The sequence below is a fragment of the Streptomyces sp. NPDC033845 genome (assembly GCF_055576225.1).
Map to the genome: position 1 here is coordinate 342,712 of NZ_JBVIRI010000006.1, position 55,619 is coordinate 398,330.

The 55,619-nt window shown below is 69.5% G+C and carries 49 protein-coding genes and 7 pseudogenes (2 of these 56 only partly in view); 29 read left to right on the forward strand and 27 right to left on the reverse strand.

Features of this window, described 5'->3' with window-relative positions; all coding sequences use genetic code 11:
• The 6 genes from ACZ50K_RS16205 to ACZ50K_RS16230 form a co-directional block, all read left to right on the forward strand.
• On the forward strand, nt 1–602 hold the 3' portion of the coding sequence (locus ACZ50K_RS16205; protein WP_468903072.1) for an amino acid ABC transporter permease. The gene continues 361 nt to the left of window position 1, outside the view; the window shows 602 of its 963 coding nt (coding positions 362–963); its start codon lies beyond the left edge, outside the window; its stop codon occupies nt 600–602.
• Nucleotides 603–610: 8 nt separating this feature from the next.
• Nucleotides 611–1,363: an amino acid ABC transporter ATP-binding protein gene (locus ACZ50K_RS16210; protein ID WP_468903239.1), complete on the forward strand. Its 753-nt coding sequence runs from the start codon at nt 611–613 to the stop codon at nt 1,361–1,363.
• A complete protein-coding gene (locus ACZ50K_RS16215; RefSeq protein ID WP_468903074.1) occupies nt 1,360–2,574 on the forward strand; it encodes a M20 family metallopeptidase in 1,215 nt (404 codons plus the stop codon). The genes ACZ50K_RS16210 and ACZ50K_RS16215 overlap by 4 nt, the downstream gene beginning before the upstream one ends.
• Nucleotides 2,575–2,753: 179 nt before the next feature.
• Nucleotides 2,754–4,043, forward strand: coding sequence for a cyanophycinase (locus ACZ50K_RS16220; RefSeq protein ID WP_468903076.1), 1,290 nt, complete (start codon nt 2,754–2,756; stop codon nt 4,041–4,043).
• 135 nt (nt 4,044–4,178) lie between these two features.
• Nucleotides 4,179–5,048, forward strand: a complete 870-nt coding sequence (locus tag ACZ50K_RS16225) for a MurR/RpiR family transcriptional regulator (RefSeq protein ID WP_468903079.1) — start codon at nt 4,179–4,181, stop codon at nt 5,046–5,048.
• Nucleotides 5,049–5,746: 698 nt separating this feature from the next.
• Entirely contained in the window at nt 5,747–6,616 is an 870-nt protein-coding gene (locus ACZ50K_RS16230; protein WP_468903081.1) for a DUF4394 domain-containing protein, read from the forward strand.
• 198 nt (nt 6,617–6,814) lie between these two features.
• Here the strand turns inward: ACZ50K_RS16230 and ACZ50K_RS16235 are convergent, their stop codons facing one another.
• Complete coding sequence (locus ACZ50K_RS16235) at nt 6,815–8,350, reverse strand: ISL3 family transposase (protein ID WP_468903241.1); 1,536 nt, start codon at nt 8,348–8,350, stop codon at nt 6,815–6,817.
• 247 nt (nt 8,351–8,597) lie between these two features.
• On the opposite strand from ACZ50K_RS16235, the gene ACZ50K_RS16240 reads away from it, so the two are divergent.
• From ACZ50K_RS16240 to ACZ50K_RS16255, 4 genes and pseudogenes are all read left to right on the forward strand, one after another.
• A complete protein-coding gene (locus ACZ50K_RS16240) occupies nt 8,598–9,047 on the forward strand; it encodes a transposase (protein ID WP_468903083.1) in 450 nt (149 codons plus the stop codon).
• Nucleotides 9,048–9,063: 16 nt separating this feature from the next.
• Nucleotides 9,064–9,270: pseudogene (locus tag ACZ50K_RS16245) on the forward strand (integrase core domain-containing protein); the annotation flags it as partial.
• Between the two features lie 211 nt (nt 9,271–9,481).
• A complete protein-coding gene (locus ACZ50K_RS16250) occupies nt 9,482–10,108 on the forward strand; it encodes a hypothetical protein (protein WP_468903085.1) in 627 nt (208 codons plus the stop codon).
• A 989-nt stretch (nt 10,109–11,097) separates the two neighbouring features.
• A pseudogene (locus ACZ50K_RS16255) lies at nt 11,098–11,352 on the forward strand (transposase); the annotation flags it as partial.
• 13 nt (nt 11,353–11,365) lie between these two features.
• Here ACZ50K_RS16255 and ACZ50K_RS16260 read toward each other — a convergent pair.
• The 3 genes and pseudogenes from ACZ50K_RS16260 to ACZ50K_RS16270 all read right to left on the reverse strand — a co-directional run.
• Nucleotides 11,366–11,876 (reverse strand): annotated as a pseudogene (locus tag ACZ50K_RS16260) (ISAzo13 family transposase); the annotation flags it as partial.
• Between the two features lie 771 nt (nt 11,877–12,647).
• Nucleotides 12,648–13,589, reverse strand: a complete 942-nt coding sequence (locus ACZ50K_RS16265; protein ID WP_468903087.1) for a Vgb family protein — start codon at nt 13,587–13,589, stop codon at nt 12,648–12,650.
• Nucleotides 13,590–13,634: 45 nt separating this feature from the next.
• Nucleotides 13,635–15,314: an ABC-F family ATP-binding cassette domain-containing protein gene (locus ACZ50K_RS16270; protein WP_468903089.1), complete on the reverse strand. Its 1,680-nt coding sequence runs from the start codon at nt 15,312–15,314 to the stop codon at nt 13,635–13,637.
• Nucleotides 15,315–15,429: 115 nt separating this feature from the next.
• On the opposite strand from ACZ50K_RS16270, the gene ACZ50K_RS16275 reads away from it, so the two are divergent.
• Nucleotides 15,430–16,098, forward strand: coding sequence for a TetR/AcrR family transcriptional regulator (locus tag ACZ50K_RS16275; protein ID WP_468903090.1), 669 nt, complete (start codon nt 15,430–15,432; stop codon nt 16,096–16,098).
• A gap of 492 nt (nt 16,099–16,590) precedes the next feature.
• Here the strand turns inward: ACZ50K_RS16275 and ACZ50K_RS16280 are convergent, their stop codons facing one another.
• Entirely contained in the window at nt 16,591–16,734 is a 144-nt protein-coding gene (locus tag ACZ50K_RS16280; RefSeq protein ID WP_468903092.1) for a CsbD family protein, read from the reverse strand.
• A gap of 180 nt (nt 16,735–16,914) precedes the next feature.
• Here ACZ50K_RS16280 and ACZ50K_RS16285 point away from each other — a divergent pair, with 180 nt between their 5' ends.
• The gene (locus ACZ50K_RS16285) at nt 16,915–17,364 is read left to right on the forward strand and encodes an SRPBCC family protein (protein ID WP_468903243.1); all 450 of its coding nucleotides are present in this window, start codon (nt 16,915–16,917) and stop codon (nt 17,362–17,364) included.
• 130 nt (nt 17,365–17,494) lie between these two features.
• On the opposite strand, the gene ACZ50K_RS16290 is transcribed toward ACZ50K_RS16285, so the two are convergent.
• From ACZ50K_RS16290 to ACZ50K_RS16315, 6 genes are all read right to left on the reverse strand, one after another.
• Nucleotides 17,495–17,662 (reverse strand): hypothetical protein, encoded by a 168-nt coding sequence (locus tag ACZ50K_RS16290; RefSeq protein WP_468903094.1) that lies wholly within the window; start codon nt 17,660–17,662, stop codon nt 17,495–17,497.
• A gap of 238 nt (nt 17,663–17,900) precedes the next feature.
• Nucleotides 17,901–18,362 carry an STAS domain-containing protein gene (locus tag ACZ50K_RS16295; RefSeq protein WP_468903096.1) on the reverse strand — a complete coding sequence of 154 codons (462 nt, stop codon included), beginning with the start codon at nt 18,360–18,362 and terminating at the stop codon, nt 17,901–17,903.
• Nucleotides 18,363–18,403: 41 nt separating this feature from the next.
• Nucleotides 18,404–18,787 (reverse strand): helix-turn-helix domain-containing protein, encoded by a 384-nt coding sequence (locus ACZ50K_RS16300; RefSeq protein ID WP_468903098.1) that lies wholly within the window; start codon nt 18,785–18,787, stop codon nt 18,404–18,406.
• A gap of 263 nt (nt 18,788–19,050) precedes the next feature.
• Nucleotides 19,051–23,562 (reverse strand): AAA family ATPase, encoded by a 4,512-nt coding sequence (locus ACZ50K_RS16305; RefSeq protein WP_468903100.1) that lies wholly within the window; start codon nt 23,560–23,562, stop codon nt 19,051–19,053.
• Nucleotides 23,559–24,446: a hypothetical protein gene (locus ACZ50K_RS16310; RefSeq protein ID WP_468903103.1), complete on the reverse strand. Its 888-nt coding sequence runs from the start codon at nt 24,444–24,446 to the stop codon at nt 23,559–23,561. The genes ACZ50K_RS16305 and ACZ50K_RS16310 overlap by 4 nt, the downstream gene beginning before the upstream one ends.
• Before the next feature lie 834 nt (nt 24,447–25,280).
• Complete coding sequence (locus ACZ50K_RS16315; protein ID WP_468903105.1) at nt 25,281–25,454, reverse strand: CsbD family protein; 174 nt, start codon at nt 25,452–25,454, stop codon at nt 25,281–25,283.
• Between the two features lie 375 nt (nt 25,455–25,829).
• Here ACZ50K_RS16315 and ACZ50K_RS16320 point away from each other — a divergent pair, with 375 nt between their 5' ends.
• On the forward strand, nt 25,830–25,979 hold the full coding sequence (locus ACZ50K_RS16320) for a hypothetical protein (protein WP_468903107.1): 150 nt from the start codon (nt 25,830–25,832) through the stop codon (nt 25,977–25,979).
• Between the two features lie 129 nt (nt 25,980–26,108).
• Here the strand turns inward: ACZ50K_RS16320 and ACZ50K_RS16325 are convergent, their stop codons facing one another.
• A complete protein-coding gene (locus tag ACZ50K_RS16325) occupies nt 26,109–26,774 on the reverse strand; it encodes a hypothetical protein (protein ID WP_468903109.1) in 666 nt (221 codons plus the stop codon).
• Between the two features lie 100 nt (nt 26,775–26,874).
• Here ACZ50K_RS16325 and ACZ50K_RS16330 point away from each other — a divergent pair, with 100 nt between their 5' ends.
• The 3 genes from ACZ50K_RS16330 to ACZ50K_RS16340 all read left to right on the forward strand — a co-directional run bounded on the left by ACZ50K_RS16330 (nt 26,875) and on the right by ACZ50K_RS16340 (nt 28,330).
• Complete coding sequence (locus ACZ50K_RS16330; RefSeq protein ID WP_468903111.1) at nt 26,875–27,309, forward strand: Hsp20/alpha crystallin family protein; 435 nt, start codon at nt 26,875–26,877, stop codon at nt 27,307–27,309.
• Nucleotides 27,310–27,420: 111 nt separating this feature from the next.
• Entirely contained in the window at nt 27,421–27,816 is a 396-nt protein-coding gene (locus ACZ50K_RS16335) for a DUF2267 domain-containing protein (RefSeq protein WP_468903112.1), read from the forward strand.
• 106 nt (nt 27,817–27,922) lie between these two features.
• On the forward strand, nt 27,923–28,330 hold the full coding sequence (locus tag ACZ50K_RS16340) for a DUF2267 domain-containing protein (RefSeq protein WP_468903114.1): 408 nt from the start codon (nt 27,923–27,925) through the stop codon (nt 28,328–28,330).
• A 187-nt stretch (nt 28,331–28,517) separates the two neighbouring features.
• On the opposite strand, the gene ACZ50K_RS16345 is transcribed toward ACZ50K_RS16340, so the two are convergent.
• Complete coding sequence (locus ACZ50K_RS16345) at nt 28,518–30,038, reverse strand: catalase (protein WP_468903116.1); 1,521 nt, start codon at nt 30,036–30,038, stop codon at nt 28,518–28,520.
• Between the two features lie 326 nt (nt 30,039–30,364).
• On the opposite strand from ACZ50K_RS16345, the gene ACZ50K_RS16350 reads away from it, so the two are divergent.
• The 3 genes from ACZ50K_RS16350 (at nt 30,365) to ACZ50K_RS16360 (ending at nt 33,242) form a co-directional block, all read left to right on the forward strand.
• Nucleotides 30,365–31,231 carry a hypothetical protein gene (locus tag ACZ50K_RS16350; RefSeq protein ID WP_468903118.1) on the forward strand — a complete coding sequence of 289 codons (867 nt, stop codon included), beginning with the start codon at nt 30,365–30,367 and terminating at the stop codon, nt 31,229–31,231.
• A 633-nt stretch (nt 31,232–31,864) separates the two neighbouring features.
• Complete coding sequence (locus ACZ50K_RS16355) at nt 31,865–32,275, forward strand: hypothetical protein (RefSeq protein WP_468903119.1); 411 nt, start codon at nt 31,865–31,867, stop codon at nt 32,273–32,275.
• Between the two features lie 520 nt (nt 32,276–32,795).
• On the forward strand, nt 32,796–33,242 hold the full coding sequence (locus ACZ50K_RS16360) for a DUF6228 family protein (RefSeq protein ID WP_468903121.1): 447 nt from the start codon (nt 32,796–32,798) through the stop codon (nt 33,240–33,242).
• 56 nt (nt 33,243–33,298) lie between these two features.
• Here the strand turns inward: ACZ50K_RS16360 and ACZ50K_RS16365 are convergent.
• Nucleotides 33,299–33,951, reverse strand: a pseudogene (locus tag ACZ50K_RS16365) (hypothetical protein).
• 40 nt (nt 33,952–33,991) lie between these two features.
• Entirely contained in the window at nt 33,992–34,351 is a 360-nt protein-coding gene (locus tag ACZ50K_RS16370; protein WP_468903123.1) for a hypothetical protein, read from the reverse strand.
• Between the two features lie 1,108 nt (nt 34,352–35,459).
• On the opposite strand from ACZ50K_RS16370, the gene ACZ50K_RS16375 reads away from it, so the two are divergent.
• A complete protein-coding gene (locus ACZ50K_RS16375; RefSeq protein WP_468903125.1) occupies nt 35,460–35,900 on the forward strand; it encodes a hypothetical protein in 441 nt (146 codons plus the stop codon).
• Between the two features lie 14 nt (nt 35,901–35,914).
• On the opposite strand, the pseudogene ACZ50K_RS16380 reads toward ACZ50K_RS16375, so the two are convergent.
• Nucleotides 35,915–36,052: pseudogene (locus tag ACZ50K_RS16380) on the reverse strand (IS3-like element ISRhosp1 family transposase); the annotation flags it as partial.
• A 497-nt stretch (nt 36,053–36,549) separates the two neighbouring features.
• Entirely contained in the window at nt 36,550–36,915 is a 366-nt protein-coding gene (locus ACZ50K_RS16385; RefSeq protein WP_468903128.1) for a transposase, read from the reverse strand.
• A gap of 380 nt (nt 36,916–37,295) precedes the next feature.
• Between ACZ50K_RS16385 and ACZ50K_RS16390 the strand changes: the two genes are divergently transcribed.
• Nucleotides 37,296–37,505, forward strand: coding sequence for a hypothetical protein (locus tag ACZ50K_RS16390; protein WP_468903130.1), 210 nt, complete (start codon nt 37,296–37,298; stop codon nt 37,503–37,505).
• A 403-nt stretch (nt 37,506–37,908) separates the two neighbouring features.
• On the forward strand, nt 37,909–38,076 hold the full coding sequence (locus ACZ50K_RS16395; RefSeq protein ID WP_468903131.1) for a hypothetical protein: 168 nt from the start codon (nt 37,909–37,911) through the stop codon (nt 38,074–38,076).
• A gap of 162 nt (nt 38,077–38,238) precedes the next feature.
• Here ACZ50K_RS16395 and ACZ50K_RS16400 read toward each other — a convergent pair whose 3' ends face one another.
• The 3 genes and pseudogenes from ACZ50K_RS16400 to ACZ50K_RS16410 all read right to left on the reverse strand — a co-directional run bounded on the left by ACZ50K_RS16400 (nt 38,239) and on the right by ACZ50K_RS16410 (nt 41,324).
• Nucleotides 38,239–39,537, reverse strand: coding sequence for a S1 family peptidase (locus tag ACZ50K_RS16400; protein ID WP_468903133.1), 1,299 nt, complete (start codon nt 39,535–39,537; stop codon nt 38,239–38,241).
• Nucleotides 39,538–39,731: 194 nt separating this feature from the next.
• Nucleotides 39,732–39,930: pseudogene (locus ACZ50K_RS16405) on the reverse strand (hypothetical protein); the annotation flags it as partial.
• A gap of 23 nt (nt 39,931–39,953) precedes the next feature.
• A complete protein-coding gene (locus ACZ50K_RS16410; protein ID WP_468903135.1) occupies nt 39,954–41,324 on the reverse strand; it encodes an NAD(P)-binding domain-containing protein in 1,371 nt (456 codons plus the stop codon).
• A 427-nt stretch (nt 41,325–41,751) separates the two neighbouring features.
• Here ACZ50K_RS16410 and ACZ50K_RS16415 point away from each other — a divergent pair, with 427 nt between their 5' ends.
• Both ACZ50K_RS16415 and ACZ50K_RS16420 read left to right on the forward strand, forming a co-directional pair.
• A complete protein-coding gene (locus ACZ50K_RS16415) occupies nt 41,752–42,120 on the forward strand; it encodes an ArsR/SmtB family transcription factor (protein ID WP_468903137.1) in 369 nt (122 codons plus the stop codon).
• A complete protein-coding gene (locus tag ACZ50K_RS16420; protein WP_468903139.1) occupies nt 42,117–42,614 on the forward strand; it encodes a GNAT family N-acetyltransferase in 498 nt (165 codons plus the stop codon). The genes ACZ50K_RS16415 and ACZ50K_RS16420 overlap by 4 nt, the downstream gene beginning before the upstream one ends.
• A 6-nt stretch (nt 42,615–42,620) precedes the next feature.
• On the opposite strand, the pseudogene ACZ50K_RS16425 reads toward ACZ50K_RS16420, so the two are convergent.
• The 3 genes and pseudogenes from ACZ50K_RS16425 to ACZ50K_RS16435 all read right to left on the reverse strand — a co-directional run bounded on the left by ACZ50K_RS16425 (nt 42,621) and on the right by ACZ50K_RS16435 (nt 44,502).
• A pseudogene (locus tag ACZ50K_RS16425) lies at nt 42,621–43,357 on the reverse strand (FAD-dependent oxidoreductase).
• Nucleotides 43,354–44,136 carry an aquaporin gene (locus ACZ50K_RS16430; RefSeq protein ID WP_468903245.1) on the reverse strand — a complete coding sequence of 261 codons (783 nt, stop codon included), beginning with the start codon at nt 44,134–44,136 and terminating at the stop codon, nt 43,354–43,356. The pseudogene ACZ50K_RS16425 and the gene ACZ50K_RS16430 overlap by 4 nt, the downstream one beginning before the upstream one ends.
• A gap of 51 nt (nt 44,137–44,187) precedes the next feature.
• A complete protein-coding gene (locus tag ACZ50K_RS16435) occupies nt 44,188–44,502 on the reverse strand; it encodes an ArsR/SmtB family transcription factor (RefSeq protein WP_468903141.1) in 315 nt (104 codons plus the stop codon).
• A 101-nt stretch (nt 44,503–44,603) separates the two neighbouring features.
• Between ACZ50K_RS16435 and ACZ50K_RS16440 the strand changes: the two genes are divergently transcribed.
• From ACZ50K_RS16440 to ACZ50K_RS16455, 4 genes are all read left to right on the forward strand, one after another.
• Nucleotides 44,604–45,023, forward strand: a complete 420-nt coding sequence (locus tag ACZ50K_RS16440) for an arsenate reductase ArsC (protein WP_468903144.1) — start codon at nt 44,604–44,606, stop codon at nt 45,021–45,023.
• A gap of 174 nt (nt 45,024–45,197) precedes the next feature.
• Nucleotides 45,198–45,602 carry a hypothetical protein gene (locus ACZ50K_RS16445; protein WP_468903146.1) on the forward strand — a complete coding sequence of 135 codons (405 nt, stop codon included), beginning with the start codon at nt 45,198–45,200 and terminating at the stop codon, nt 45,600–45,602.
• A gap of 917 nt (nt 45,603–46,519) precedes the next feature.
• A complete protein-coding gene (locus tag ACZ50K_RS16450; protein ID WP_468903248.1) occupies nt 46,520–47,035 on the forward strand; it encodes a transposase in 516 nt (171 codons plus the stop codon).
• Between the two features lie 432 nt (nt 47,036–47,467).
• Complete coding sequence (locus tag ACZ50K_RS16455) at nt 47,468–47,956, forward strand: DUF6882 domain-containing protein (protein ID WP_468903148.1); 489 nt, start codon at nt 47,468–47,470, stop codon at nt 47,954–47,956.
• Nucleotides 47,957–48,286: 330 nt separating this feature from the next.
• On the opposite strand, the gene ACZ50K_RS16460 is transcribed toward ACZ50K_RS16455, so the two are convergent.
• The 3 genes from ACZ50K_RS16460 to ACZ50K_RS16470 form a co-directional block, all read right to left on the reverse strand.
• Nucleotides 48,287–48,739 carry a hypothetical protein gene (locus ACZ50K_RS16460; RefSeq protein ID WP_468903149.1) on the reverse strand — a complete coding sequence of 151 codons (453 nt, stop codon included), beginning with the start codon at nt 48,737–48,739 and terminating at the stop codon, nt 48,287–48,289.
• A gap of 659 nt (nt 48,740–49,398) precedes the next feature.
• On the reverse strand, nt 49,399–50,601 hold the full coding sequence (locus ACZ50K_RS16465) for an IS110 family RNA-guided transposase (RefSeq protein WP_468903151.1): 1,203 nt from the start codon (nt 50,599–50,601) through the stop codon (nt 49,399–49,401).
• 252 nt (nt 50,602–50,853) lie between these two features.
• Nucleotides 50,854–51,930, reverse strand: coding sequence for an IS630 family transposase (locus ACZ50K_RS16470; RefSeq protein ID WP_468903152.1), 1,077 nt, complete (start codon nt 51,928–51,930; stop codon nt 50,854–50,856).
• Nucleotides 51,931–52,342: 412 nt separating this feature from the next.
• Between ACZ50K_RS16470 and ACZ50K_RS16475 the strand changes: the two genes are divergently transcribed.
• Entirely contained in the window at nt 52,343–52,942 is a 600-nt protein-coding gene (locus ACZ50K_RS16475) for a hypothetical protein (RefSeq protein ID WP_468903154.1), read from the forward strand.
• On the opposite strand, the gene ACZ50K_RS16480 is transcribed toward ACZ50K_RS16475, so the two are convergent.
• Nucleotides 52,912–55,619, reverse strand: the 3' portion of a protein-coding gene (locus tag ACZ50K_RS16480) for an ATP-binding protein (protein WP_468903156.1). 250 nt of this gene lie beyond the right edge of the window; only the last 2,708 of its 2,958 coding nucleotides appear in the window; its start codon lies off the right edge, out of view — the gene reads right to left on this strand; it ends in the stop codon at nt 52,912–52,914. The genes ACZ50K_RS16475 and ACZ50K_RS16480 overlap by 31 nt on opposite strands.

A 55,619-nucleotide genomic window follows, 5' to 3' on the forward strand; every position in this document is an offset into this window, starting at 1 on the left:
AGATCATCTTCTGGGGTTACGCCGCGGCTCTCTACCAGTACGTGAAGATCGGGATCCCGTTCACCAGCGTCACCTTCTTCCAGGTCGAGACGAACTCCCTCCTCACGCCGGCCGTCGCTGCCCTGCTGGCCCTCGGTCTCAACGAGGCCGCGTACGCCTCGGAGATCGTCAGGGCCGGGATCCAGTCGGTGGACCCCGGTCAAACCGAAGCCGCGCACTCGCTCGGAATGCGGCCCGCCCAGACGATGCGCAGGATCGTGCTGCCCCAGGCCATGCGGGTGATCATCCCGCCGATGGGCAATGAGACGATCAACATGCTGAAGATGACCGCCCTGGTCTCGATCATCTCGGCGCACGACCTGATGTCCAACATCCAGGACGTGTACGCCCAGAACTACCAGGTCATCCCGATGCTCGCCGTCGCCAGCCTCTGGTACCTGGGCCTGGTCACCCTGCTCGGCATCCCGCAGGCATGGCTGGAGCGTCGATACGGCCGCGGCTCCGACCGCGGCGGCCACGTCTCGCCCCTGCGCCGCATGATCGCCGGCGCACTGGCCGGGCCCGCCCGCACGAAGAAGAACCCGAAAGAGGCGGCCGCGTGAGTGTCCCCATGGTTCACGCCCAAGGCGTGCGCAAGCACTTCGGGGGTCTCGAAGTCCTCAAGGGCATCGACCTGACCGTCGAACGCGGTCAGGTGTGCTGCCTGCTGGGACCCTCCGGCTCGGGCAAGTCGACGTTCCTGCGCTGCATCAACCACCTGGAACGAGTCGACGGCGGGAAGCTCGCGGTCGACGGCGACCCGGTTGGCTACCGTCAGAGCGGATCACGACTCCACGAACTGCGCGAGAGGGAAGTCGCCGCCAGACGGAGCGACATCGGCATGGTCTTCCAGCGCTTCAACCTCTTCCCTCACATGACGGCCCTGGGCAACGTGATGGAAGCCCCCGTCAACGTCCGCAAGGCCGACAAGTCGCGGGTGCGGGACGAGGCCCGCCATCTGCTGGAACAGGTGGGCCTCGGAGACCGGGCCGGCCACTACCCGGCTCAGCTCTCCGGCGGGCAACAGCAGCGCGTCGCCATCGCGCGAGCCCTGGCGATGAAACCCAAACTCATGCTCTTCGACGAACCCACCTCCGCCCTCGACCCCGAACTGGTCGGAGACGTCCTCGACGTGATGCGCCGACTCGCGGCGGACGGCATGACCATGGTCGTGGTCACCCACGAGATCGGCTTCGCCCGCGAGGTGGGTGACACCGCCGTCTTCATGGACGACGGCGTCGTCGTCGAAGCCGGCGACCCCCGCCAGGTCCTGGTCGAACCCCGGCAGGAACGCACCCGCGCGTTCCTCTCGAAGGTCCTGTGACCGCCCCCCCACGGGAGCAGCTGCACACCAACACGCTGCTTCCGTACGCCGAATCACGCCTGGAAGGCTACCTCGCCGACCTCGCCGGCCTGGTGGCCATCGACTCGGGCTCCTACAGCCCCGCCGGTGTGAACCGGATGGCCGACTGGACCCAGAACCGGCTGCTACGGCTCGGATTCGACATCGAGCGCGTCGCCCCCGCCCCCGCCCACGGGAACCCCGTCGGCGATGTGATCCTCGCCCGCAAGCCGGGCGACCTCCCGGTCGAGCAGGGCGGACGACGCCTCCTCCTCGTCGCGCACCTCGACACGGTCTTCGACGACGGAACCGCCGCAGCGCGGCCCTTCCGCGTCGACGGCCACACGGCGCGAGGCCCGGGCGTCAGCGATGACAAGGCCGGCCTGCTGGCCGGCATCACGGCTCTCGAAATCCTGGAGGAGAGGCGGGCGGCCCGGTACGCCGAACTCGTCTTCCTCGCCACCCCGGACGAGGAGATCGGCTCACCTGCGAGCCGCCCGGTCATCGAAGCAGCAGCCCGTGGAGTTCACTTCGCCCTCGCTCTGGAGTGCGCTCGGGAGAACGGCGACCTGGTCATCGCCCGCAAAGGTGTCGCCGAATTCCGTGTGGGCGTCACCGGCCGGGCAGCGCACGCAGGCATCGAGCCTGAGCGGGGGGCGAACGCCGCCCTGACCGCCGCACACCTGGTCGTGGCCCTGCAGTCGCTCAACGGCCACTGGGACGACGTCACCGTGAACGTCGGCGTCGTGCGGGCCGGCAGCCGGCCCAACATCGTCTGCCCGGAAGCCGAACTGCGCGTCGAGGTCCGCTCGGCCACCGCAGCCGGACTCGCGGCGGCCCACCGTGCGATCGAGGCAGCCGCGGCACGGCCCGCCGTGGCCGGCACGACGGCGACCGTCGAGCAGCTGGACCTGTGCCCGCCGATGGAGGACACACCCGCCTCACGCAGCATGTTGGACCAGGCCAAGCACATAGCAGCAGGCTTGGGGATCAGCTTCGCAGGAGCGGCGACCGGCGGCGTCGGGGATGCCAACTTCATCGCCGGTCTCGGCGTACCCACCCTGGACGGCCTCGGCCCGGTCGGCGGCGCCGACCATACGCCGGAGGAATGGCTGGACACCTCCACCGTTCCGGCCCGCGTCGCTCTGCTGGCCTCGCTGATCGCCGACCTCGGCGACAGCCGGACCGGCTGACACCCCCATGAAGACGTCCCGTACCGGTTTGATCGCGCCGTTGCCCGGTACGGGACCCCATCCCCGGCAGCCCATCCCCCTGGCTATCCCCCCGGGCCGTCGGCCCGCGCCGGGACCGCAGCGGCCACCCGTCGCCGCGGTCCCGGCCACCACCCGATCCCACCCACAGGAGGCATCCCATGCCCTTCCCGACCGGAGCCCGCCGTACTGCCCTGGCGGGCAGCACCGCTCTCCTACTCGGCCTGGCCCTCGCCCCGGCCGCCCAGGCGAACACCCCCGCACCAGGCGGCGGACGTGGCTCGCTCGTCCTGATCGGCGGCGGCCTGAAAGCCGACAACACCCAGGTCTACGGCGAGATCATCAAGCGTGCCGGCGGATCGAAGGCCCGCATCGGCGTCCTCACCGCCGCATCCATCCCCGCCAGCCAGGACCCCGACGCGGACGACCCGGACAGATGCAGCAACTCCGCCTGCAACGGGGTCTACTACGCCGGGCTCTTCAAACACCACGGTGCGGCCGACGCCCAATGGATCCCCATCGACCTCGACCACATCACCAATGCCGATTCCGACGAGGTCGTACGGCAGGTCCGGTCCATGACGGGCTTCTTCTTCGGCGGCGGCGACCAGTACCGCTACGTCACCACCCTGCTCCACGGCTCCGCCCACACCGACTCCAAGGTCCTCGCCGCCATCCGGTCCAAGCTCGCCGCCGGGGCGGTCGTCTCCGGATCCAGCGCCGGAGCGCAGATCGCGGCCGGAGCCGACATGGTCACCGGAGGTGACTCCTACGAAGGGCTTCGCGACGGCAGCAGCCCCGGCTACTTCGACGATCCGTCCCGGCTCGGATACCTCCCCGAAGGCGGCTTCGGCTTTCTCCGCTCAGGACTCATCGACACCCACACCGGTACGAACGGACGCGAAGGAAGGGCCCTGCGACTTGCCGCCGACACGGGTCACGACCGCGTCTACGCACTCGAAGAGAACACCGCACTCATCGTCGACGATCCCAGCACCCCCCGCGAGCGACTGCGCGTCCTGGGACCGCAAGGCGTCGCCGTCCTCGACCTCCGGCGAGCCCGCACCAGCAAGAACCCGCAGGCCGGATGGTCCTTGACCGGTGCCCGCTACAGCTACCTCTCCAACGGCGACCGCTACGACCCCGGCCGCTGGCAGATCCAGCCGGCCGACGGCAAGCGGCCACTGATTCCGCTCTACTCCTCACCGATACCTCCCAACTCGGACGTCTTCTACTCTCCGGCCAACCCCGCGGGTGTTCCCTACTCCTTCCTGAACACCGCCCGCGCGCTGGCCGCCAGCACCCAGCGCACCACCTCGGCCGGCACCTTCGAGAGCGGCCCCCGGTTCACCGTCACCTTCGCCAAGCAACCCGGCTTCACCGCCTGGACCAACGACGACGCCACCGCGCACACGGTCACCGGCCTCCGGATAGCCGTCGCCCCGGAGTGACTCCGCCCCGACGCACTCCGGGCGACAGGGCCGGCCGGAATCCAGCGGTACCGGCCGGCCCCACCCGCCCACGCCCGACATTAAGCTCGACCTTGACGGTTTCAGCACCCACGCTCACGAAGGAAGACCCAGCGCATGGTCCCTGGCACGCTCGCCGACGAGATCCGCCGCAAGCTGGGCGACGCCAGCCCAGCCGAACGCAAGGTCGCGCGTGTGCTGCTCGCCGGCTATCCCGCAGCCGGTTTCGAAACCATGGCCGTCCTCGCGGAACGTGCCGCCGTCAGTACCCCGACCGTCCTGCGCTTCATCAACCGGCTGGGCTACCGCGGCTTCCCCGACTTCCAGGCCGCGCTGCGCGCAGAACTGGAGGAACGCAACGCCTCCCCCCTCTCGCTCTACGAGGCAACCGACTACGGCCGCAGTCAAGACGGAGTTGAGGACGTCTCCCTTCTCCAGCGCGGCAGCAACCTCTTCAGCGCCGCTGTCGCCCAGACGCTCGCCGAACTACCCCCGCACGATCTCGAACACGCGATCGCACTGCTATCCGACGGCAAACGCCGCATCACCCTGGCCGGCGGCCGGTTCACGAACCTCTTCGCCCAATACCTCGGCCTGCACCTCATGCAGGTACGCGACGACGTACGGTTCCTGCAGGACCGGGACGTCGAGCGGACCGCGCAGCTCGCAGCGGTCAACCGACGGGACGTCCTCGTCCTGTTTGACTACCGGCGCTACGAGCCTGACAAGGTCTCCATGGCCGAACTCGTCCAGGAACAGGGCGGCAAAGTCATCCTCTTCACCGACGTATGGCTGTCACCCGCGGCTGCGCACGCGCAGGTCGTCCTGCCGAGCCAGGTCGCCGCACCCTCTCCCTACGACAGCCTCGTCCCTACGCTCGCCATCGTCGAGACCGTCGTCGCCGGGGTGCTCACCGCCCTCGGTGAGGCCGCCCGCCACCGGATGCAGCACGGAGAGGACACCGCCCGCCGGATGGGCCTGTACTGAACAGCACCTCCGCGGCGAAGGGTCCGTCGAGTTTACGGCCCTGTCTCACATTCGGGGGTGGTGACGGAGGGTGGCCGAGGTCGTTGTGGTTCGTGTGACGGATGTCAACGAGATTGTGCAGATGGTGTTTTCGGGGATATCCCCGCGGGCCATCGAGTGATGTGATCGATGAGGGCGGGCGGGTCCTGGCGAGGGCGCGGACGCCGAAGGGGGCGGCGCCCTGCCCGGTCTGCGGCGAACCCGCGTGATCGGTTGGATCAGGCCTGCTCACCGGTTGACCGAGGTGCCTCGCTGCAGTGCGTTCCCGCCCCGGGTCTGGCGGCGTCGGGCAGGAAGGCCTGCGGTCGGTGGCCCTGCCGCCAGGACCGCGGCCGGAGAGCGGGGCAGTACTCCGTGCCAGCCCAGCAGCCGCAGCCCCTGTACCGCCTTGCCCGCACGGCAGAGTTCGAGCCCGGCCCAGTCCGTCGACCGCCGGTCTGAAGACGATTCCATCTGCGCACCGTCCCCGGGAGCCGCACCCACCGCACACCCAGGCGGCGGACGACGCGCCGCCGGCCACCCGCCTGGAGCGGATTGCCTGGACGTTTGGGCCGGGCGGGTGGCATCCACGTCGGAGCCCCGTCCACCGCGGTGGCGGTAGCGAACCCCTCACAAGCTGTCGGCCACCCTGACCGAGGCGTCCAATACCGGGAGAGATCATGCGAAACCGCACTGTGACTGCTATGTCCGCCGCCGTGCTCGCCGCGCTGTGCGCGGCACCCGCTCTGGCGGCATCCGATACCCCGCCGCAGACCCTGCCCGCCCACGACCACAAGGCCCTGCATGCGATCGGCCTCACCAGCGATCAGCGTCTGGTCGAGTTCGATGTGAACAAGCCGTCCAAGAGCTGGTCGCTGGGGAAGGTCTCGGGCCTGTCCGGCGACACCAAGCTCGTCGGCATCGACTTCCGTGTCCAGAACGAGAAGCTCTACGGCGTGGGTGACAAGGGCGGAATCTACACCCTGAACACCGGCACCGCCCGGGCGATGAAGGTGTCCCAGCTGACCGTCGCGCTCGCCGGGACCGCGTTCGGCGTGGACTTCAACCCGGCCGCGAACCGGCTGCGGGTCATCTCCGACACCGGCCAGAACCTGCGCCACAACATCGACGACGCGGCAGCCCCGCTGACGACCACGGTCGACGGCACCCTCACCAACCCCACCACGCCGCCGTCGACCGCCATGAGCGTGACCGGCGCCGCCTACACCAACAACGACCTGAACGCCGCGACCGCGACGACCCTGTTCGACCTCGACACGATGGCCGACCGGATCTCCCTGCAGTCCCCGGCCAACGCCGGCACCCTCGCCCCCACCGGCAACCTCGGCGTGGACGCCGCCCTCGACGCGGGATTCGACATCTACTACAACCCGATGGCCGGAACGAACCACGGCTTCGCCGCCATCGGCAACGGCGGCTCGTACCGCCTGTACGCGGTCGACCTGCTGACCGGCAAGGCCACGAACAAGGGCGCCTTCCCGACCAGGTACCAGGTCACCGACCTGGCCCTGCCCATCAACCAGAAGTAGCCCGCACCTGACGCCCGGCCCCGCGCCACCGGTCCCGACGGGGGACCACCGCGCCGGGCCGGGCCCGCCGGCCATCCACGCACAAGGGCCGGTACGCCGGTGGCCCCGCGTCCTTCCCTGAAGGACGCGGGGCCACCGGCCGTGGGTCTGTCCATCGAGCGGCTCTGGCCCGTAGTCGGTGGCGACGCCGGGTAGCGGTCAAGGCAGGAGGATTCGATGCCGGAGAAGGTCGAATCCTGCGCGTCCGTGCATCTGCCGCATGATCCGTTTGGTGCGGGTGTTGACGCCTTCGGTGCGGCCATTGTGGTAGGGCAAGGTGAGGCCGGCGTTCACGGCGGCCCGGTCGATTTCGAGGCCGTTGGTGAGACTGCGCAGGTGGGGCAGGTCGACGGCACGGGCGGTGGTGATCCACTCGGTGAGTTTGGTGTCGTTGCCCTCGGCCGGTTTCAGCAGGGCGGCGAAGCCGCGTACGAGATCGGCGAGCGCGGTCATCTCCGGGCAGGCCGCGATGATCTGCTCCAGCAGGGCCGTTTCCTTCGGGCGCAGATTCTCTGGGTCGGTGAGCAGGAGGCGGCTGGCGTGGCGGGGGGTGGTGACGGGGCGGACGCCTTCGACACGGCCCTGGTTGAGGTAGCGGACGAGCAGGTTGGCACTGCCGGCGTAGCCCAGCTCTCGGATCTCCCGCAGTAGGTGGGTGACGGCCACTGCGGGGTCGGTCCGGCGGCGTTCGCGCAGGTGGTCGCGGTAGGGGTTGATGAGGGTGGGCCGGTAGGTGGGGGCGATGCGCAGGGCCTGGGATTCGGGCATGCGTGCGTAGCGTTTGAGGGTGTTCAGGGCCAGGCCCAGGCGGCGGGAACAGTCGAGCAGGCCGACACCCTGGCCGAGGAGATTGTGGATCGTGTTCCAGCGTTCGCGGCTGGTCTGCTCGCGTACTCCGCCGGGGCGGGGAGGGGTGATGGTGGCCCAGCAGCCTGCGTGGGCACGGACTTCGAGCTGGACCTTGTTGCAGAGGTTGCGCCAGAGGTGCCATCGGTCGCTGACCTGCACCGCGTCGGGCAGAGCACGGCGAACGGCCTCGGCATAGGTGGCCGATCCATCCCGGCACACGGCCTCGACACCGCGGCCGTGCTCCCGCAGCCAGGCCTCCGGGGTGGCCGCCTGGCGGTCGGGCAGGACCGCGAGGCGTCTGCCGGTCCGGGCATCCGGGATGATCGTGGCGTATCGGTGCCGGCGCCGCAGGGCGAAGTCGTCAACGCCGATCACCCGCGGGACCGCTTGCTGCGGTAGCGGCAGGCGCCGCAGATAACGAAGCGCGGTGCTGCGGGAAACGCGCACGGCCAGCAGACAGGCGAGGCGAGCGGCAGCCCGGCCGCACAGTTCCCGTGCCACTTGCGATATTCGGCCCGCCAGTCGTACGGTGCGGCGCTGATGGCGCTCCAGCAGCCCGGGGATCTGTTCGCGGAATGTCTGCCGTCGGCAGCCCGGGACAGGGCAGACCAGCCGCCGTACGCGCAGGAGCACGACGACCTGACGGGCGTCGACCGGCACGTCCGTCACGGTCCGGCCGTGGTACCCGTGCACCTTCGACGTCGGCGTTCCGCACACCGGACACGGCACCGCGTCCTCCCGGGTGCGGGCCGTGACCACCACCATGTCTCCGCCATCCGCCACATCCTCGATGACCAGCGCGGATAGACCAGAAAACACCGTAAGCACAAGGGAGTTGACATCCATCACGCCACCATGATCACGGACGGGTACTCGACGGCACCACCGACTACGGGCCAGAGCCGAACGATTTACAGTCCCCGGCCATGGTCACGATGAAGGCCATGCTGGTCCACGCCCCAGACGCCCTGCGCTGCCAGACCGCGAGAAAGACGCAGGTCACCTTGGCTCGGCAGCTGGCAGCCCTGCGTCCCCGCCGTCTGGAAGGGCCTGAGGACGCCTTGCGGCACACGCTGCGGACGCTCGCCAAGCGGTGGCAGTACCTGAACGACGAGGCCAAGGAACTGACGAAGATGATCGGCGACTGGTCCAGCGGACCACTCCACAGCTGCTGGAGTCGTTCGGCATCGGAGTGGACACCGCGGCGGAGATCCTCGTCGTCGCCGGCGACAACCCCGAGCGGATCAGGTCCGAGGCCGCTCTCGCCGAGCTCGCGGGCATCGCGCCCGTGCCCACCGGCTCCGGCATGACCAGCGGTCGGCATCGCATCAACCATGGCGGCCACCGACAACTGAACGCAGCGATCTACCGAACCGTCATCGTCCGGATGCAATTCCACCGGCCCACGATCGACTACGTCGCCCGCCGCACCACCGAAGGAAAGACCAAACGCGAGATCATCCGCTGCCTGAAGCGCTACGTCATCCGCGAGGTCTACCACCTGCTCCGACCAGCCCCACACACACCCCAAACGGCCATGTGACAGCTATAGGAGCGCCAACGCGGCAGTGGAGTCCTTCTTCGGCCTGCTGCGGAAGAACGTCCTCGACCGCCGCACCTGGGCCACCCGCGAAGAACTCCGCATCGCGATCGTGACCTGGATCGAACGGACCTACCACCGGCGCCGCCGGCAAACCGCCCTCGGCCGACTCACCCCCGTCGAATACGAAACCGTCATGAGCACACCTGCTCTTCAGGCCGCGTGACTGAACCTGTCACCCAACGCTGCATCAGACCCCAACCCCTAGGGTCAGACCCTGATGAAGTGAGCTCTCAAAACTGGTCAGATCCCTGTACGGGTCGTCCGGATGCGGAGGCTGGCGCTCGTCGCATCTCCAGGGAGAGGGAGCTGGCATGTTGACGTCGGGAATCATAAGACGCACACGAGTTTGGTTCGTCGCACTGTTCGGAATTGGGTTGACCATCGCCCAGCTGTCGGTTCCGGCACGAGCTACAGAGCAGCCGTTTTATCTTGTCGAGTTGACGTGGAACGAGATCACTTTCAACCAGCTGACTGACTGCTCACCGAACCAATTCTGCCATTCTGAGGTATACGGAGGCGTTGTCGGACAGGTGTACAAGAATGACATCATTGTGGATCGAGAAGTGCGCAAGGTAGGCGACTGGGGATCGGAATGTGCCGTACTGCCCACCTGGGACGAGACCGCCAATCCCTCTTGCTCGGTAAGCGTCTTCACAGGGCAGACGCATGAGTTCAGCAAACGATCCATGTGTGTGGCCTCTTCATTCACGGCATGCCAGCCTCAGGCCATGTATGGCATCAAGAAAAACAAGGCCCATCTTGAGGTGCGGGTCGGAGATAGAATCAGGGTGGGCGGATACTTCAAGGACTCCGATCCCAGTCGGCTCGGGGACGACCCGACGTCGAACGACGACCTGATCTGCAACGCAATGACCACGACCCCGCCACTTACACCGTGGGACCTCACCCACCTCGACGCGGTCGGGTGGATCAATGGCCCTAACACCGGAGATGGATCCTGCGCGATGAGCTACAGCCTCAAGACGATCTCCGTTCCGTGACTTGCGACAACGCCATGTAGTACGCCTGGCGATGGTCGAGGCCCACCCCCTATGTCTCGCGGGGTGGGCCTGGCTGTGCATGGACTGACGGTCCGGCGAGGATCGCGCGCCGCACAGATCGGCGGGGCTCTGTCCGTGACCTGCTGCCGCCACACGTCGGATGGGACGGCCGGCTCCTGGCGCCGATGCATACCTGGTCAGCCGAGGACAGGAACCCTGCGACCGCGCCCAAGCCTTCGGCACGGTCGGCGAAGCCCGGATGTCCTCCGCCAGCCACGAGCCGCCCCAAGTCCGCCCTCCCCCTGCTTGGCAGATTTCGTCCAGGATGTTGGCGGACGACATTTCGCCGACAGGAACGCGCTCGAGGCGCCCCCGGTCAGGGGTCGGCGCCCGAGTATTCGAGCACGAGCCGAGCCGGGTCAGCGTCGTCTCCATCGACAGCGCCTCCCGTGAGAAGTCATGGCTCCACATCCTCAAGCCACCCGTCGAATCGCGATGCACGGCCACGAGCGGCGGCGGAACCGTGCACCTCTGAGGCCGCCCCTAGCTTGATCTTTAACGTCTGTGTCGTTGGCCAGCTGCTGAATAGGTTCGAGACGACGTGAAGCTGCGTGGGATCAATTCGGCATGCGCCTGGTAGCTGACGGAGCCACGACGACCTCGCGGTTGATACTGCGTAAGGACCTGTGGACTGACGACGGGTATGCCTTCGAGCTGGCGTGCCCGCCCTTCCTGGACACCGACGATCGAATCGCTTTCGAAGGCGACAGGCTTGTCGTCGTGCGGGCCAGCGAAGAGCGGCTCCGGCCAGCTGGTGACTGGTCTACTCGTTGCGGGCCCGGGTCTCCGCGACGCCGGTAGAAGCTGTTCCTCGAACGGGGCGTCGTACTTGATCACTCGGTTCGGTAACCGCCGCACACGGAAGCGGCGTTCGTCTGAACATGTGCTCCGGCCAAGGAGCACACACGTCCAGCATGAAGGCCGTGAGGATGAGTGTGCTGCATCGTGATGCCCGGCGAGAGCCGCTGGCCGAACTGTCACGTTTCCGCGGCGAGTTCTATTCCTGTCTCACCGCACGTTCGGATTCTCTGTTCGAGCTAGCGGACGCGGTTCTGTGCGGTGACGGGCCGGTGAAATTGCTGGCCGAGCTGTCGCTGGTGGGCGAACACCGCCGCGGGCACGGAGGACTCTACGCCGGGCTCGCCCAGGGCCGGGTCTGCGCCGAACGGATACGACACGCCCTGAACCCGTACGTATTCAAGTTGATGATCGTGTCGGCTTGTTGGATTTCGTGGTGGTGCTGGCGCGGAGGGCTTCGGCGCTGCGGTGCGTGACAGGGGCCGGCGGAAAGGTGATTCCGTCCTCTTTCAACAGCGCGGACATCGCGGAAGCCGTTCGTGAGGGTGCCCCTGGTGACCTGGAAGAGCTCGGTGAGGACTCCTCCGGTGCAGACCTTTCGATCCATGAGCACGGTGGCCAGGACGCGCTCAGCGTCGGTGATCTTCTGTCGGAACGCCCCGGCGCGGGTCCCGGGCTGGCGGTGCCCGCCGCGACGAGCGTGGCGTCGTCGTTCTACCAGTGCGGCCTGCCGTTTGGAGAGCCGGTTGATCAGGGCATGGAGGTCGGCGCGGCTCATGCCAGTCAGCTCCGGGTCGCAGAGCTGTTCCGGCAGCGGGGGCCGGACTTCGGTGTATGACATTCCGGTGTGGAGGAACGCCACCAAGTGGTCCGGCTTGGTAGACCGGACTGCGGAGAGCCCGACAAGGGTGGTGAGAAGGACGACCCCGCGGTGCGGTCAGTGCGGCCAGGCGTTGCCGGAGGGGTGCAGGAAGAGCCGGCGCTACTGCTCACCCACCGCTGTCGGCAAGCTGCCCGGGCGCCAGCGCACGGCAATCTACGACTGGTGTCGGCGTACACCTGTATCGGCCCAGGGCGGCACAATCGAAGGTCCTCAGCTCCCATGCTGGTTCAGGCTCGGCAGAGGCGAGGGCGCTTCGGTGATCGGGACGCGGCACGGCCGGGGATGCGGTGCGGGACATTTCGCCAGGTGATCGTGATGCAGCCCGTTCTGGAGATCAGCACACCCCTGACAGCTTCGACCTCTGGCGTGTTGCCGAAGCGGCGCCGTTCAGCTTCCTGCCCCTCAGCGGCGAGCTCTCGCCCGCCAAGGTAGGAACGGCGGTGATGCGCATCGCCGGAGGCAATACATCGACCCCGACGGTGACCGCCCGCCCCGACCTTCCGACCCGCTCGAGTCCTTCCTTCACGGACTGCTGACCTTCGAGGACCTCTTCGCAGCCGGCGGCCTGCGGGTCACCGATGAATCCACCGGCATCACGTTCCTACCCGGCTTTTGCGACGGACTGGAGGACTGGCGCGACTGGCACCGGCCCGTAGATGGCGGCGGAGGCCTGCTCGGCTTTGGCCAAGACCCCGTGTCTGGCCGGGGCGTTGTCGCCGTGACGTTCGTGTTCGACGGAGGACAGGCGCGCGCCCTGGACGATCTGGCTGTCGGTGGGGGTTGGCCGAACCGGCCAGCTCAACCGGGTTCTCCTGGCACGCTTCCAGGGCGGCGCACCTCCCAGCGGGAGATGCCGCCGTGCTCCTCGGCGACGTACAGAGTGCCGTCCGGGGCGAAAGCCAGACCGTGGGGTTCGCGGTCGGGGGCCGCCAGGGGGTGCTCGGTGAGCTTGCCGTCCGGGGTGACGGAGCCGATCCGGCCGGTGCCCCACTCGGTGAACCAGCAGGTCCCGTCCGGGGCGACCGCGACGGCGTGGGGGCGGCAGTCGGCCTCCGGCAGCGTGAACTCGGCGAACTCCACGCCCGCCGTCTCGCCGGTCGTGAACCGCCCGATCCGGCCGGTGCCGATCTCGGCGAACCACAGGCTCCCGTCCGGGCCGACCGCGAGCCCGACCGGGGCGGCGCCGGGCGTGGGCAGGGGGTGGAGCCGGACCTCGCCGGAGACGGTGATCCGGCCGATGGCGTTCGCCTGGTTGAGGGTGAACCACAGGGCCCCGTCGCGTCCCGCAATGAGGAAGGACGGGAATCCCCCCTCGCACGGCAGCGGGAACTCCACGATCCGGCCGTCCATGCCGATCCGGCCGATGCGGTCGGAGTTCGTGCAGGTGAACCACACTGCGCCATCGGGGCCGGCCGCGATCCCGTACGGGCCACCCGCGCCGCCGGGCAGCTCGTACGAGCGGCTCTCGCCGTCCACCGTGATCCGGCCGATCCGGTGGTCGCGGTACCGGGTGAACCACAGCGCGCCGTCCGGTCCGGCGGCGATCAGAGTGGGGCCGCACTCGGCGGAGTCCAGTACGAACTCCTCGACGCAGCCGGTCGACGGGGTGAGGCGGGCGATGCGCCCGGTGCGGACGAGGGTGCACCACAGCCGGCCGTCCGGTCCGACGGCGAGCGCGTACGGGCCCGAGTCCGGGGTGGGGAGGTCGATGGTGCCCAGCGGGTGTACGGAGGTGGTCAAGTGGGGGCGTCCTATCGGTAGGGCGGGGCGGGGCGGGCCCCGTTGTCACGGGCAGGTGGCGGCTGCGGCTGGTTCCGGTGCCGTTGCGTGCAGGGCAAGCCGGTCGCCCGACCAGCGGGCGCACAGCCGTCGGTCGTGGCTGACCACGACCACCGCGCCGGCGAACCGGGCCAGGGCCTCCTCCAGCTCCTCCGCCAGCGCGGGAGAGAGGTGGTTCGTGGGCTCGTCCAGCAGCAGGACGTCGACCGGTTCGGTGACCAGGCGGGCAAGGGCCAGCCGCTGCCGCTGTCCGACGGACAGCGAGCCGACGGGAGCGGACAGCCGGTCGCGGGCGAACAGCCCCAGTGAGAGGACTTGTTCGGCGTGCTCCTCGGGGGTCCCGGGGCGGCCCTCGGCGTAGGCCGCGAGCAGCGTTCCGCGGCCCGTGCCGGCATCGGTGTGCTGGCCCAGCAGTCCGATCCGGCCGTGCCGTACGACCTGTCCGCGGTCGGGGGCCAGGGTGCCGGCCAGTACGTGCAGCAGGGTGCTCTTGCCCGCCCCGTTCGGGCCCGTGACCAGCAGCCGGCCGCCGACCGGCACGTTCACGTCCACCAGCGCGAGCCGCCCCTCGACCGCGACGCCCGCCGCGGCCAGCAGCACCCCTCGCGCGTCCCCGGAACCGGCGGGCGTTCCGGGGACGGCGGCAGCCGTGGCCGCGTTGCGCGGTACCGCGGTGAACCGCAGCGGGTCCGCGGGGGCTGGCACCGGCCGGGCCAACAGCCGGGCGAGGCGTTCCTCGGCGCTGCGGACCCGGCTCGCGAGGGACTGCTGGACCCGGCCGGCGGCGCGGTCGTATGCCATCTTGTTGCCGTCTTTCATGGCACGGCCGGGCGCCACCCGGCGGGCGGTGACGGCGGCGGCCGCGCGCAGCCGGGCCGCCTCGGCCCGCCAGGCGGTGTGGGCTTCGGCGCGGCGGCGCCGGTCGGCGGCGCGCTCGGCGAGGTAGCCGGCGTAGCCGTTGCCGTACCGCACGGTCCGGTGCAGGTCGCCATCGACGTCCAGGAGGGAGGTGGCGACGCGTTCCAGGAAGGCCCGGTCGTGGGAGACGGCGACCGTTATGCCGCGCCGGGCGCGCAGGTGGTCCTCCAGCCAGGTCAGGGCGGTGCCGTCGAGGTGGTTGGTGGGCTCGTCGAGGAGCAGTACCTCCGGGGCGGCGGCCAGCAGTGCGGCGAGGCGTAGGCGTACGGCCTCGCCGCCGGACAGGCCGCCGACGGCGCAGTCGCGAGGCAGGGCCGGTAGGCCGAGGCCGTGCAGGGAGCGCTCCACGCGGGCGTCGGCGTCGTACCCGCCGCGCAGTTCGAAGGCGGTGAGGGTGTCGGCGTACGCGCTGAGGGTCTTGGCGGTGGCGTCGCCGTCGGCCATACGGGCCTCCATCCGGCGCAGGTCCCGCTCCAGGGCACGCAGCTCGGCGAGGGCGAGGTCGACCACCTGTTGGACGGTCAGGTGCGGGGCGAGGTCCTCTTCTTGTGCGAGGTAGCCGACGCCGCCTTCGGCGTGCAGGACCACCTCGCCATGGTCGGGGCGCTCGGCCCCGGCCAACAGCCGGAGCAGGGTGGACTTGCCGGAGCCGTTCTCGCCGACGATGCCGAGGCGTTCGCCGACGGGGACGGAGCAGTCGACGGAGTCGAGGACCAGGCGGCCGTTGTAGGACTTGGTGAGGTCAGATGCGGTGAGTTGTGCAGTCATGGGGCGGCTCCAGGGGTTCGGGGGTCGTCGCGGCGGCGGTGTGGTGGGCGGTGGCGTGGTGGATGAGCACGGGAGTTCTCCTTTAAGGCGACGAATGTTGCGTTAAAATGCTGACATGGATTCTCCTGCGCAGGCAAGCGAAGGTTCCGGCCAAGAGGAACCAGCCACACTGGCCACGACACGGCGCCGGATTGGCGGCCGGAGCGCCCGCGTCCGCGCCCAGGTGCTGGAGGCGGCGGGCGCGCTGCTCCTGGAGGCCGGGTACGACGGGCTCACGGTCGACGCGGTCGCGGAACGGGCCGGCGTCCACCGCACGACCGTCTACCGGCGCTGGGGCGACGTCGGTGGCCTGCTGGCCGACGTACTCGACGCGGCGTCCGACGACACGTGGAGCCCACCGGACACCGGGTCACTGGAGAACGACCTGACCGCCCTCAACCAGGAGGTGTACGAGGCGCTGGCGGGTGGCGGGCCGAACGTGACCACGGCCCTGATCGCCGCCGGGTTCCGGTCGGCGGCAGCGGCAGCGGCACTGTCGCGGTTCTGGGAGGACCGCTACGCGCGCTGTGCGGTGGTCGTCACCCGCGCGGCCGACCGGGGCGAGCTGCCCGGCCCGGCCGACAGCCGGGCGCTGCTGGTTGCCGCGACCGCCCCGATCTACCACGAACTGCTGCTGCTCCGCACCGCCCCGGACCCGACGCTGCCGCGCCGCGCCGCCACGGCCTCCGCGGCGGCGGCCCGCGCCGGCGCCTTCGAAGGCGCGAACTCCAGCCCTGACCAGTGACCGCCGCCCACCCGTTGGTGCACGCCGGCTATTGATGCCGTTCAGATCGGCTCGCCTTGACCGGTGCAGAGAAGACGGCACTTCGCGCAGGGGCCGATCTGAGCCGGGGACTGCCGAGGGCGGGCACTCTGGCTGAGATCTGAGATCTGAGATCTGAGATCTGAGGGGGGCGATGCACCGCTCATGCGATGATCACGATGCACGCTGTGACCGTGGCGTGGCCGCCGCAGCCATCGCCCTCTCCCCGCCCGCCAAGACCGCCATCGCCGCCCCCGGGCGGAGTAGCCGGCCGCGGTGCCGACCATCGTGCCGACCGGGGTGGCCGCCTTCCCGCTCCAGCTCGCGGCGAGGACCGCACCGGTACCAGCGGGCCTCCTGCAAGATCGTGGGATTCGTGTCGCAGGCGAGGCGGGAGCATGGCGGTGCCCCCGTCCTGGGGGAGGTGGGCCGGGGCACCGGTTGCGGTAGCGGCGCTGTAGGCCGCTCGCCGGGTCAGTGGCGGAAGGTGTCCTTGACGTCTTCCTTGGCCTGCCGGGCGTGGTCCTCGGCTTGGTCGGCTTGGTCGGCCTGGCCGTTGGCGGTCATCCGCTGGTTGCCGGTGGCGCGGCCGCACGCTTCCCGCGCCCGGCATGGCATACCGGGACCCCGCTTCCACATCCTGGCCGCGGCCGTGGCGGCGCTGCGTGGACCGCCATCGGATCGTGCGTCTGTTCGGGGGTCATGGATCCGTGACGCGGGGGCAGCGGGGTGGGGAGGGGAAGGGCTCCCCGGGTACGGACGGGCGACCGCCCGGCCGGCGAAGAGAAAGGCATGCTCGTGTCGAAGGTCGAAGAGTCCATCGAGGTCGACGTCCCCGTGCGCACCGCCTACAACCAGTGGACGCAGTTCGAGTCGTTCCCCCACTTCATGGACGGGGTCGAGCGGATCGAGCAGCGCACCGACACCCTCACGCACTGGGTCACGAAGGTCGGCGGGGTGGACCGCGAGTTCGACGCGGAGATCACCGAGCAGATCCCCGACGAGCGCGTCGCCTGGACCACGGTGGGCGGCGAGGTCAAGCAGGCCGGTGTGGTCACCTTCCACCACCTCGCGGACAACAAGTCCAAGGTGATGCTCCAGCTCGACTACGACCCGGAAGGCTTCGCGGAGAACGTCGGCGACAAGCTCGGCTTCGTCAAGCGGCAGATCACCGGCGACCTGAAGCGGTTCAAGGAGTACATCGAGGACCGCGGCCGCGAGACCGGCTCCTGGCGCGGGAACATCTGACCCACCCCCGCACCTCGCCCCGGCGCGCCCCGCCCGTCACGTGCCGGCACGGGGTGCCGCGCAGGCCAGACCGTGAGCCGGGGTCTGGCCTGCGCTCCGTTGTGGCACGGCCGCCACCCAACGGTCCTGCTCAGCGCCGCCCGGGCTGCCGATGGCGCGGTGCCGGTTCGCAGGGGTCGCCCGCGCCTCCGGACATGGTGGACGGGGCGTTCTGGGGGAAGAGGTAGTTCTCCCACAGGTCCAGCCCGAAGGGCAGCAGCGGCAGGGCCGCGATGAGGAGCAGCACCAGCACGACCATCAAACCTCCTGGTGCAGTGGCGAGCCAGGGGAACGCACGGGCAGCGACGTCGCCCTCAGCGTCACCCGAAGGAGTGGCTGCTGCCCGCCGGCCCCGGAATCGCTAGGCCGTTCGGGTGGTGGCGGCCGGAGTCGGGCGGGCACCCGTGCGGTGTTCCGAGCCGCCGTGCACCGGCGGGAGCGTGGGCGGGCGACGGGTCCAGGGCGTCGGCTTCACCGTCCCGACGGGCGGGAGGAGGTCACGGCTCGTCGTCGTAGGCGATGGCGGAGTCGACGGTATGCGGGAGGGGGCGGGCGGGAGGTTTCGGGCCGGCGGTGCCGCCGTGGCCGCCGTGGTGGCTGCCCGGTTCGAGGGGTGGGGTGAGGAGGTCTGTGGTGCCGGTGAGGTCGAGGAGGCGGGTCAGCTGCCGTGGGGGCGCGTACAGGCGGAGGGTCTTGCCGGTGGTGGTGGCGGCGTGCTGGAGGTCGAGGAAGAGGTGGAGGCCGCTGCTGTCGCAGAAGGCGAGGGCCGACAGGTCGAGGTCGAGGCCGCTGCCGGCGGCGTCGAGGGCGGCGCTGAGCGATTCCCACACCTCGCCGTGGTTGTCCATGTCGAGCTCCCCGACGACCTCGGCCCGACTGCGCCCCTGCGGGGGATGCGACACGACCACGGTGACGGTGGCCGCGCGGTCTGCCTCGGGTTCGCGCTCGTGGTGGGTCATGTCGGTGCTCCCTTCGGTGACCGGTGGCGTCGAGCGGTTCGTTACGGGGTCTCGCCGGGGGACCCGGTGTCGCGGCCGTGGTCCTGGCCGCCGCCGTGGGCGAGGGGTTGCGGGCTGGATTGGAGGTCGGCGAGGTGGCGGATGAGGTGGGCGATCTCGTGGGGTCCTTCGGCGGGGTGGCGGAAGAGGGTGCCGTCGGTGATCTGGTAGGTGTTGCGGCGGCCGTGGCGGCTGCGGGTGAGGTAGCCGGCGCTCTCCAGGTCGGCGATGACCGCGCGGACGGCGCGTTCGGTGATCTGGCAGGCCTCGGCGATGTCACGCATGCGGACCTCGGAGTCCCGCAGGAGCATGGCCAGGACCCGGGCGTGGTGGGTGACGAAGGTCCAGTTGGTGCGTGATTCCGCCGGTTCCCGTTCCGGTTCCATGACCAGATTATAGGAACGGGAATTCAGGTTTCGCCAGACCTGAATCCTCTGTGGCGGCGCGGCCGGGGCAGCCGGTCGTGCGGCGAGGTCCAGGAGCGGAAGGCCGGGGGCGGTCAGGCTCAGGGTGTGCGACAGGCAGAGGTCGACGTCACACGGGGCTCCGATCGTCTACGCGGTGGCCCGACCCGCCGTACCGCTCGGCGGGAGCAACGGTGTCCTGGAACCGCACGTTCGGCCATGCCCTCGATGCGGGTGCGCAGCGGTCAGGCTCGCACCGTGGCCGCCGCCGTTCCGGCCGGTCCACCGAAGACGATCACGGGGGTGCCGTCCGGCACTGATCCGTCGTCTGGCAGCACGCAGACGGAGCCGAGCTCGGTGCCCGTGACCAGACGCATCAGTTCCTCTCCGGTCCTTGGGTCCCAGAGGCGCACAGTGGTGTCCCGGGAGCCGGTGGTGACCAGGAGCGGCGGTGCGGTCGGCGACGTCCGTAGCAGGGCCATCGCGGAAACCGGTCCGCGGTGCCCCTTGATCACCGGATATGCCTCCTTCTTCGGCTCGTCCGGGGACCAGAGCCGGACGGACCCGTCGGATCCCCCGGTGGCCAGCAGGGCGCCGTCCTCCGTCGGGAAGACGCCGAGGGCGGTGACGGAGCCGATGCGTGCCGGCAGCCGGCGGTGCGAGGGCCTTCCCACATGACAGAACCGCACGGCCTCGGAGGTCGCATAGGTCACGAGCGGGCCCGACGCGGAGGGCAGCACGGTCAGGGAGCGGACGGCGCCGCTGCTGTACTGGGTCTCGGCGAGGCACTCACCGGTGGCGACGTCCTGAAACAGGATGGCTCTCGTGCTCAGGGCGCTGACCAGGCACCCGCGGCCGGAGTCGTCCACGGGAAACGCGGCGAGCGCCCGCACCCTTGTCGAGGGCCAGCCGCCCCCCGACAGGCGGGTCCAGCCGCGCGTCCGGTTCCAGGAGCCGATCACACCGCCACGAAGTCCGACGATCACTGAACTGGGCTCGTCGCGCCACGCAGACGGATACGTGGTGAGAGCGGTGAGCTCGCCCGCGTCCCACTCGGTGGGCCAGTGCTGTTGCCATATGGCGTCCCCGGTCAGTGCCGATCGGATCTCCAGGCTGCCCGAAGCGGTCGGTCCGGGCCCCGCGAAGGTGGCTTCGGCCGCGAACCCGGACACCTCCGCCAGGAGGGAACCGCCGCCTCCTTCTTCCAGATGGGTCTCCCACCTTGACGTCAAGGCATCAGGATTCCAGAGCCGCACGGTCCGGTCGGCTGACCCCGACACCACGAGGGGCCTCCGAGACTCCTCGCCGACGACGGCGATGCCCTTGACCCGCTTGGTGTGACGGAAGGCGGAATCGTAGATCTGCACGCCGTCTTCCGGGTTCCGGAGGACGATCGGGCCGCCGTGCACCCCGCCGAGGGCCAGCAGGGTGCCGAAGCCGGGATCGGGGTACAGCCCGAGGGACGCCGTGGGCTGCGTGATCAGGGCCGCCTCGTCCTCCTCCCCGGTGAACGGGTCGTAGCTCCGCACGTGAGGCGTGGATCTGGAGGCAACGGTGAGCCGTGGGCCGTCTGGCCCGCTGAACAGGACCAGTGCGGTCACGCCCGTGCTGGAAGCGTCCACCACGTTCACGACATCGAGCGTTTCGGCGTGCAGCACGGCCACCGTGCCGCTCTCGCCTCCCGCGGCGAGCGTCCACGTGCCCAGACCGAGCGGCAGCGCTGCCAGTGCCCGGACCGGACCGGGTCCCAGGACGTCGAGGGGCGGCCGGGCCAGGACCCGCCTTCCGAGGGGGTCGCAGATGATCAGTCCGTCCGCGGTTCCGACGGCCAGCCGTGCCTCCCCGTCCAGTGAGGTGTACGCCGCGAGGGCATGGACCCTTTCTGAGATGGGCAGGTGCGTCACATCTCCGGTCTGCGGGTCGAGGACCCAGACGCCGCTGTCGCAGCCGACCGCGAGCAGGGGCTCCTCATCGGGCTGGGTCAGCACGGCCAGCGCGCGGGCGTAGGCGCCGCGCCGGACGGGCTGCCCGAACTCCGCGCCGGTCAGGGGGTCCCATACGGTGACCTCGCCGTCCTGGTCTCCCGCCGCGACCAGAGGGCTGCCGTCGGGTAGGGCGAAGGAGACGAGCGAGCCGAGGTCGGCCCGGGTGCGGCCCACGATGTTGCCGGGCACACGCAGGCGATTCCACCAGGGGACGATGCGGTGAGCGGTTTGGCCCTGGCGCGCGCCTGTCTCGGCGTCGGCGGCCCGCGGAGTGTCGCGTTCGAGGTCGGACGCCAGGGCGGACAGCAGCAGGCTGTCTGCCCTGGCCGCGGTCCCGGCATCCGCCATGAAGGGTTCGAGCCTGGCCCAGGAGGCCAGGTACAGCGTTCCGGCGGAGGGGTCGGTCGGCAGCCCGAGCGCGGCCCGGACGGTGCGGCTGGTCTCCCACGGCAGGAACCGGCCGGGGACGTGCCGGTCGTCGAGGACGCCCCCGGCCGCGGCATGCGATACGAGGTGGCGGCGCAGGTACGGGTGCGGGGCCTGGTCGGGAGCGGCGGGCAGCAGCCGCCTGAAGGCGGAGGTGAGTTTCGCGTGCTCCTCGGGCATCACTTCGAGGGCCTGCCCTGTCGGAACCGTCGCCCCGGTGGGTTCGAGCAGGGTGGCGGGCGAGACCTGGAGGGTTTCGCTGATGCGTTCGTGGATCGGGCGGTACACGGTCCGCCCGTCCTCCACCGCGGTGGTCAGATAGCCGGACAGGCGGCTCTCCAGGACCTCGCGGATGACCGAGTCGGGGTCGGTGACGGGGCTCGGGGCCAGGGCCTCGACGGCGGCCGGCCAGATGTCGGACCACGGCAGGCCGGCACCCCGTCCGAACGCCGAAGCGCGAAGGACGGTCATCAGGTGCTCGGCGGGAGTGCCGTCCGCAAGCGCCACCTCACGGAGGTCCTTGCGGAGGAGGGCCTCCGTCCCCTGGCGCAAGGTCCGCAGCCACCCCTCGTCGTCGGGGTCGGGCAGGACGCACGCCGCGCGCAGACCTTCCGCGGCGATGCGGGCGTCCAGGAAGGACGGGGACACGTTCCGGGCGATCGCCTCGGCCAGTTCGTGGTGCCGGCCGGGGTCCGCGCGGCAGGTGGACTCGTCCTGCCCCGGGTAGGGGGAGTGGAGCAGGGTCCGGACGTAGGCGGCGATGTCGGGGGTGGTGGTCGCGGCGTCGTCCGTGCGCACCGGTGCCCCTGCGTGGGTGGCCCGGACGAGCAGGCCGAGCAGGTCGGACGGCGAAGGAGCGCGGAGGGCGTGGCCGTCGATGGCAGTGGGGTTGCCCCGGGGGCTGCGGATGCCGAGCAGCAGCCGGACGGTGGGCCGCTCGGCGCCGGCCGCCTCCATGCGCAGGTCGGCGAGGGGCCGCAGGAGGTCGGTGACGACCCGGGTCGGGTTCCTGGCCTCGTCGATGCCGTCCACGACGATCGTCAGCGGCCCTCCCCGCCGCCTGGCGATGTCCCGAACCAGCTTCCGCAAGCGGGGGAGGGGGCCGGAGTTCTCGCCCGGCGCGGGCTCGTCGCAGGCCGGACCGGAGGTGCCGCCGAGGGCCTCGTACAGGTTGTGGGCGAGTTCGTCGGGGTCCGAGTTCCGGGCGAGGACCGCGGCGTCCACGGACCCTTCGGGCACGTCGAGTTCTTCGGGGAGGGCCGCAAGGAGGGGGCCGTAGGTCTCGTCGGCCCGGAACCGGGCATCGCTGAGGGTGACGACGCGGGCCAGGAGGGCGGATTTCCCGGAGCCGGCTTCGCCGGTGACGACGAGCACGCCCTCCTCGCCGTCGAGGAAGCCGCGCATGCGGCGGACCAGGTCGCCGCGGCCGGTGAAGTACCAGCCGGGAGCGCCGCTCTCCGTCTGGCCTGTGGCACGGGAGACCCAGTACCGGTCGAGTTCGGTACGGGACCAACCGACCTGGCTGAGGGAGGGGGCGAGGACCGGTTCGACGCCCGCGTACCCGGGGTTGGGCAGGCAGGGGCTCGGTTCCAGCTGAGCCCGCCCGATGGAGGGGGAACGGGTCGGCCAGATGTAGTGGAGGTCCGCCATGGTGTTGTGGTCGAAGACCCGGTCCACGGTGTCCTGCCAGTCCCGCCAGCTCAGATGGGCGTCGGCGTAGCCGTTGGCCACGTCGCAGAAATGCCTCTGGGCCGCCTGGAGGAGGTTGGTGAACTGGCCGAGTCGTGGTCTGCTCTGGTCGTCCCCCGCCGCGAGGACGACGAGGGAGCCCAGGCCGCGGCGTTCCTCGCGGAGTGCCGCCAGCTTCACCTTGAGTTCGATTTCGAGCAGGCCGGAGAAGCAGGAGTCCACGATGACGAGGACGTGCGTCGCCTTCGAGTCCAGCACGGTCGTGATGAGATCCGCGGTGGGGAAGGCGGTGGACAGTGGTCTGTCCTCGACGGTGGCCGGTAGGCGCAGGAAGTGCTGGGGGGAGTTGGCCGGGGCCAGGCCGTGCCCGGTGACGTAGACGACGAGGGCTTCGTCGTTGTCCACATCGGCGAGCCCTGCCTCGAAGATGAACTCGCGGAGGTCGCGGACGTTGTTCAAGGGCTTGGCGGGCACGGGGGTGAAGCGGCGGTTGTCGTCGAGGTGAGGGCCGCCCCACCAGCCTTCGACGGCGCCGACCTGGGCAGAGATCCCGGCGGTGAACAGTTGCCGGTCGGCGGCGGTGCCGTCGTCGTAGTCGGTGACCGCGATGACGATCAGATGACGGGCGTACGTCTTCGGGGCCGGCACCCGGCTCACCGAGGGTCGGTCGTCACCGCGCGGGCGACGGGCTCGGTCCGGAGGTAGCGTACGGCGTCGTGGGGGTCATCGGCTCCGTTGCGGACCTCGGCATCGATGGAACCCGGCGCCGCGGCCGCCAGGCCGGAGCCGCCGGTGATGAAGTCGGAGGGGTCGTGGACGTTGATCCACCTGATGTGGTCCGGCAGCCGCAGGTGCGTGCCGTCCGGAATGCCCATGAGGCGCCGTACAGCGGGGATGCCCAGCGGCGAGCCACAGGTGACGAGGGTGTGGACGGCCGATCCGTACACGCCGTGCCCGGGGCCGATCTCCCCGTGGCGGAAGAGATCGTAGGCGATCACACTGCCGAGCGAGTGCCCGAGCACCACGGAGGTGTCGGGCGTGAAGTCCGCCTGGACGAAGGCTCGGAGTTCACCGGCCAGGGTCGGCTTCGTCAGGTAGTAGCGGACCTCCCGCATCGACCGTACGAACAGCTTGCCGCCCCCGCGGGCGAAGCGGCGGTCGTAGGCGATCGCCAGCCGGGTGATCCGAGGCGACCACAGTTTCGGAGGACCCAGGGTGAGCAGGGTCTGCTCCTCGGCGAAGGCGAGGTCTTCGGGCCGGACGGTGTCCAGGAGGGCCTCCGCGATGAACTCCTCCTCCTCGGACGTCATCGGTACCGACTCCGCGTACGGGTCCGCCTCCGGGCCCAGGCGGTGGTCAGCACCCTTGGCCAGCAGGGACGTCCAGTGCGGCAGCCGGAGCACGGGACTGTGATGGGGTGCGTCGGTGAACGCCGTGATGCCCCGTCGAAGCGCCTTGCCCCATTCCGCGGTCAGTTGCTGCCGGGAAGTCTTGGACTGCCTGATCCCGTGCACCCCGACGATCTGAGCTGCTGACTGCACACGTTCCCCCTCCGCCCGAACCCTGCCGGACAATCTTCGCAGAGCTCGGGAGTTCATCCAGCCCGCCCGCCCTGCACCCATCGGCGACCGCGTGGTTTCGGGATGACGCCCGCACAGACGAGCGGCCACCGGCTGATCCTGATGTCGAGTCACGCGAGAGATCAGTACGATGACCGCACCGGACAGTGACCCTGCACGCCCTGTCTGCGGAGGCCGACACGTTCGGCAACGCCGAATACGGCCAGGACGTGGTCGCCCTGCGCCGGGCCGGGAACCGCCGGACTCCCCGGCCCCGGTAAGCGGCCATGGCCTGCGCGAACTCCGACCGCGCCTCCCGAGACGGGACTTGGCGGTGGTGGCCGTCCCGGTGGGCGAACAGCTCGTACTCGGTGGGACCGGACCTTGTCCGCACATCGGCCGTCGCCCCCCCCGCCTCACCGCCAGGCACGACGGTGAGACGCCGCTGTCCGCGAGCGGCGACGCCGTCGGAGCCGGCCGGCGCCGCGGGTACGTGCTGAGGGTGGTTGGTCGGGCATGGGCATTCGGGCACAGGGATTCGCCGGGCCGGCACCCGTGTACGGGGGTGGGTCCGGGCGCGGTGCGCGGCCCGGCCGTGCTTCACCAGCCGGCCGGGCCCCGCGTGCGGAACTCCTTGGTTCCGTCCTACCGCGGCACGCAGCCTCGCCCGCCGCCGTGCGGCGTGGCGCGGGTGCAGGCCCGTGGGGTGACGCTCTGCGCGCGGAGGGACGCGGGACATGGCGGAGCCCCCGGCCCTGGGGGAGGTGGGCCGGGGGCTCCGGGACGGCAGCGGCCCGACGGGCCGCCGGCCGGGGTTCAGCGGCGGAAGGTGTCCTTGACGTCTTCCTTGGCCTGCCGGGCCTTGCCCTTGGCCTGCTCGGCCTGGCCGTCGGCGGTCATCCGCTCGTTGCCGACCATGCGGCCGATGGCTTCCTTGGCCTTGCCCTTGGCCTGCTCGGCCTGTGCCTTGGTCTTCTGCGTGCCCGACATCGGGACCTCCTCGTGGTGTTACCGGATTGGTCGTGACCCCCTCCTGCTCACGATCGCGGCGGGCAAACCCCCGGGCCGGTACGTGGGTGGGTGCGGCGGGGCCTCCAGCGGGGGAGGACGACGGTCGGGTCCATCCTCGCTGGCCTGCTCTCCGGGGACGATTCGCCGCACCCACCTCCTGGCTGTCCGCTCCGAGAAGGTTCTCGGCCGTCAGCGCCCCGTCGTGCGGCCCGCGGCAGGAGGTCCCCGGTGGTGGTGACCCGGGCGGCGGCCGCAGCGCGTTCGGCGAGGACTTCGGGCGGGGCGGTCTGCCGGAGGGCCGCGGCCTTCCCCACAGGGTGCCGGCGGTCCACGGACGCCGGACCCGGCCGGACCGTGGCCGGCCTCTTCGCCGGCCGGGCCCTGCGCCCGCCCGGGCCCCGCAGGGCGGGTCCGGACCCGCCCGCTGCCCTGGTCCAGGGCCGGTTCCCGGGCGTCGTCGTGTCCGCGGTTGAGGCGGCCCGGCTGTCCTTCGAGGGGCTGTAGCCCCTCGCCGCCGCGGGCGCCCGCCCCGGGGGTCTCCGCAAGGTCTGCCGGACAGCTTCCTGGCCCCTTGTCGGTCCTGCGGCTCGGCGGCCGCAGGACCGACAAGGGGCCAAAGGGGGACCAAGGGGGTCAGGTTCTGCGCTGTCCGTCGCTGTCGTCGCGCAGCCGCTGGGTCTGCTGGCGCAGGTCTTCGATGCGGCCGGCCAGTTCGGTGTGGCCGGGGGTGAGGTCGCCGCTGGTGGCGGTGAGGGTGTCGACGAGTTGGGCCGCGCCCGGCCGGCCCAGCGCCCGGGTCAGGTCCTTGATCCGTCCGTCGGAGCCGGCGGGGAGGTCGGTGAGCCCGATGATCTGTCCGGCGAGCTGGCGCAGCGCACCCACGTTGTCCTCGGCCCACGCGGCCACGCTGCGGTCGGCGGCCCGCCGGTCGCGCACGGCCTGGACGCGCTGTTCGCCGGTGGTGTCGGCGGCCCCGGGGCGCAGGCGCAGGTAACGCCGCTCGGCGGCCTGCCGGCTGGCCACCCCGAGCGGCCCGGCGAGGTCGGCCCAGCTCGCGCCGGCGCCGCGCGCGGTCTCGGTCAGGCCGCTCTCCCAGCCGGCGAGTTCCTCGCGGATCTCCCGCAGCAGCTGCAGGGCGGCCAGCGTATCGGCCGCGGAAGCGGGGGGAGCTTCGGAGGCGGCGCTGTTCGCCTCATCCATGGCGGTCCGGACCCGCGTCAGGGCGCGGGCCGCTGCCTGCGCGGAGGCAGGCCCGGAGCGAGAACCCGGATCGCCCGACTCCCTCTTGTCGTCCATCATGCGACTTCCTCACTTGTCGTCGTATGGATGACATGATACAACGGAAGCACGTTGAAGCGCATTGGCAGTTTCTGCCGTAGCCAACTGGAGGTGTTTTGCGATGTTGATGCGCACCGACCCGTTCCGCGAGATGGACCGGATCGTCCAGCAGCTGTCGGGCACGTCGGGGACCTGGTCGAAGCCGTCGGTCATGCCGATGGACGCCTACCGCGACGGGGACGCGTACGTGATCGCGTTCGACCTGCCCGGTGTGAGCACCGACGCGATCGACATCGACGTCGAGCGGAACATGCTGACCGTGAAGGCGGAGCGCCGCCCTGCTCTGAAGGCCGACACCGTGAAGATGGAACTGGCCGAGCGGCCGCTGGGTGTCTTCTCCCGCCAGATCATGCTGGCCGACACCCTCGACACCGAGCACATCGAGGCCGACTACGACGCCGGTGTCCTGACCCTGCGCATCCCGATCGCCGAGCGCGCCAAGCCGCGCAAGATCAGCATCCGTGCCGAGGCCAGCCCCAAGCAGATCTCCGCCTGAGCCTTCCCGCACCAGCAGCCGGCGGAGGGCGGGGACGAGTCGATCCCCCTCCGGCAACCGCCCTCCGCCACCTTCCTTGACCTGCTTCACCCCTCCCCGGAGGTGATGTCGATGTCGATGCGCAGGGAATCGTTCCTGGCCCTCGTCCGGGAACGAGGCGAGTACGAGACCGCTGAGGAAGCCGACCGCGTCGCCCGCGTCGTCCTGGCCCTGCTCGGCGCACACCTGGTCGGCACGGTCCGCGCCGAGCTGGCCGCCCGACTCCCCGAGACCTACGCCCTGATCCTCCTCAACCCGCTGCAGGCCGCCGAACCACTCTCCCCCGAACGGTTCGTCCGGGCGACCGCGGCCTGGATCGAAGGGGCCACCGAGGAGACCGCGCTCTGGGACATCGGCGCGGTCCTGTCCACCACGGCCGCCGCCGCGGGCGACGTCCTCACCCGCGAGGTCCTCCTCCAGCTCCCGCCCGGCTACGACCTCCTCTTCGGCCACTCCCAGCCGGTCTGACCGGCAGGGCCACCCGACCGCCACCGCTCCCGGGCCAGACCCTCCGCACAGAAAGGCAACCACAGCCGTGTACGACCAGCCTCGGACGAACGCCTCCCAGCCGGCCATGACATTCGACCAGATGCTGGAACGCGTGCGCTACGAGGGCGCCTACCCCACTCGCGAACGCGCCGCAGAAGCCGTCCACCAGGTCCTGTCCGCTCTCGGCCGCCAGCTCACCGGCGACGAACGCGTCGACCTCGCCCAGGCCCTTCCCGTCGAAGCCGCCCTCACCCTCACCGCCCAGATCCCCGACGCCGAACACCTCACGGGCTGGGAATTCGTCAAGGACCTGGCCGCCCGCACCGGTGTGAGCCCGGCCGTCGCCCGCTGGGACACCGGCGCCGTACTCGCCATCGTCACCCGCCTCACCGGCCCCGACCTCCTCGCCCGCATCCTCGGCCGGCTCCCCGACGACTACGCCCTGCTCTTCGGCCAGGCACAGCTGCGCCGTCCCGCGCCCGCCGCCCCCTGACCGGCACCCCGGCTCACCGGACACAGCCGATCTCTTCCAGCGCGGCCGTGACGGCCCGGACGGTGTTCTCGTCCCCGCCGGCCACCACGAGGGTGGCCGGCTCCACCGGACGTCGGGGCCGCCTATACCGTGCCGCGGCGCCGGGCTCGGATCCCCGCGCCCGCGGCACAGGTCCGTACGCGAACGCTCAGGCCTTGTCCTGCATGCTGCTCCGCGCCGGGTTGCCCTGCTGGGCCGCCTTCGGGTCCTTCGCGGCCGCCTTGGCGCGCACACCCTCGGCGATGCGTTCGCCGATCGACTTGTCGATATGGGACCAGTACTGGAAGGCGCGCTCCAGGATCGGCTCGGTCACCCCGTTCAGCAGGTGCCCCACGACGTTCTCCACCAGCCGGTCGCGGGCCGCGTCGTCCAGGACCTCGCGGACCATCGTGCCCGCCTGGCCCCAGTCGTCGTCCTCGGCGTGCGACACGTAGGCGCTGCGGGTGATCGCCCCGTCGGTCTCCCAGCTCGGCGGCTGGCCGCACCGCTCGGTGTCGGCCGCCGGACCGCCCTTGGAGTTCGGCGCGTAGACCGGGTCGGTCGTCTTCCGGAAGGCCATCGCGCCGTCCTTGGAGTACGTGTGCACGTCCACGACCGGGGCGTTGACCGGGAGCTGCTGGTAGTTCCCGCCGATGCGGTGGCGGTGCGCGTCGGCGTACGAGAAGAGCCGGCCCAGCAGCATCCGGTCCGGGCTCGGGCCGATGCCGGGGACGAAGTTGTTCGGCTGGAACGCGGCCTGCTCGATCTCGGCGTGGTTGTCCGTGGGGTTGCGGTCCAGCGTCATCCGGCCGACCTGGATCAGCGGGTAGTCGCCGTGCGGCCACACCTTCGTCAGGTCGAACGGGTTGAACCGGTACCCCTCGGCCTCGGCGTACGGCATCACCTGCACGTACAGGGTCCAGCTGGGGAACTCCCCGTCCCGGATGTGCTCGAACAGGTCGCGCGTGTGGTAGTCGGTGTCGGCCGAGGCCATCTGGTCGGCCTCGTCCTGGGTGAAGCACTCGACGCCCTGGTCGGTCTTGAAGTGGTACTTCACCCAGAACCGCTCACCGGCGGCGTTGATCCACATGTACGTGTGCGAGGTGTAGCCGTTCATGTGCCGCCAGGTACGCGGGATCCCGCGGTCGCCCATCAGCCAGGTCACCTGGTGGGCCGACTCGGGGGAGAGGGTCCAGAAGTCCCACTGCATGTCGTGGTCGCGGAGGTTGCTGTCGGCGCGGCGCTTCTGGGAACGGATGAAGTGCTGGAACTTCATCGGATCCTTGATGAAGAAGACCGGCGTGTTGTTGCCGACCATGTCGTAGTTGCCATCGCTGGTGTAGAACTTCAGTGCGAAACCGCGCGGGTCGCGCCAGGTGTCCGGGCTCCCGCGCTCGCCCGCGACGGTCGAGAAACGGGCCAGCAGCTCGGTGCGAACGCCCGGCTGGAAGACGGCGGCCTTGGTGTAGGCGCTGACGTCATGGGTCACCTCGAAGCGGCCGAAGGCGCCGCTGCCCTTGGCGTGCGGCTGCCGCTCGGGGATCCGCTCCCGGTTGAACTGGGCCATCTGCTCGATCAGGTAGGCGTCCTGGAGCAGGATCGGCCCGCCGGGACCCGCGGTGAGCGAGTGCTCGTCGCTCTCGACGGGTGCGCCCGAATCGGTGGTGGTGGCCGGTGGCACGTTGGTCATGGAGCTTTCCTCTCTCGAAGCAGGACGCCGATGCGGTTCAGGAGCGTCCCCGGTGGCAGCCCCGTGACCGTCCGCTCCACGAAGACCACCACCCGCAGCTCTACGCCTAGCCCCGTCCGGCCGATGGCAAACGCATGTACGGCCAGTCACCTCGACTGGCCTCCCGCCGGCTGCGATGCGGTGGCGTTCTTCAGCGCTTCGTTGTTCGGACCTCCGCCCGGTCCTGCTCGCCGCCTGCCCCTTCTCATCGACGCCGTCGCCGTCGCCGTCACCGCATCGCCGACATGTGGTCCGCCACGCTGTCTCTGGCGGCGGCGGTGCTTCGTATGACCTGGGAAACCACCGAATTCCGGGCAGAGCCCAGTGCGCAGATCCTCATCAAGGTCGCCGACGCCGACGCGGCCGTCGCCCTCGGCGAATGCCTGACCGGCACTGACCTGAGCGGCCTGCGTGACGAGTACCGGGCCGCCCTGGAAGCCGTCATCGAAACCAAGCAGACCGAAGACCGGCCCCCCGGCAGAGTCGGTCCCGGAGCCCGACACGCGGCCGCTTCCGGGCCAAGCCGGTTCGGGGTGCCACCAAACCCTACGCTCCGCATATTGGGGAGGATCCCCAATGAACACCGGTCACCAGTGGGCGAAAGTAGAGTCATGAAAACGCCGCGGAGGCGGCAGGAGTTCCCACTGCGCATCTGCAATGCGGAGCTCAAAAATTACCAGCTCCGCATCCTCCTATACTCCCTAAGGATCATGATGAACAAGCGAATCAAGCTGGCTGCCATAGGCGCGACTGCGGCGATCGGAATCGGGCTTCTCTCCGCTTCACCTGCAGCCGCCGCGGACGTCCAGTCGTGTGGGGCAGAGGGCCAGCTCGTAAACCTTGCGTGGATTTCCAACACCTACATCGTTACATGCCAGGTGAGGAACACCTATTCCGGTCTCTACTACATGAGGACATATGTCAAGAACAAGAGCTCGGGCTGGATCAACGACGTCACCCTGAACACTTCCGACGGGGCGGAACTTATAAGCCTCTGCCACTTTGTGAGCCTTGGCCCCGGAGCCGAGGCCTACTGTAACTCGGGCTGGATGGCCAAGAAGGCCGACAAGCACTACTACTCCGCCACGGGTTCTGCAGTGATCAACGGCATGGACTTCGTCGGATATGCCAGCATGTGGGCAGGGAAGTGGTAATTGCAATCGGTGGCATGAATCCGGAACGGGCGGACCTCAACACCCCGCTCCGGATGATTGTCCCCGGCGCTTGCATACGCGATGTACAGATGATGTACGAGCATCAGGGTGCAGCGGCGCCGTCGCTACGCGTGCAGGCGGCTCGGGGCGTGCATCGGCGAGGCCCGGTGCCCAGCATCTGGGGGTAGCGCGCCGCCGGGCCGCCCCGACTCACCGGAGGGCCGGAGGCCTGGGGATTCAGCCGATCCAGCGGTGGCCTTCCCCGGGCGGTGCGTGGGGGCAGGCTGGAGGGGTGGGGGAAGAGCCGGCGCCACTGCTCGGCGGTCTGCCGCACGAGGGCGTGGCGAGCGTACAAGGCCCGGCGCGAGGCGATCGACGGGGGAGGGGCTGCCCTGAAGGCGCCGCTGGAGGGCCGCCGGCACCTGTGGCCGAAGTTCCTCTGCCCCGAGCGCGGAAGCACCTACGGGGCGGACACCTCGTTCGGGAAGACGAGGCGCTCCGACGGCTGTCACTGCTCGTCCCGTGTTCTGTCGCAGTGAAGGTTGAGCGTTCTCACCGAAGGCTGAGTGGCTGCCGAATAGCGGAACCGAAATGCAGGTGCCCATTCCAGGGGCACGTAGGCAAGATCTCAGCATGTCTACCGACGTCGGTGGGATGATCGAGTGCAGACCGGGTGCCCGCCTGTGGGGCCCTGACGATGAGGACGCTGTGTGGCAGGTCGCCATCGACCTGTACCTGCTCAACCGCGGCAACGCCTATGACGGACTCGCCTGTCTCTTCGGGATTCGCAAAACTTTTGACCTTCGCTCTGTGGCCGAAGGCCGTGGATTTCCCCGCGCTGCCTGGGAGGTACTGGCCAGTGAGTTCGCCGCCTGGGGCGGACCTGTCGACGTGTTCGGGACGTGGCTCACGTGGGCTGAGGTCGCCTCCGTTTACTGGAAGAAGACGGACAGTTCCGGCGCGCAGAGCCGTGGAATGGTCGCTGGCGACGAGAGCGAATGGGGCTTTGCGGAGGCGATAGAGCCGCTGGCGACTGCGTTGTGAGCACGTTCTGCGTATGTGTCTGTTGCGGTAGCCCACATGGCCGCCGGTGGTCGCCGCGTCATACCAGCTGGGGAAACTGCGGTCGCCCTTGTTCCAGCGGAACTCGCGTTCCGGCGGCACGTCCTCGAACCGGGCGTTTCACCCGGCGCCCAACGCAACACGCCGACGCCGCCCGCCATCGAAGAATTCCAGATCGAAGGCGCTGAGTACGGGATCGCCGTACGTGTGTAACGCTTCCCCCACCATTTCCCCAGAAGGCCAGGCCGCAGCACCGCTCGTCTTTCGCTGAGAATCCTCAACGTTCGCTGCGAGAGATCACCGCTGCCGCACGAGGGCCTGGAGGCGGCGGTCGCGTTCCGTAGGCGTCACCCGGTGGCGCCTACGGGTGACGGTAGAGCCCGCGGGCGGGGTGCGCCGACACCGGGATCTCCCGCAGGTGTCCTCCGACGCGGAGGTTGCACCGTTTGCCATCGAAGTCGAACCACCGCACGGTGCCGCACGGGGCTTCTGCCCTGGCTGAATGATCGTCGATGATGCTGATGAAGGTCTGGTCGTCCGTATGGGCGAGCCCGGGGGACAAGCGGTGCACCTCCTGCTCTCTGAACTCACCCGGCCGTACGGCGATGAGCCGACCCTCGACTTCATGGGGCGGGCCCGCGGCCGTTGGCCGAGCATCGAGACTCTGGTGAGGACCTGGGACGGCGACGATCTGCTCTCTTTCCTCTCCAGCCTGGCGGAAGACTTTCGTGGCTGGGAGGGACCGACAGCCTGGCATTCCCTCGAATACGACCTGACCCTCTCGGCAGAGCACCCATCGGGTGGCCATGTCCATCTGACTTGGGGCCTTCACGACCGGGCTCCGGCCGAGGCGTGGCACTTCGAGACCACTACGGTGCATGCGGCAGGCGAGGACATGAAGCATCTCGCCGGCGACATCCGGTCACTTCGCACTAGCGAGGCCCAGTAGCCCGAACACAGAACGGCCTCGCGGGCGGCCCAACTTCGTTGGAAAGCGGTCCGACTTCAGTGTCGGCGGGATGGTGGTTCGGTGATCAGACCTGGCGCGGCGAGGCAGCCGTCGATCAGCTGGGGTCGGAGCTGAATCCTGCGTAGTTGTCGCCGCAGGGTGAAGTCGAGCTCGTCGGCGATGTCGACGCCGGTGTGGGCGACGCTCTACGGAGGAGCGACCAGAGGGCCTCGACGGGATCGAGGTCGGGTGCGTAGGCGGGAGGCGGACGGCGGCGAGCCAGTCATGATCGGCCTCGTACGGTTCGAGCCCGGCGGTCAGCCGGGTGTGGAGATTACCCCAGACCGATCATCATCGGGTCGTTGAGCTGGATATGTGCACGGACCCGGTCCAGCGTGCCCCTTCGAAGCCGAGAGCCGGTAATCCTTTGCCGAGTTCTTCCTCCAGCACGGCGAACTGGTCGTCTGTGACGGTCGGGGAGTTCGCCGGCCGCGCTGAGCGCAGGGCCTCCATGCCACCCTCGCGCCGCGTACGGCGCCAGCGTTCCACCGACCGCACACCCACCCGCAGATCTTTCGCGATCACGACGGTCTTCGCACCCGCCGTGGACCGCTGCCCCCGCCCGAAGCCCGGTCCCCGCACGAATCGCCCGGCCCTCACCTGTCAGGGCCCCACCCTTCGGATACCTCGTAGAACCGGCGTACCGCAGGGATCACGAACCGTCACCACCCGACCGCGACCCGAAATCCTCAGTGGCTGGGGTTGACGGCGAAGCGTACGGAGCGGACGAGGAGGTCGTCGCGGGTGGGGTTGCCGTGTGCGCGCAGATTCCATTCGGGGCCTTCGCAGTTGGCGCCGGCGTAGACGGTCACGGTGGAGTCCGTGTCGTTGTGCGGGCCGTAGCCGGGCTGCTCGTCGTCGTCGCTGACGGCATGGAGGTTGATGCACTTGCCGCTGTGCGGGTTGTGGAGGGTGACGTGCTGCTGCTGTCCGTATCCGTCGACGTACTTGTAGTGGAAGTAGCCCTCGGCGGCGAGGGCTGAACCGGGCAGTGACAGGACCATGGCGAAGGCGGCCAGGGCAGCGGCGGTGGTGGTGCGGAGCTTCATGGGGGGCGGATCCTCTTCCGGGAGGGCGGGTTGGGCCTTGCGAGCACGACCCTAGGGTGGCTCCGGGAGGCGAATCGATCCTCCGCGATCTTGTGGCGTGGCGCGTTCGGTGCCGCCGGACCATTGCGGTCACGACACGACACCAGCCGGGCGGCCGGCCCCGGGTCTTCTCCACTGAGCCGTTCCGTGGAACGTTCATCCGAACCTGCATTAGACGCCTTTGGTGAGTTCGGGGCCTTGAATCCGGCTCACCGCTTGTCGGCCGGTGAGTCAGCGGGGGCGGTGGGATCGTTGCGTCATGCCGCGAGAGCCGCTTCGGTGAGTGGAGTGCTGAGGTCGGGGGCCGTTGAGTGGGGCCGGGACCATGCCGGCGCCGTGCCGGTGTGTCTGCCGACTGGGTTGTGGTGCTGGCACGCGAGGCGTGGTGGTACTGCAGCGAGTCCGCTGTGCAACTCACGTGACGAGACGGACGAGGGGTGTTCACAGATGCCGCAGACCTACGCCGAGGTTCCGCCACCGCCACCGCCACCACCTCCCCGGCGGCCGAACCCGGCGAGGGCGTGCCGGACGTCTGGAGGTACGGCTACTTGCCGACGACCTGGAGCTCACCGATGCGTACCGCGGGTCTGCGAAGAGCGGGTGCGGATCGGTGAGATCCCCCGACTGGCCACCGCCCGACCCGTGCACCGCCCCCGTCATGGTCGCATTCACCGCGTAGGAACCCTTGCGCGCATAGCCCGTCATCCCGCACGGAACGGCAGCCGCATTGGGCGGATGCAGCCCGAAATCGGCCTTGTAGGGAGTGCCGGCGAGCGGGCAGGCAACGGTGGTGCAGTCCGGGGCCAGACGAGGGGGCTTCCCTGGAGCCGGCCATTGCGCACCGCTGTTGCCATAAGACCGACGTCGCCGCCGTCCCCGCCATGCGACGGCGCGGAGCTGGTGTCGGCCGAATGGCCTTCTTCGGTGTGGGCATGTGCGGTCGAGTGGCAACGGGCCGCCGAATCTACGGGTTGGGGGAATCGCGTTGAGAGGGTTCAGCAAGTGGCTGGCTTTGCATCCGTGGGCACAGGGAGCACTCATCGCCGTCTGCGGGGCAGGGGTGATTCTCTTGATCACCCCTGGACGGTCCCCGCTCGATGCTCTGCTGCGGGCCGGTTCCGGGGCCGTGGCAGCCGTGATCATGCTCGCGGCAATACGCCGCAAGGAACGCCGGGCGAGCGGTGTCTCCTCCGAGGAACAGCACGTGTCCCTCGACGACCGGCTGCGCCACGGCGAGGTCCCCGCATCGCAGGAGGACCGGGCCGCGATGGAACGGCTGGTCCGCAACCGCCTTCACAAGACCCGTCACCGCCGGTGGGCGTTGCTCTTTCTCTTCGTGATGTTCACCGGCATCGCCGTCCTCACCGCCACCACGGCAGGACTACGCCAGACCCTGGTCTTCACCGCGTTCGGGATCGCGTTCCTGGCCTGGATGACCTGGACCAGCATCCACCAGCAGCGCCTGCTGCACCGGATGTCCGACGCGCTGTCCGGCCATGCAGTCGGGTGAGGCTGCTCCCTGGGGAGTGACTGCGCACGTGTCGTGATCGGTTGTTCTTCGAACTCGGCTGGTGCGAGGTAGCTGAGCGCGGAGTGGCGACGGCGCCGGTTGTCGTACGACAGCCAGCAGAACAGCTCAAGCCGGGCCTGTGCCTTCGAGGTCGGGCCTGGTGCAGGCTCGAATGACAGGTCGAGTCACGGCGGCCCGGAGACAGGACCTCGCGCTCCAGCCGCTGCTCCTGCTCGGCCTTGAGTAGCCGGGAGTGCCGGAGATGGACCATTCTCTGGCCGCGGCAGCGGTAGCGGCGCAAGCCGTGCTACACACGTTTTGCAGTCGCCGGATGTTGTGGAAGCCGGTGATCCGAGCCGCGATCCGCAGCCGGGCCTCGGTGCCGGTGGTGAACGCGTGCCGACGGACGTAGTCGGCCTTGGCACAGCTTGCCCTCACCGGCGGCAATCGCCGTCACGTCGCCGCATGGCATCTGGTCCGGAGCGTTCGCGGTGAGGTCCCGCCGCACGAAGTCCGCGAACGCGGACCGTTTGCCGGGCCGGATCAGCCCGCCCCGGCGGCGGACCTTCCGCCCCACCAGACCGAGTTCGGCCATCGGGCGGGCAACGGTGTTCACCCAAACCCGCCAGCCGGCGCGGACCGGGAGGAGTCAGACCCTCCGGGTACCACAGGTGCCGCCGGAGTCCTCGAAAGCCTTCCGGACGGCATCGGCCAACTGTCCGCGCCTCTCCATCGCCATCTCACGTATCCGCTTGTTCTTCTCGCCCATCTCCCGCGGCAGCCGCTCCAGCTCGGCGCGCTCGGCCTCGGGTATCCGCCCTCCCGGCGCGGCCTCGGCCGGCCGATCCGACGGCGCCGACTCGTTGCGTCGCCACCGCGACACCCGGCTGGGCGGCGTGCCCGACCGCACGCCGAGTTCCTCGGCGACGTCGGGGATCGTCCTGCCCTTTTCGAACACAATGCGTACAGCACCCTCATGAGACGCAGGCGTGTACGTCCGTTGCCTGGACCCCATGACCCCCAACCTCCCCTGCAATCAAGGACTCCACGCTGTGAGGGAAGGGGCAGGGGTTCCGTCGTACCCCGGGCATACGTCGCACCTGTCGCACCAGTGCTAGCCATGTGTCACACGGGTTTCGGCCGGGCCGATCGCCATCATCCTCACGGATGAGAACCACCCCGGAGGATGCCGGCGATCTCAAGACTCAGGGATGAGGAAATGAGAACAGGAGCCGGGGCAACATGGGGGTGATGGAGTAATGACACTCCGTCAACGCAGGTCGAACGGAGACTGCAATGTCAGATTCGGCTCTCGAAGGATGGGCCGCCCCTGGCCCCGAACTTGACCCACAGACGGCCTCAGGATGGGTCGCAGCCGTGGCAAGCCTCGGTGGCATGCTCGCTGCCGCCCCCGTCGCTCTCGCCGCGCAGGGAGTGGCAGCACTCACCGGCCGGGATACGGACAAGGCGGTTGACTCCGTCATGAAGCCAGTGGGCAAGGCTATGGAGAAGGCTGTCGAGGCAGCCGACAAGTACAACGAGACGATCATCAAGGCAGGAATCACCGCCGTCATCGGAGGCATCGCCCGCCGCTTGGACCGCTGACGGCCATGGCCCCCGCGCCCCGAGTCCCTGAGCCGGCCGCCGGCTGACCGAGGCCGGAACCCCCGAACGGCACGGGCTGGCTGTGCACAACAGCGAGCCCGTGCCGTGCACTCGACCTCGATGGCACGCGCTCAAACCCCGGGATCTTGACGTCCGCCTCCCCGCGCTGAAGCACGGGGGTTCTCCGTCTGCCGTGGTCCCGTTGTAGCGGGGCCGCGGCTTAGGGTGGGTTCCTGGTGGGGAGGAGCCCCGCAGGCGTTTACCTCGCTCGTTGCCGGGGGAGGGCCCCGTCCGTGAGAGGGTGGTGACGTGGTTCGGGCCGCGAGGATGCGGCGGCCTTCGTAGAGGAACCAGCCTCAGCGATTCAGCGGATTGGGCCTCCCTGCAATGCGGCAAGGACGCCATGGTCATCGACTACAAGCCCGGCACGGGCACTCACGAGGGAAAGGCCCGCGGCGAAGCCACCCTCGGGCAGGTGTCCAACCAGCCGGCGACTTCCCGCATCATCGTCGGATCCCCCGCGACGCGAAAGCAGATCCAGACCGAGGTCGACAAGCCGACGGCGCAGTAGACCAGAAGCGCCCGGCAGTCCCCTGAGCCCGGACAGCGAGCCCGGCAGCCGGTGGCGCATCTGCGGACAGGCGCTGTCTCGGCATCGGATTCGAGGAGAGACCCGACACATCCGGTTCACACGTACACACCATCGACGATCCGCCCCAGCGGCCCCTTGGTGTCAGGGCGCCGTCACGAGGTTCATGTTGTAGGCATCGAGGATTTCCTTGATCGGCTGGAAATAGACCGCGTTGGGCTGCTTGGTCGCCAGTTCACTGCCGCACAGGTTCTTGGGGCCGCCCGGGACCGCCGCATACATGGTCACGAGCGAGAGCACGCCGACGGCGTGCCACGCCATCTGACCGGACGGCCCGAGCAACTGGACGGCCGACCCGCCACTGTCACCCGGCTTCGCGCAGAGGTTCACCGCCGTCAGGTCCGAGACACTGCCGATCGGCTCGCCCAAGGGTGTCGTCACGTTCTTCGTCAGGTTTACGTGGGTCACGGTTCCACAGGTCCACTTGGTGGTCATCCCGGACTTGCAGACCTCCGTACCGATCAGGGCGTTCCCGGAGAGGGACCCCTTCACCGGAACGTCCGCCCCCGAGCCGTGACGCGAGACGTAGCCGGAAGGATCCCACGAGGCCGGATTGTTGAAGATGACCCGGCCGTAGTCGTTGCCCGGATAGCTGCTGCCGCCGAACGGGACAGCCCCGATGGTGCTGCCGTTCCTGAGGGCCAGCACCCCCTGGCCCTCGGTGCAGTGACCCGCAGTGATCAGGTACGCGATGGACGGGAAGGCCTTGTCACGACCGCTGAATCCGGCCGAGCAGAGCTTCGAGGCACCGACGAGAGGTGTGGTGACGAAGTCCTGGCCGCCGCGCACTTCGATGCCGGCGGGCACGGCGGTCCCGGTCGTCCGCTCCACCACGACCTGGGGGCGCGACGCCGTGCCCGCCCGGACGAACGCGGCGGTCCGCGCATCCAGTTGGCCGGCCGGGACCTGGAGGACGACACGGTTCCTCATCACGTCCACACCCCAGGAGTCGGCCTTGCCCGCGCCCCGGGCTTTGGCCAGCCCGTCCAGTTCTCCCTTGATCCTGTCCAGTTCTGCCAGTGAGTAGGTGACGACCTGCGGACGTCCACCTCCCGACTTGACGGTCTCCGCATCCGCCGTGTCGAGGATGCCGACCGTGAGGATGCCGTCCTGCGGCGAGATCCAGCTGCCGCCCGAACGGGTGCCCAGGGACTTGCCGATCGTCTCGGCCCGGATGGACTGCACGCCCTGCCGGTCCAGGCGCTGTTGCGCCTGCTGTACGGGGATGTTCAATGCCTGGGCCATGATCCGGGCCTCGGCGGAGGCTGCCGGATCAGGCGCAGGCGGTGTCGCGGCTCCAGAAGGAGCGCTTCCGAGAATTCCCGCGAGGACCAGCGATCCGGCCAGGACCACAGGTAGAGCGATCTTTCGCGATGCCTTCACGTCCTTCTCCTTCGTGGAAGACGGTGGGTTGGGTGCACACAGGGCGCCGCCGGTTCGAGGCACTCGGCGATGGAGGGCGCCGACGGCAGCTCAACTCTGCTATCGCAGGCGGGCTTTGGGCATGCGGGTGCATCCCTAGCGGATGAGACCCGTCTCCCTGTGGCTACCCCAGGGTGGCCGCTGCCGTCCTTGGGTGCGGCGGAGGACGCGGCCGTGGTCAGGCCGGCGGGCCAGCCGGTGGCGCGGGTGATGGCGCGGGTGATGGCGGGGTTCGGGACGGGGAAGGCGTAGTGGAGCACGCCCCAGCTGGTGATCTGCGTGACGCACAGGGCGGGCAGCACGGGGCAGCACGGCGCGTGGCCGCGACCGGACCCCCGTCCCGGTCGCGGCCACGCCGGCCTTGGTGTTCGGGACCGTCAGCGGCCGCCGGAGGAGACCGCTGCGGGGGCGCCGATGGGCAGGGTGGCCGGGGTCGCGCAGCAGCCGCCGCCGGTCTCCTCCGCGGTTGAGGGCTCGTCGAAGAGCCCCGCGCCGCCGCACACCCCGGTCTCGGGGAGGGTCAGTTCGACGCGCTCGGCGGCCTCCCGGTCGCCGGCGAGGTGGGCGGCGATGGAGCGGACCTGCTCGTAGCCGGTCATGGCGAGGAAGGTCGGCGCCCGGCCGTAGGACTTCATGCCGACCAGGTAGACGTCCTTCTCGGGGTGGGAGAGCTCGTTCACGCCGTGGGGGTAGACGGTGCCGCAGGAGTGCTGGTTCGGGTCGATCAGCGGAGCCAGCTCCACCGGGGCCTGGAGGCGCTCGTCGAGGCCCAGGCGCAGCTCGTCGAGGAAGGACAGGTCGGGGCGGAAGCCGGTCAGGACGACGACCTCGTCCACCGGGTCGAGGCGGCGGCCGTCCTCGCCGACCAGGACCAGGCGGCCGTCGCCGTCCCGCTCGAAGGCGTCGGTGCGGAAGCCGGTGACCGCGTCCGCGTAGCCGCCGTCCACGGCGGCCTTCGCGGCCAGTCCGAGGGCGCCGCGGGCGGGCAGCTGGTCGGCGTCGCCGCCGCCGAAGGTGGAGCCGGAGATCCCGCGGCGCAGGATCCAGGTGACGTGGGTGCCGGCACCGTCGTCGGACTTGGCGAGGTCGGCGAGGTAGGCGAGGGCGGTGAAGGCGGAGGCGCCGGAGCCGATGACGGCGGTGCGCTTGCCCGCATGGCGGGAGCGGACGGTCGGGTCCTTCAGGTCGGGGACGCGGTAGGCGATGCGGTCGGCGGCGGCCTTCTCGCCGAGGGCGGGCAGTCCGCTGCCGCCGGCGGGGCTGGGGGTGGACCAGGTGCCGGAGGCGTCGATCACGGCGCGGGCGAGGACGCGCTCCTCGCGGCCGTCGGTGTGTTCGATGTGGATGACGAAGGGCTGGCTGTCGCGGTCGGCGTCGACGATGCGGTCGCGGCCGGTACGGGAGACGCCGGTGACGCGGGCGCCGAAGCGGACGCGGTCGCCGAGGACGTCGGCGAGGGGCTGGAGGTAGCGCGCGGCCCAGTCCCCGCCCGTGGGGTAGGAGGCGGCATCCGGCTTGACCCAGCCGGTGGGGGCGAGGAGGTTCTCGGCGGCCGGGTCGACGACCTCGCCCCAGCGGGAGAACAGCCGTACGTGGGCCCAGTCGCGGGTAGCGGCTCCTGCGTGGGTGCCGGCCTCCAGGACGAGGAAGTCCAGGCCGCGTTCTTCGAAGTGGGCGGCGGCGGCCAGCCCGGCGGGACCGGCCCCGATCACGACGACGGGCAGGTCGGTGGTGGCAGGCGCGGTCATGGTCGGCTCCTCATTGCTTCGATGTCTGTCGATGGCTTGATGTGATCAGCGTGGCACTTGTTTCGACATGTGTCAACATAGACATTCATCGAATCAAAGGGGCTGTTGATGGAGCGTGCCGACGTGGCGGTCATCGCGGCCTCGGGGAGCTGTCCGGCGAACCCCACCGGCCCCGGGCGGCGAGGGCCTGGACGGCGTCCCGGCCGGCCGCGTCCTGGGGCCCCGCCGGCCCGGCCGGTCAGGGACGACGGCCGCTACCGCGCAGCCGTCGCCGCGGGGACGCCGGAGCGGTGGCAGGTGCCCGCCGGGCACGATGGCGGCGAGGTGGTGGCGTCGGACGCGACGCCACGCGGGAGGCCCGGTGCCTGGCGCGGTACCCGCTGTGAGGCGCCTACCCGGTTGATTCGATGTGTGTCAACATAGATGTATGTCGAATGTGAAGGTCCCGCCGCTGCTGGAGCCCGAGGTCGTCGCGTGCTGCCCGCCGCTGAACGAGCGCCCCATGTCCGCGGACGAGGCCGAGGTCGCGTCGAAGATGTTCAAGGCCCTCGGCGACCCGGTCCGCCTGCGCCTGTTCTCCGCCGTCGCCTCCCACGAGGGCGGAGAGGCGTGCGTGTGCGACATCTCCGACGTCGGCGTCTCCCAGCCGACCGTCTCCCACCATCTCAAGAAGCTCAAGGAGGCCGGGCTGCTGTCCTCCGAGCGGCGCGGGACGTGGGTGTACTACCGGGTCGAGCCCGCCGTCCTCGCCGCGATGGGCGCGCTCCTGTCCGGAGCCGCGAAGGCCGCGGCGTGAGCCGGGTGCGGATCGAGGCGCTGCTGCCCGAGCACGCCGAAGAGGTCCTGGTGATCTACCAGGCCGGGATCGACGAAGGCAATGCCACCTTCGAGACGCAGGCCCCGGAGTGGACGGCGTTCGACAAGGCGAGGATGCCCCGGCACCGGTTCGTCGCCCTGGACGACGGCGGCACCGTGCTGGGGTGGGTCGCGGCCAGCGCGGTCTCGGACCGGTGCGCGTACGCCGGGGTGGTCGAGCACTCCGTCTACGTCCACCCCGGCGCCCGCGGCCGCGGCGTTGCCCGCGCGCTGCTCGACGCCCTGATCGCCTCCACCGAGGCGGCGGGGATCTGGACGATCCAGTCCGGGATCTTCCCCGAGAACACCGCCAGCCTCGCCCTCCACGGGCGAGCCGGCTTCCGGGTCATCGGCACCCGTGAGCGGATCGGCCGCCACCACGGCACGTGGCGGGACGTGGTCCTGCTGGAGCGCCGCAGCACCGTGGTGACGTGAGGCCGGTCAGCTGAGCAGGTCGCGGATCTCCCGGGCGGCCTCGAGGACCGTCCGTCCCACTCCGATCAGGGTGGCGGAGGCCGGGCCGGTCCAGTCGCCGTACCCGACGAAGTGCAGCCGCGGGTCCTCGGCGGCGCGGGTGCCGGTGGTGGCGATGTGGCCGTGTTCGCCACGCAGGCGCAGGCGCAGGCCGGCGAGGTGGGCGAGGGCGGGGCGGAAGCCGGTGGCCCAGACGACGGTGTCGGCGTCCTGCCGGGTGCCGTCCGCCCACTCGGCGCCGGTCGTGGTGAGGCGGGTGAACATCGGACGGGCGGCCAACAGCCCGGCGTCCCGGGCGGCGCATACCGGGGGTACGGCGACGATGTCGCCGAGGGAGGCGACGCCCCCGGTGTCGGTCTCGACCCGGAGCAGGGCGCCTTCGTCGTGGACCGCGTCGACCCACACCCCGTGCTGGACGGGCAGTTCGTAGCGCTTCTCGTAGTCGGCGAGGTAGGCGACCAGGTGCACGGCGTCGGGGTGGGTCTGGCCTTCCTGGACGGGTATGAGGCGGCCTGGCAGGGAGGAGTAGGCGGCCGGGGAGAACAGCCGCAGCGAGTCCCAGGTGTGCTGCGAGGCGCCGCCCGGGGCCGCCTGGGCGTCGAGGACGACGTGCTCTACGCCCAGGCGGCGCAGGTGGTAGCCGGCGGCGAGCCCGGCCTGGCCTGGCCGCCACCGATCACCACCACATCCGTGCGCTGCGTCATGCCGCCGACGACCCCTCGGCGCCCTTGCCGTCCATGAAGATCAGCGCGACCAGCGCCAGACCGGCCACGGCCCCGAGCAGCTGCATGCCGATGAAGGCGCCGACCGAGGACGGCGCGATGCCGGCGAAGGTGTCGGTGAACGCGCGGCCGATGGTGACGGCGGGGTTGGCGAAGGAGGTGGAGGAGGTGAACCAGTACGCCGCGCCGATGTAGGAGGCCACCGCGACCGGGGCGAAGCGCAGCCGGTCCGTACGCGCCAGACCGAAGATCAGGAGGATCAGGCCCGCGGTTGCCACGACCTCGCCCAGGAGCAGGTTCCCGGCGGAGCGGTTGTGGGTCGACCACTTCACCAGCGGCTGCCCGAACATGGCGTCCGCGAGGATCGCGCCCGCGATCGCGCCGACGATCTGCGAGGGCAGGTAGACGGCGAGTTCGCGGGCGCTGACGCCGGCGCCTCCGCGGCGGGCACTCCACCACTCGGCGAGGCTGACCGCGGGGTTGAAGTGGGCGCCGGAGACCGGGCCGAGGAGGGCGATCAGGACGCCGAGGCCGAAGACGGTGGCGGTGGAGTTGGCCAGCAGTTGCAGCGCGATGTCGTCGGTCAGCTCGGTGGCCTGGATGCCGGAGCCGACGACGATCGCGACCAGGGCGGCGGTCCCGACCAGCTCCGCGGCCGCCCGGGCGACCAACGGCTTACGGGGCGGGGTCGCGCCGGGCGCGGGCTGCGGCGACTTCGCGGCAGCTATGACGTCGCTCGCGGCGGGTTCGGTGGCGGTCAAGGCGTGGTTCTCCTCGGGCAGGTGAGGCAGGGCGGGCATGGCCGCGAGGGCCTATGGGCAGGACCGCTTCAGGTTCGCTTCTGCGGTGGACCGCGCGGTCGCCGCAAGGCTGGCGAACTGACCGGCCAGGGCTTCGATGACCTCGGGGCGCAGGCGGTAGTAGACGTACCTCCCGCAGGGCTCCGTCTCCACGACCCCGGCCTCCCGCAGCACCTTCATGTGGTTGGAGAGGTTCGTCTGCTTCGCACCCGTCTCCTCCACGAGGTGGGTGGTGCACAAGGTCTCGCGGGCGAGGAGGGTCACGATCCGGAGCCTGAGCGGGTCGGCCAGAACCCGGATCAGATCAGTGTCGACTGACGTCATCATGGACTGATACTGTCACATCATCGAGGGCTGATACCAGCCCGGGCTGAATCATGCCGGAAGCTGATGGCGTGCCGCAGCCTGCCTGCCGTGAAGGAAGAGCCATGTCTGCCAGCCCGCTCGCGTCCGTGCTGTTCGTCTGCGTCCACAACGCCGGCCGCTCCCAGATGGCCGCAGGATTCCTGCGCCACCTCGCCGGAGACCGCGTCGAGGTCCGCTCGGCCGGCTCCCTGCCCGGCGACCAGATCAACCCCTCCGCGGCGGCCGCGATGGCCGAGCTCGGAATCGACATCTCCGACCAGACCCCCAAGGTCCTCACCGCCGAGGCCGCCCAGGCATCCGACTACATCATCACCATGGGCTGCGGCGACGCCTGCCCGTACTTCCCCGGCAAGACCTACCTCGACTGGCAGCTCGAAGACCCCGCCGGCCAGGGCGTCGATGCCGTCCGGCCCATCCGCGACGAGATCAAGAACCTCATCGAGGGCCTCATCGCCGAAATCGACGCGAAGCAGCAGGGCTGATCCGGCGACCGGGACGACCATCACCGATGACGGCATACGCGACGTCGTCACCATCGGCTCCGGCCCCGCCGGATACACCGCCGTCCTCTACACCGCCCGCGCCCAGCTCGGGCCTCTGCTCTTCGGCAGCAGCAGCTTCGTCGGCGGATCCCTCACCACCACCGAGGTCGAGCCATGGAGGAAGCCACCTTCCTCAAGATCTGCTTCGCCTGCGCCGTCGACAGCGAAATCGCCGAGATCAAGGAGGCGGGCGGCATGCTCTCCGGTGTCGTCCTGCGGGACGACTTCACCGGCGAGCGCCGCGACCTGGACGTGACAGGGCTGGTCATCGCGATCGGCCGCGACCCGCGCACCGAACTGTTCACCGGCCAGGTCGACCTCGACGCCGAGAACTACATCAAGGTGGCCTCGCCCTCGACCCGTACAACACCCCCGGCCTCTTCGCCGCCGGCGACGTCGTTGACCACACCCACCACCAGCCATCACCGCCGCCACTCTGGACGCCGAGCGCTACCTCACCACCCCCAACACGGCGCACGCAGAGCCGGAGACCGCCGCAGTCCCTGCGTGATGACATGAGATGGCGCTGCACCAGGTCATGGAGCGCGCAGCTCAGGGTGGCATGCCGGAAGAACACGTCCGCTCGGCGCTGGGCGGCCTCAGCGCCGCTGGACTCATAGAGACTTGCCCGGCCTCCGGACCTGAACGGCAATCGGAGGGACGCGGCTCGCCCAGTCCAGCTCCGCTGGGGCGGGGCGTGCCTGGCAGGCCCTGCCGCCGTGGCCCGGCACCGGTGCCGGCCCGCAGAGCACAATTCCCGCCTGCGCGAGCAGATGCTTGGCTTGACCTGATGCGTCATGGATCGCCCGCCCGCCCGCCCGCCCGTCTCCGCCAACCGGCACCACGTGCTTCACTCCCTGGATCTCGGTGCGCCCGTGGTCACGGCCGGCCTCCGGTGCCGAAGGGAAGTCGACGCTCGCGGCCGGCTCCGGGTTGACTGCGGTGCGGCCTGTCACGGGACGACGGATTGGAGTAGCGGCTACTCACTGCTTCCGGGGCATGCCGATGATCGAATGGCGTTGCGCGGATGCATACGGTTCCCCCGTTACCGCAGTGGATTACCTGCGGCGTGGTCGTCGCCGCAGGTAATCCACACATCCGTGTCCCGCGGCGGCCACCCTCACGCGTCCCACGTGAGGGTGCTGGCTTCGGCTCAGGGATGCCACCGGAGGCGGACAGTCGCCGTCGGGGGCAGACCACCGGCAGGACACGGCGTGCGGGCGCTGCATGACACTGGGGAGGAGTCCTGCAGCGCCTGCGGCCCCTGCCGCGCCCTGGAGAAGGCGCAGGCCGATCAGCAGGTCTGCGGTGGGTGCGAGGGCGCAGGCGATCGAGGGGGCGGTGTAGAAGGCCAGGCCGGTGATGAGGGGGCGGCGGCCGAGGCGGTCGAAGCTATACGCGTGCATGCTCGCGCGCAGCGGCGTCCTGTTCGAGCCATGCGACGCGCTGTTGTGTACCGACTGCCCGCTGCGCCCCTTCGTGGAGCTGGCGCTCGCCCCCGAGCATGGGCGGCCGTACTCGATCGTCGCTGCGCTGGAGACCGGCGGGACCTCGTGGACAGCACCGCACGACGCAATCCGGCTGGAGCACGGTGCCGACTTGGCCGCGGTCACGGCCGACGAATTCAGAGACGTCGTCCAACGTCTCGTGGACGCCGGTCAGTGGCGCGACGGGGACCGGAGGTCTTGGTCGTGCTGGACACGGGTTACGGCGGGCCCCGCATCGCCCACCTCCTGGCCGACCTGCTCGTGGAGATTCTGGGCAGGCTGCGCTCAGACCGGGTGATGTGTAAGCCCGTTCCGATGCCGTGGTTCCGCCCGCGACAGGGAGGCCGCCCGCCCAAGCATGGCGGTGAGTTCGTCATCGGCCGCCCCGAGAGCTGGGGCGATCCTGACGCGTCACCCGCACGGACACCGACAGGGTTTGGGATGGTGTCCCGTCAAGTGGTGTAGGGGATCAAGGGGCGAAGTCGCAGCTCACTCCAGTGGTCAGCCTTCAGGTCTCAAGATCGAATGACGATGCGTCAGTCCGAGTCGATCGGTACCTCCCACGGCGGCCGGCCGGTCGCCGTGCGCCCGAGATCAGGTGCGCGGGCTCAGCACCGGCGACCACGGGAAAGCTTACTGAGCTGAGCGTGTATCTGCTCACTCCCGCCATCGAACGGTGAATGCCGTGCGCGACCTGCGGATTTCCTCGTTGATCCCCTACACCACTTGGCGGGACATGACCCGCCCGGCCGGCGCATCACCAGCAGACAAGCAAACCCAGACGGACAGGATGAGAGATGCATGTTCCGTCCGGACACTGGCAAGCCCAGGCCCGGCAATCCTGGCCACAGGCCGGGGTGGCAGGATCATGCCGACAGTTCCGCACGAGGAGGCAAGGTGGACGACCGCTCGAAGCATGATCACTCTGGCTGGGAGGCGGTCGTGCTAGCGGCTCGGCAGCGCGCCCGCTCGCGACAGGCAGTCATGGTCGAACGCTTCGGCCTGTCAGGGGACGTGCAGTACGACTGGTCGATGGACGACGCGCAGATCACGTGGTCGCGCGGCGGCAAGGTATTCCTCACCGGCCGACTCACAGTGATCGGCAGCGTCAGTGTTTCCCAGCAGACCTGGCTGTGGTCCTGGGCGAACGAGTCGCTCCCGCACGCCGCCTTGGGCGACATGGAAAGGGTGCGGCAGTTCGGCGAGGAGAACGAGTACCCCGTCCTTCTACGGCCGGGCTTCACGTACGACCCCGAACTTGTTGCTGAGGCTCGGATGGTCGCAGCCTCCGTGCTCGACGCCGAGGGACTCTGGGCGGAGTCACTGGACGACGTGCAACTCCACTTCATGATCCATGACCTAGTGCTCGCTCCCGAGCGACAGTGACGCCGACCCGTTATGCCGCCGTCGTGACACCCAGCTGTGCAGCGTGCCGGTTTGGCAAAGGCTCAATGTCTCGTGTGTTCAGCATCCGGGGTGAAGGCCCGTCGGCTTCCCAACCCCGAGACATCAAGGGGCCCTGCCTTCAAGCCCGCGGCGGGCCGCGATCAGCCGATTGAATTTCCCGTTCGACACCCACAATCCAAGATCGGAACGGCCGCAGAGTGGGACGCCGAGCTACGAGCTCGGCGTCCCACTGAAGTTGGCGAGTTTATTAGCGGTCTGGTTTCTTCCTGCCCGCGGCGGACCCTCTATCGGCTCTTCCGCAACCGTTGACTACCAGGTCCAGTAGACGGAAGTGTTGCTGAAGACCGAGTAGGAATTGATTTCGGCGCTCACAGTTGAATTCAAGAGATGACCGGAGCCGGTGGCCGCGAAGTCGGGCGACTCGCAAGAAGCCCAGTATTTCGGCTTGATCGTATCGAAGTGACAGGCAATCATATTGACAAAACCTTCTCCAGTGACGATATCGATATCGTTCAGGTAGGAGGGGCTCAAGCTATAGATGTAGACCTTGGCGCTGTAGGATTTCTGACCGAGGAAATTTGTCTTGGTAACGAGGCAAGTCTTGCTGGTAATCGCACCGGTGACAAACTGAGGGCCGGCGAAGATTGATTCCAGCCCACACTGTTCTGGATTGCCTGCTGCTGCCGCAGGCGTGGCACTAAGCAGTCCAAGACCCATCACCGAACTCACCGCAATAGTGAGGATCCTGCTTCGCGTCTTCATAGAGAACTCCTCAATGAGTGCACACCTGCTTGAGTGTGCGCTCTGAATGACTGGTGGGTATCCATCTGAACCAGGAACGCTCCTTCAATATGGACACCATGACAGACGCCCGCATTGGGGGTACCCCCCGAAAGATCTGCCCCGATCCAATGGTTCTCGGACGGCCACAGCCTTCGCCGTGCCGGGCATCTGATGCAGCGTTGGGGGGTGCCCCTATCTGGTTCGTCAAGGTGGCGGGTTAGGTTGCTGGTGATGTCAGCTGGGGAGGGAGATGCGGTGGGGCGGCAGATGGAGGGCCCAAGGGGCGGACCGTCGAAGAATGGCGGGACATCTATGACCTGCTGGATGTCGTTCGGCAGCGGCCGAATGCATGGCTGCGAAACGGCTCATTGCAGGAGCTGGCGGTGATGATGTTCGGCTACCACCTCGCCCTTCAGGTCCACGATGTCCACGAGGCGTTCGAGTTCCACCGTGGAAGTGGAGGGTTTACCTCTTGGCTCGGCAGGACCCGTGGATGGTCGATGGCGACAGGGTGGGACCCTGCGATCATGGAAAACCTGCCTGGCGAACCTCCGCTTGAGGCCTTCTTCCGGCTTGTGGACGAGTACCGAGAGTTCGCAGGTCAGCAAGGGTCGTAAACCCCTCGGCCTGGTGTGTGCTCAAACTGAACGCGCGGGTTGGGGTTCGTAGAAGGTTCCGTCGCGGAGCATCGCGAACAGCACGTCGGCCCGGCGTCCGGCGAGGCAGAGTAGGGCTTGGGTGTGGTGCTTGCCCTGGGCGATCTTCTTGTCGTAGTAGGCCCGCGATGCCGGGTCGCCGAGGGTGGCGAACGCGGAGAGGAGGAAGGCACGTTTGAGCTGTTCGTTTCCTCTCCGGGAGGGCTGTTCGCCGCGGATTGATGAGCCCGAGCTGCGGGTCGCCGGGGCGAATCCGGCGTAAGCGGCGAGGTGGCCGGCGGTCGGGAAGGTGCTGCCGTCGCCGACCTCGATCAGGATCCTGGCTCCGGTCCTGACGCCGACTACCGGCATCGAGGTCAGGACCTTCGAAAGAGGGTGGGCCTCCAGCGGTTCCTCGGTCCGCCCGGCCAGCAGCTTGCGCTGGTCAAGGACAGCGGCCAGCGAGCCTGCGAGGCTCGGGACGATCAGCGCGGCCGCCTCGGTCCCCGGAACGATGACGGTCTGCTCGTCCAGGGCGGAGAAGATCTCCTCGACCAGCCGCTCGGTCATCCGGGGCGCCTTCGGTCGCAGCAGGGTGACCAGCCGCCGCCGTCCGGCCTTGCGTATCTGGACCGGTGACCCGAACCTTTCGAGCAGCGTGAGGACGTCCGGGTGCTGCAACCGCGGCCCAAGGACTCGTTCCAGCGGCGGGTGGATCTGGGTCAGCAGGCCGTGCAGCCGGTTCGCGACCCGGGTGGCCTCGCCGGCCAGGTGATCGTCGAAGCCGACGATCATCTCCAGCTCGGCGATCGTTTCGTCCTCGCCGTCGATGGCCCGCAGCGTGTGGGGCATCGCGCGGGCGGCGTCGGCGATGATGAACGCGTCCCTCGCGTCGGTCTTCGCCTTGCCCGGGCAGAGGTCGGCGATCCGCCGCATCGTGACCCCTGGCAGGTAGGCGACCGGGCAGCCTATGTCTTGCGCAACGGCCAGCGGCAGGACGCCAATCGAGGCCGGCTGGTCGACCACGACCAGCACCGTCCCGTGCTTGGCCTGGAGTTTCGCGAACAGCTCACGGAGCTTGGGTTCCGTGTTGGGCGGGCGTTTGTCGAACGCCTTCTTGCCGGCCGGAGTGACGGCGGTGGCGTGGTGTTCGCCCTTGCCGACGTCCAGGCCGAGAAAGAGGTCGATGGTGCTGGTGTCGATCACGTGCAGGCCCCTCCATCACGCCTTCGTACGGCCTTGCCTCGGCACCGAGCTGCCACATCCACGTTACGGAGAGCTCTTCCGGCTCGGGTGAAGCCGGTGCTCAAGGCCCTCATCAGCGGTCCGTCGATGCCTCCGGGCCCGGTGACACCACCCCCCGGATTATGAACAACAAGGGGGGAAGTCATGCCGGACCCGAAGGCCGGCAGCCCCATTGCGGAGCCATGAAGAAGGTAACGGGGGGTACTGAGGATTTCAGTGTGGGGTCGGTGGGTTGATGGCCAGACTGGTGGCGGTGAGGGAGCCGTCGATGAGGTGGGGTCGGACTTGGATTCTGCGTAACTCGCGGCGGAGGGTGCGGTCGAGGTCGTCGGGGGTGTCGAAGGCGGTGTTGGCCATCGCTCTGCGCACGAGGGACCAGACGGCTTCGACCGGGTTTAGCTCTGGCGTGTATGCCGGGAGGCGGATGGTGGTGAGCCAGTCGTGCTCGGCTTCGTAGCGTTTCAGCCCGGCGGCCAGGTGGGTGTTGAGGTTGTCCCAGACCACCACGATCGGGCCGTTGAGCTGGATGTGTGCCCGCACCAGCAGGTCGCGGTAGTCCTTCCAGGAGAACCTCTTGCGTGCCCCTTTGAGCAGGAGATGGGTGCGGGGCCGGTGGATCAGTCGGCTCTTCTCACCGGCCTTGTAGCAGCACAGCGCGGCGACCGAGGTCCGGCGGCGGGACCTGCCACGCACGCGGATGACAGGGGTCTGTCCCCGCCGCCCCCAGGTTCGGGCGCGGGGCGGAGTCATCGAGAGGCCGGCTTCGTCCTCGAAGACGATCCAGGCCCCGGAGGCCGCCGCGAGGCTTTTACCCGCGGCCACATCTCCTTCTTCCACAGCTCCAGCTCCACCGCGTGCTCGTCGCGTTCGAGGGCTCTGCGGGCGGGTGCCTGCCACGACCAGCCGTGCCGCTTCAGCAGCCGCCACACCGGTCACCGACAGGCTCACCCGAAGACGCCGCCGGATCAGCGTCTGGACCCGGGCCAGGGTCCAGCGTTCGTCTTCGAAGCCATGCGGGGACGGGCCCTTGCCGAGTTCCTCCTCGAGTACGGCGAACTGTGCATCGGTGACGGTCGGGGAGTTCGCCGGGCCTCCTGAGCGCAGGGCCTCCATGCCGCCCGCGCGCCAGGTACGACGCCAGCGTTCCACCGACCGCACCCTCACCCGCGGATCCTTCGCGACCACCGCGGTCTTCTCGCCCGCCGCGAACCTGTCGCCGGCCTGAAGCCCGATCCCCTCACGAAACGCCCGACGCTCAGCGGTCAGGCCCCCACCCTCCGGATACCTCACCTCACCGGCATACCGCAGGAATCATGAACCGTCACCACCCGACGACAACCCGAAAACCTCAGTGGTCGGTTCTCGGACGGTGGGTTTGAGCAGGCGGTACTCATCTTGGATCGGAGTGTCGTAGGGCCGGTAGGACGGCAGGGTCGCATCCCGGGGGTGTCGCTGTTCCCTCGCGCCAGTCCCAGGGGTGGTGTAGGGGGTTTCCCTAGTGGCATCACGGAGGCTCTAGCCGAATCTGGGTCCAGGAATTCGATCTCCGGGAATCTAGGCGTCGAGAAGCCGGTCAGTTCTCAGGGAGATTTCTGCCGCTCGTCGGCTGGAACGCGGGTCGGAGAAGAGAAGGGAGAGTGTTGTGGCACGAAGTGAAATCGCCTCAGGACCTTCGAAGAGATCGGGGGGAGCCATACGGTTCGTGCTGGCGGCCGTCGTGCTGGCGGCCGGGGCGTTCGCCACATCCCAGCCGAGTGCCGGGGCGGTGACACAGGAGACCCCGGTCCAGGCCGTTCATCGGGCCGCTTCGCTGCTGAGCCCGCCGTCTTTCGATCCGGCCCGGGTGAAGTGCGGAATGTTCGCCGGATCGCAGTCCAGATGCCTGAGGATCGCGAAGAAGTTCTTCGACGAGGAATTCATTCCGCAGTACAACCTGATCCTGGCGAATGATCCCGCCGCTTTCGAGCCTGTGGTAGCGGGGACGGTCCTGATCGTGTCCGATGGCCAGCAGGGCGTCGGCCCCTCGGGGTTCGGGACGCTAGTGGCCCAATTGTTCGGGACCACGTCGTTCGAGGTGGAATCGATCAGCGACCGTTACCATTTCGTCCCGGTCGATGCCCGGTCCGTCATGGTCGTCGGAGACCCTACCTTCACTATCACGGACCTGGCCGGCGGGAACACGACCAGGACGCTCGACCTCGTGGTGAGCGAACTCTACCGACGGACGGACGCGACTCCGCGCGGCTGGGAGATCGTCGTCGCCCAGAACACCTACAAGGACCCCTTGCTGGGCCTGCCGTAGTCCACCGGGTCGCCTCGGCCCCAGGTCTCCGCTCCATCGCCCGGAACCCGGCCCGCGGTCGTCCCACCGTACGGTGGAGCGCCCCCGGGCCGCTGGGCCCCGCCCGTCAACGCGTCGGACAACTGCTGGCGCCTGGTGACCCCCAACTTGCGGTAGACACTGGTGAGGTGTGTCTCCACGGTCTTCGCGGTGACGAAGAGGGCCTGGGCGATCTGGCGGTTGTTCGCACCCTCCGACGCGATTTCCGCGACCCTCCGCTCGCTCGGCGTGAGGGATTCAGGACCTGAGATGTGGATCCGCCTGGGCCGGCCCCCGGCGGCGGTCAGCTCGGACGCCGCCCTCTCGGCCAGCGGCACGGCCCCGCACGCGCCTGCCACGGCCCGGCCGTGAGCGAGGAGTTCACGCGCCTGTGTGTGCCGGCCGTCCTCGCGGAGCGCGACACCCAGCTCGACCAGGCACTTCGCGTGCTCCAGACGGGCGAAACCGCCGGCCAGGAGTGCGGCGGCCTCCTCCAGACGGCGCACGCCCTCGCGCCCGCCGGACACGACGCCGCTCACGCGCAGCGCACGGGCGAGCGCCCGTGGGGCTCTCCACCGGCGGGCGAGTGTGACCTCCTCGTCGGAGAGCGAGGCGGCCTCGGACCTCCTGTCCAGCGCCAGAAGGTTCAACGCCGCTTCCGAGCGCCAAGGCACCGAGGCGGGGTTGTCGCCGCCGTTCGCCGCGAACACACTCCCGGCCCGCAACGCGCTGCGGAGCGCCCCCTCATGGTCGCCGCCCCAGCGGAGGTATTGGGCTCTGGCGTCGTGCAGCCAGTACAGGAGTCCGGAATGCTCCTGATCGGCGTCGATGGTGCGCAGAGCCTCGGCCGCTTCCGGCATACGTCCCTGTTCGAGGAGGATCCAAACCCAGATGGGGACGGCGACGCGCCGCACCATGTGATGGTTCGTCAGGTCCACGATGCGGAGCACTTCGCGGACCTCCAGTTCGGCCTCCGCGAGCTGGCCGCGCCAGAGCCAGCACAGAGGGCGGTAGAGCGAGGCCAGCGGCAGCGCGGCGAGCGAGCCGCTGCGCCGCCCGTCGCTTACGGCCCGGTCCATGGCGTCCATGGCTTCCTGATCGTGATCGGACATCAGGAGACTGAGCCACGCTCCCGTTATCGTCCCCTGGGCGTTGGACAAGCGAAGCCGCCCGTCGGCGAGCGCGGATCGGGCGTGGTGCACGGCTGCGGGATCGGCGCGCCAGGTACACATGCCCGCGATCATGGACTCCAGAGCGTGCGCCCCGATCGTTTCGGCACGCGGCAGCTCGATGAGTTCGGACAAGGAGCCGGACATGTGCTCCTGACCGCCTGCTGTGGGAGGGAAGCAGAGCAGATTTCCCTCCAGCGCCCTGCGCAGATCGTCTTCATCGGCCGGCAGAGCGTCGCGGGCCTCGCGGGCCACCGCGACCCCCTCCGGGGTGCGGGAGAGGTAGTGCAGCGCCATGCTCAAGGGGACCGCGATCCGACCCCGCTCGTAGCGGTCCGTGGTCAAGTCGAGTGCCTTGGTCAAGTACGCGACGGCGGCTGCCAGATCTACGCCCATCGCGGCATGCGCGGCTTCGGTGAGGGTCTCCACGAGGACCGCGGGGGAGGGAGGCTCGGCCAGCGCCCGGTGAAGGTAGAGGTGCGCGCTCTCTGCCGCTCCCCTGTGCTGGGCCTCGGCGGCTGCCTCGCGCAGCAGCGTGACCACCTGCTGGTCCGAGTGGGGCGGTATAAGCAAGAGGTGTGTGGCAACCTGTACGGCGCCGGCGTTCGCCTCTTGCAGGAGGGCCACGGCCCGCCTGTGGGCGACCGCCCGATCGGCCTCGTCGATCAGACCGTACACCGTCGAACGAAGCAGGGGATGCGAGAACCTCAGCCGTCCGATCGTCGGCGCCTCGCCGGTGCCGATCGGGCCCAGCAGACCGGCCCGGTGGAGTAGGCCGGCGGTCCCCGCCGTCGCCAGCGGGGAGAGACCCGACAACCGGGCCGCGGTGCCGAGATCCGCGTCGTCACCCAGTACCGCCAGCGCCCTTGCCAGGCGCGAGGCTTCCACCGGAAGCGAAGCCAGCCGGGACCGCACGCTGTGGGACATCACCTGAGAGCCGATCCGAGCCACGACCGGGGCATTGGACGCCACCGGTTCAAAGCCGCCGTCCACCAGGCCGATCAGGGATTCGAGTAGCAGGGGGTTCCCGCAGGCGACTGAATGGCAGGTGTCGAGAAACTCCTCGTCGGCCCGCCCGCCGAACCTCGCGCGGAGCATCCGCACCGAGCCCCTGCGGCTGAGCGGTTGGATACGCAGCAGTCGGGTCTGGTCGTGCTCGATGATCCGTGTCAGGAGGGCGTCGGCACCGGGCTCGTCCGGACGGGTGCCGACGGCGACCAGGACGGGCAGTTCATGAAGCCGCTGTTGGAGGAACGCAAGGCATCGCAAGGAGGCCGCGTCAGCCCAGTGCATGTCGTCTATGACGAGCAGCAGAGGCCGCTCCTGCGAGAGGTTGGCGACCAGCCAGTAGACACTGTGCAGGACCGTGAAGTCGCCCAAGGCTTCGGTGCGGCCGTTCGCGGCCGCTTCCGCGGTGATCACCGAGGAGGCCGGCGCTGCGGCATCAGCGAGCAAGTACGCCCTCTCGGATGCGGTAGCGGCAGCCAGGA

Coding starts and splice junctions, on each gene's coding strand:
- ACZ50K_RS16210 (WP_468903239.1), top strand. CDS start 611: ATGGTTCACGCCCAAGGCGTGCGCAAGCACTTCGGGGGTCTCGAAGTC.
- ACZ50K_RS16220 (WP_468903076.1), top strand. CDS start 2,754: ATGCCCTTCCCGACCGGAGCCCGCCGTACTGCCCTGGCGGGCAGCACC.
- ACZ50K_RS16225 (WP_468903079.1), top strand. CDS start 4,179: ATGGTCCCTGGCACGCTCGCCGACGAGATCCGCCGCAAGCTGGGCGAC.
- ACZ50K_RS16230 (WP_468903081.1), top strand. CDS start 5,747: ATGCGAAACCGCACTGTGACTGCTATGTCCGCCGCCGTGCTCGCCGCG.
- ACZ50K_RS16235 (WP_468903241.1), bottom strand. CDS start 8,350: ATGGATGTCAACTCCCTTGTGCTTACGGTGTTTTCTGGTCTATCCGCG.
- ACZ50K_RS16270 (WP_468903089.1), bottom strand. CDS start 15,314: ATGACTGCACAACTCACCGCATCTGACCTCACCAAGTCCTACAACGGC.
- ACZ50K_RS16275 (WP_468903090.1), top strand. CDS start 15,430: ATGGATTCTCCTGCGCAGGCAAGCGAAGGTTCCGGCCAAGAGGAACCA.
- ACZ50K_RS16280 (WP_468903092.1), bottom strand. CDS start 16,734: ATGCCATGCCGGGCGCGGGAAGCGTGCGGCCGCGCCACCGGCAACCAG.
- ACZ50K_RS16290 (WP_468903094.1), bottom strand. CDS start 17,662: ATGGTCGTGCTGGTGCTGCTCCTCATCGCGGCCCTGCCGCTGCTGCCC.
- ACZ50K_RS16295 (WP_468903096.1), bottom strand. CDS start 18,362: ATGACCCACCACGAGCGCGAACCCGAGGCAGACCGCGCGGCCACCGTC.
- ACZ50K_RS16300 (WP_468903098.1), bottom strand. CDS start 18,787: ATGGAACCGGAACGGGAACCGGCGGAATCACGCACCAACTGGACCTTC.
- ACZ50K_RS16315 (WP_468903105.1), bottom strand. CDS start 25,454: ATGTCGGGCACGCAGAAGACCAAGGCACAGGCCGAGCAGGCCAAGGGC.
- ACZ50K_RS16325 (WP_468903109.1), bottom strand. CDS start 26,774: ATGATGGACGACAAGAGGGAGTCGGGCGATCCGGGTTCTCGCTCCGGG.
- ACZ50K_RS16330 (WP_468903111.1), top strand. CDS start 26,875: ATGTTGATGCGCACCGACCCGTTCCGCGAGATGGACCGGATCGTCCAG.
- ACZ50K_RS16335 (WP_468903112.1), top strand. CDS start 27,421: ATGTCGATGCGCAGGGAATCGTTCCTGGCCCTCGTCCGGGAACGAGGC.
- ACZ50K_RS16340 (WP_468903114.1), top strand. CDS start 27,923: ATGACATTCGACCAGATGCTGGAACGCGTGCGCTACGAGGGCGCCTAC.
- ACZ50K_RS16345 (WP_468903116.1), bottom strand. CDS start 30,038: ATGACCAACGTGCCACCGGCCACCACCACCGATTCGGGCGCACCCGTC.
- ACZ50K_RS16350 (WP_468903118.1), top strand. CDS start 30,365: ATGACCTGGGAAACCACCGAATTCCGGGCAGAGCCCAGTGCGCAGATC.
- ACZ50K_RS16355 (WP_468903119.1), top strand. CDS start 31,865: ATGTCTACCGACGTCGGTGGGATGATCGAGTGCAGACCGGGTGCCCGC.
- ACZ50K_RS16360 (WP_468903121.1), top strand. CDS start 32,796: ATGATCGTCGATGATGCTGATGAAGGTCTGGTCGTCCGTATGGGCGAG.
- ACZ50K_RS16370 (WP_468903123.1), bottom strand. CDS start 34,351: ATGAAGCTCCGCACCACCACCGCCGCTGCCCTGGCCGCCTTCGCCATG.
- ACZ50K_RS16385 (WP_468903128.1), bottom strand. CDS start 36,915: ATGGGGTCCAGGCAACGGACGTACACGCCTGCGTCTCATGAGGGTGCT.
- ACZ50K_RS16390 (WP_468903130.1), top strand. CDS start 37,296: ATGCTCGCTGCCGCCCCCGTCGCTCTCGCCGCGCAGGGAGTGGCAGCA.
- ACZ50K_RS16395 (WP_468903131.1), top strand. CDS start 37,909: ATGGTCATCGACTACAAGCCCGGCACGGGCACTCACGAGGGAAAGGCC.
- ACZ50K_RS16410 (WP_468903135.1), bottom strand. CDS start 41,324: ATGACCGCGCCTGCCACCACCGACCTGCCCGTCGTCGTGATCGGGGCC.
- ACZ50K_RS16415 (WP_468903137.1), top strand. CDS start 41,752: ATGTCGAATGTGAAGGTCCCGCCGCTGCTGGAGCCCGAGGTCGTCGCG.
- ACZ50K_RS16435 (WP_468903141.1), bottom strand. CDS start 44,502: ATGATGACGTCAGTCGACACTGATCTGATCCGGGTTCTGGCCGACCCG.
- ACZ50K_RS16440 (WP_468903144.1), top strand. CDS start 44,604: ATGTCTGCCAGCCCGCTCGCGTCCGTGCTGTTCGTCTGCGTCCACAAC.
- ACZ50K_RS16445 (WP_468903146.1), top strand. CDS start 45,198: ATGGAGGAAGCCACCTTCCTCAAGATCTGCTTCGCCTGCGCCGTCGAC.
- ACZ50K_RS16450 (WP_468903248.1), top strand. CDS start 46,520: ATGCGACGCGCTGTTGTGTACCGACTGCCCGCTGCGCCCCTTCGTGGA.
- ACZ50K_RS16460 (WP_468903149.1), bottom strand. CDS start 48,739: ATGAAGACGCGAAGCAGGATCCTCACTATTGCGGTGAGTTCGGTGATG.